55 protein-coding genes (1 of these 55 running past the window's edge) are annotated in these 56,270 nt (G+C 66.3%); 22 read left to right on the top strand and 33 right to left on the bottom strand.

The annotated features are described in order from the left end of the window. A partial coding sequence (locus tag IEX25_RS20140) for a hypothetical protein (RefSeq protein WP_229665292.1) occupies positions 1-315 on the top strand: 315 nt, incomplete at its 5' end. A 47-nt stretch (positions 316-362) separates the two neighbouring features. Here the strand turns inward: IEX25_RS20140 and IEX25_RS15305 are convergent. The 3 genes from IEX25_RS15305 to IEX25_RS15315 all read right to left on the bottom strand — a co-directional run bounded on the left by IEX25_RS15305 (position 363) and on the right by IEX25_RS15315 (position 3,761). Then, positions 363-866, bottom strand: coding sequence for a cell wall hydrolase (locus tag IEX25_RS15305; protein ID WP_188716187.1), 504 nt, complete (start codon positions 864-866; stop codon positions 363-365). Positions 867-1,212: 346 nt separating this feature from the next. Continuing rightward, positions 1,213-3,591, bottom strand: a complete 2,379-nt coding sequence (locus IEX25_RS15310; RefSeq protein WP_188716108.1) for an AI-2E family transporter — start codon at positions 3,589-3,591, stop codon at positions 1,213-1,215. Continuing rightward, on the bottom strand, positions 3,588-3,761 hold the full coding sequence (locus tag IEX25_RS15315; RefSeq protein ID WP_188716111.1) for a hypothetical protein: 174 nt from the start codon (positions 3,759-3,761) through the stop codon (positions 3,588-3,590). Before IEX25_RS15315 ends, IEX25_RS15310 begins: the two co-directional genes overlap by 4 nt. 350 nt (positions 3,762-4,111) lie before the next feature. Here IEX25_RS15315 and IEX25_RS15320 point away from each other — a divergent pair, with 350 nt between their 5' ends. The 3 genes from IEX25_RS15320 to IEX25_RS15330 are packed head-to-tail and all read left to right on the top strand — an operon-like array spanning position 4,112 to position 7,278. After that, positions 4,112-4,567, top strand: a complete 456-nt coding sequence (locus IEX25_RS15320) for a (2Fe-2S)-binding protein (protein ID WP_308421447.1) — start codon at positions 4,112-4,114, stop codon at positions 4,565-4,567. Next, a complete protein-coding gene (locus IEX25_RS15325; RefSeq protein ID WP_188716113.1) occupies positions 4,567-6,846 on the top strand; it encodes a xanthine dehydrogenase family protein molybdopterin-binding subunit in 2,280 nt (759 codons plus the stop codon). Before IEX25_RS15320 ends, IEX25_RS15325 begins: the two co-directional genes overlap by 1 nt. 9 nt (positions 6,847-6,855) lie before the next feature. Then, complete coding sequence (locus IEX25_RS15330; RefSeq protein ID WP_188716115.1) at positions 6,856-7,278, top strand: hypothetical protein; 423 nt, start codon at positions 6,856-6,858, stop codon at positions 7,276-7,278. A 139-nt stretch (positions 7,279-7,417) separates the two neighbouring features. On the opposite strand, the gene IEX25_RS15335 is transcribed toward IEX25_RS15330, so the two are convergent. Beyond that, on the bottom strand, positions 7,418-8,011 hold the full coding sequence (locus IEX25_RS15335; RefSeq protein WP_188716116.1) for an exopolysaccharide biosynthesis protein: 594 nt from the start codon (positions 8,009-8,011) through the stop codon (positions 7,418-7,420). A 488-nt stretch (positions 8,012-8,499) separates the two neighbouring features. On the opposite strand from IEX25_RS15335, the gene IEX25_RS15340 reads away from it, so the two are divergent. Next, complete coding sequence (locus IEX25_RS15340; protein WP_188716117.1) at positions 8,500-8,973, top strand: nucleoside deaminase; 474 nt, start codon at positions 8,500-8,502, stop codon at positions 8,971-8,973. A 52-nt stretch (positions 8,974-9,025) separates the two neighbouring features. Here the strand turns inward: IEX25_RS15340 and IEX25_RS15345 are convergent, their stop codons facing one another. Both IEX25_RS15345 and IEX25_RS15350 read right to left on the bottom strand, forming a co-directional pair. Next, on the bottom strand, positions 9,026-9,994 hold the full coding sequence (locus IEX25_RS15345; RefSeq protein ID WP_188716190.1) for a glutathione S-transferase family protein: 969 nt from the start codon (positions 9,992-9,994) through the stop codon (positions 9,026-9,028). Between the two features lie 57 nt (positions 9,995-10,051). Continuing rightward, positions 10,052-10,459: a DoxX family protein gene (locus IEX25_RS15350; protein ID WP_103173807.1), complete on the bottom strand. Its 408-nt coding sequence runs from the start codon at positions 10,457-10,459 to the stop codon at positions 10,052-10,054. 146 nt (positions 10,460-10,605) lie between these two features. On the opposite strand from IEX25_RS15350, the gene IEX25_RS15355 reads away from it, so the two are divergent. Continuing rightward, positions 10,606-11,514, top strand: a complete 909-nt coding sequence (locus IEX25_RS15355; protein ID WP_188716118.1) for a LysR family transcriptional regulator — start codon at positions 10,606-10,608, stop codon at positions 11,512-11,514. Positions 11,515-11,602: 88 nt separating this feature from the next. Here the strand turns inward: IEX25_RS15355 and hydA are convergent, their stop codons facing one another. From hydA to IEX25_RS15420, 13 genes are all read right to left on the bottom strand, one after another. Beyond that, the gene (gene hydA, locus IEX25_RS15360) at positions 11,603-13,024 is read right to left on the bottom strand and encodes a dihydropyrimidinase (RefSeq protein ID WP_188716119.1); all 1,422 of its coding nucleotides are present in this window, start codon (positions 13,022-13,024) and stop codon (positions 11,603-11,605) included. 37 nt (positions 13,025-13,061) lie between these two features. After that, a complete protein-coding gene (locus IEX25_RS15365; protein WP_229665294.1) occupies positions 13,062-14,264 on the bottom strand; it encodes an aminotransferase class V-fold PLP-dependent enzyme in 1,203 nt (400 codons plus the stop codon). A 12-nt stretch (positions 14,265-14,276) separates the two neighbouring features. Then, on the bottom strand, positions 14,277-14,612 hold the full coding sequence (locus IEX25_RS15370) for an AAA family ATPase (protein ID WP_370463876.1): 336 nt from the start codon (positions 14,610-14,612) through the stop codon (positions 14,277-14,279). Positions 14,613-14,673: 61 nt separating this feature from the next. Next, on the bottom strand, positions 14,674-15,615 hold the full coding sequence (locus IEX25_RS15375) for a mechanosensitive ion channel family protein (protein WP_229665296.1): 942 nt from the start codon (positions 15,613-15,615) through the stop codon (positions 14,674-14,676). Between the two features lie 248 nt (positions 15,616-15,863). Beyond that, positions 15,864-16,271, bottom strand: coding sequence for a nucleoside diphosphate kinase regulator (rnk, locus tag IEX25_RS15380; protein ID WP_103173815.1), 408 nt, complete (start codon positions 16,269-16,271; stop codon positions 15,864-15,866). A 36-nt stretch (positions 16,272-16,307) separates the two neighbouring features. Then, positions 16,308-16,820, bottom strand: coding sequence for a GreA/GreB family elongation factor (locus tag IEX25_RS15385; protein WP_188716120.1), 513 nt, complete (start codon positions 16,818-16,820; stop codon positions 16,308-16,310). A 249-nt stretch (positions 16,821-17,069) separates the two neighbouring features. Further along, positions 17,070-17,372 (bottom strand): DUF1127 domain-containing protein, encoded by a 303-nt coding sequence (locus tag IEX25_RS15390; RefSeq protein WP_188716121.1) that lies wholly within the window; start codon positions 17,370-17,372, stop codon positions 17,070-17,072. A 439-nt stretch (positions 17,373-17,811) separates the two neighbouring features. After that, entirely contained in the window at positions 17,812-18,690 is an 879-nt protein-coding gene (locus IEX25_RS15395) for a DUF2189 domain-containing protein (protein WP_188716123.1), read from the bottom strand. A gap of 157 nt (positions 18,691-18,847) precedes the next feature. After that, positions 18,848-19,345: an isoprenylcysteine carboxyl methyltransferase family protein gene (locus IEX25_RS15400; protein ID WP_103173819.1), complete on the bottom strand. Its 498-nt coding sequence runs from the start codon at positions 19,343-19,345 to the stop codon at positions 18,848-18,850. Between the two features lies 1 nt (position 19,346). Then, complete coding sequence (locus IEX25_RS15405; protein WP_188716125.1) at positions 19,347-20,405, bottom strand: type III polyketide synthase; 1,059 nt, start codon at positions 20,403-20,405, stop codon at positions 19,347-19,349. Between the two features lie 315 nt (positions 20,406-20,720). After that, a complete protein-coding gene (locus IEX25_RS15410; protein ID WP_188716127.1) occupies positions 20,721-21,797 on the bottom strand; it encodes an ABC transporter substrate-binding protein in 1,077 nt (358 codons plus the stop codon). Between the two features lie 196 nt (positions 21,798-21,993). Beyond that, positions 21,994-23,328 carry an MFS transporter gene (locus IEX25_RS15415; RefSeq protein WP_188716129.1) on the bottom strand — a complete coding sequence of 445 codons (1,335 nt, stop codon included), beginning with the start codon at positions 23,326-23,328 and terminating at the stop codon, positions 21,994-21,996. Between the two features lie 129 nt (positions 23,329-23,457). Further along, the gene (locus IEX25_RS15420) at positions 23,458-24,696 is read right to left on the bottom strand and encodes an aminopeptidase P family protein (RefSeq protein WP_188716131.1); all 1,239 of its coding nucleotides are present in this window, start codon (positions 24,694-24,696) and stop codon (positions 23,458-23,460) included. Positions 24,697-24,804: 108 nt separating this feature from the next. Here IEX25_RS15420 and IEX25_RS15425 point away from each other — a divergent pair, with 108 nt between their 5' ends. Further along, entirely contained in the window at positions 24,805-25,713 is a 909-nt protein-coding gene (locus IEX25_RS15425) for a LysR family transcriptional regulator (protein WP_188716133.1), read from the top strand. A 15-nt stretch (positions 25,714-25,728) separates the two neighbouring features. Here IEX25_RS15425 and IEX25_RS15430 read toward each other — a convergent pair whose 3' ends face one another. The 6 genes from IEX25_RS15430 to denD are packed head-to-tail and all read right to left on the bottom strand — an operon-like array spanning position 25,729 to position 30,879. After that, positions 25,729-25,917: a hypothetical protein gene (locus tag IEX25_RS15430; protein WP_188716135.1), complete on the bottom strand. Its 189-nt coding sequence runs from the start codon at positions 25,915-25,917 to the stop codon at positions 25,729-25,731. Continuing rightward, entirely contained in the window at positions 25,907-26,398 is a 492-nt protein-coding gene (locus IEX25_RS20675; RefSeq protein WP_440589948.1) for a hypothetical protein, read from the bottom strand. The genes IEX25_RS15430 and IEX25_RS20675 overlap by 11 nt, the downstream gene beginning before the upstream one ends. A gap of 16 nt (positions 26,399-26,414) precedes the next feature. Continuing rightward, positions 26,415-27,182, bottom strand: a complete 768-nt coding sequence (locus tag IEX25_RS15435) for an SDR family oxidoreductase (RefSeq protein WP_188716137.1) — start codon at positions 27,180-27,182, stop codon at positions 26,415-26,417. Positions 27,183-27,230: 48 nt separating this feature from the next. Next, a complete protein-coding gene (locus tag IEX25_RS15440; protein ID WP_188716138.1) occupies positions 27,231-29,009 on the bottom strand; it encodes an IlvD/Edd family dehydratase in 1,779 nt (592 codons plus the stop codon). After that, positions 29,006-29,899, bottom strand: coding sequence for an NAD(P)-dependent oxidoreductase (locus tag IEX25_RS15445; RefSeq protein ID WP_188716140.1), 894 nt, complete (start codon positions 29,897-29,899; stop codon positions 29,006-29,008). Before IEX25_RS15445 ends, IEX25_RS15440 begins: the two co-directional genes overlap by 4 nt. Continuing rightward, positions 29,896-30,879, bottom strand: a complete 984-nt coding sequence (gene denD, locus IEX25_RS15450; RefSeq protein ID WP_188716142.1) for a D-erythronate dehydrogenase — start codon at positions 30,877-30,879, stop codon at positions 29,896-29,898. Before denD ends, IEX25_RS15445 begins: the two co-directional genes overlap by 4 nt. 99 nt (positions 30,880-30,978) lie before the next feature. Between denD and IEX25_RS15455 the strand changes: the two genes are divergently transcribed. The 7 genes from IEX25_RS15455 (at position 30,979) to IEX25_RS15485 (ending at position 38,360) form a co-directional block, all read left to right on the top strand. Then, a complete protein-coding gene (locus IEX25_RS15455; RefSeq protein WP_229665298.1) occupies positions 30,979-32,442 on the top strand; it encodes an FAD-binding oxidoreductase in 1,464 nt (487 codons plus the stop codon). Positions 32,443-32,476: 34 nt separating this feature from the next. Further along, entirely contained in the window at positions 32,477-33,193 is a 717-nt protein-coding gene (locus tag IEX25_RS15460; RefSeq protein ID WP_103173829.1) for a FadR/GntR family transcriptional regulator, read from the top strand. Between the two features lie 138 nt (positions 33,194-33,331). Beyond that, positions 33,332-34,489 (top strand): fumarylacetoacetate hydrolase family protein, encoded by a 1,158-nt coding sequence (locus IEX25_RS15465; protein WP_188716197.1) that lies wholly within the window; start codon positions 33,332-33,334, stop codon positions 34,487-34,489. A 1-nt stretch (position 34,490) separates the two neighbouring features. Beyond that, positions 34,491-35,036 (top strand): TRAP transporter small permease, encoded by a 546-nt coding sequence (locus tag IEX25_RS15470; protein ID WP_103173831.1) that lies wholly within the window; start codon positions 34,491-34,493, stop codon positions 35,034-35,036. After that, on the top strand, positions 35,033-36,310 hold the full coding sequence (locus IEX25_RS15475; protein WP_188716144.1) for a TRAP transporter large permease: 1,278 nt from the start codon (positions 35,033-35,035) through the stop codon (positions 36,308-36,310). Before IEX25_RS15470 ends, IEX25_RS15475 begins: the two co-directional genes overlap by 4 nt. A 34-nt stretch (positions 36,311-36,344) precedes the next feature. Continuing rightward, a complete protein-coding gene (locus IEX25_RS15480) occupies positions 36,345-37,358 on the top strand; it encodes a TRAP transporter substrate-binding protein (RefSeq protein ID WP_188716146.1) in 1,014 nt (337 codons plus the stop codon). Positions 37,359-37,439: 81 nt separating this feature from the next. Further along, positions 37,440-38,360 (top strand): DMT family transporter, encoded by a 921-nt coding sequence (locus IEX25_RS15485; RefSeq protein WP_229665300.1) that lies wholly within the window; start codon positions 37,440-37,442, stop codon positions 38,358-38,360. 23 nt (positions 38,361-38,383) lie between these two features. On the opposite strand, the gene IEX25_RS15490 is transcribed toward IEX25_RS15485, so the two are convergent. After that, entirely contained in the window at positions 38,384-39,490 is a 1,107-nt protein-coding gene (locus IEX25_RS15490; protein ID WP_188716148.1) for a YihY/virulence factor BrkB family protein, read from the bottom strand. A gap of 232 nt (positions 39,491-39,722) precedes the next feature. Here IEX25_RS15490 and IEX25_RS15495 point away from each other — a divergent pair, with 232 nt between their 5' ends. Genes IEX25_RS15495 through IEX25_RS15505 form a run of 3 tightly spaced genes read left to right on the top strand, consistent with a single transcriptional unit; the run spans position 39,723 to position 42,082 of the window. Continuing rightward, on the top strand, positions 39,723-40,646 hold the full coding sequence (locus IEX25_RS15495) for a hypothetical protein (RefSeq protein WP_188716150.1): 924 nt from the start codon (positions 39,723-39,725) through the stop codon (positions 40,644-40,646). Further along, complete coding sequence (locus tag IEX25_RS15500; protein ID WP_188716151.1) at positions 40,639-41,070, top strand: phage holin family protein; 432 nt, start codon at positions 40,639-40,641, stop codon at positions 41,068-41,070. The genes IEX25_RS15495 and IEX25_RS15500 overlap by 8 nt, the downstream gene beginning before the upstream one ends. Next, positions 41,060-42,082, top strand: coding sequence for a DUF3618 domain-containing protein (locus tag IEX25_RS15505; protein ID WP_188716154.1), 1,023 nt, complete (start codon positions 41,060-41,062; stop codon positions 42,080-42,082). Before IEX25_RS15500 ends, IEX25_RS15505 begins: the two co-directional genes overlap by 11 nt. Positions 42,083-42,484: 402 nt before the next feature. On the opposite strand, the gene treS is transcribed toward IEX25_RS15505, so the two are convergent. The 4 genes from treS to IEX25_RS15525 form a co-directional block, all read right to left on the bottom strand. Continuing rightward, on the bottom strand, positions 42,485-44,554 hold the full coding sequence (gene treS, locus IEX25_RS15510) for a maltose alpha-D-glucosyltransferase (RefSeq protein WP_188716156.1): 2,070 nt from the start codon (positions 44,552-44,554) through the stop codon (positions 42,485-42,487). 107 nt (positions 44,555-44,661) lie between these two features. Further along, positions 44,662-46,815 (bottom strand): 1,4-alpha-glucan branching protein GlgB, encoded by a 2,154-nt coding sequence (glgB, locus tag IEX25_RS15515; protein ID WP_188716157.1) that lies wholly within the window; start codon positions 46,813-46,815, stop codon positions 44,662-44,664. Continuing rightward, the gene (locus IEX25_RS15520; RefSeq protein ID WP_188716158.1) at positions 46,812-48,335 is read right to left on the bottom strand and encodes a putative maltokinase; all 1,524 of its coding nucleotides are present in this window, start codon (positions 48,333-48,335) and stop codon (positions 46,812-46,814) included. The genes glgB and IEX25_RS15520 overlap by 4 nt, the downstream gene beginning before the upstream one ends. Further along, on the bottom strand, positions 48,335-50,416 hold the full coding sequence (locus IEX25_RS15525; protein WP_188716201.1) for an alpha-1,4-glucan--maltose-1-phosphate maltosyltransferase: 2,082 nt from the start codon (positions 50,414-50,416) through the stop codon (positions 48,335-48,337). Before IEX25_RS15525 ends, IEX25_RS15520 begins: the two co-directional genes overlap by 1 nt. 305 nt (positions 50,417-50,721) lie before the next feature. Here IEX25_RS15525 and IEX25_RS15530 point away from each other — a divergent pair, with 305 nt between their 5' ends. Both IEX25_RS15530 and IEX25_RS15535 read left to right on the top strand, forming a co-directional pair. Beyond that, on the top strand, positions 50,722-51,069 hold the full coding sequence (locus IEX25_RS15530) for an ElaB/YgaM/YqjD family protein (RefSeq protein WP_158248014.1): 348 nt from the start codon (positions 50,722-50,724) through the stop codon (positions 51,067-51,069). A gap of 179 nt (positions 51,070-51,248) precedes the next feature. Next, positions 51,249-52,238, top strand: coding sequence for an alpha/beta fold hydrolase (locus IEX25_RS15535; protein WP_229665304.1), 990 nt, complete (start codon positions 51,249-51,251; stop codon positions 52,236-52,238). A gap of 164 nt (positions 52,239-52,402) precedes the next feature. On the opposite strand, the gene IEX25_RS15540 is transcribed toward IEX25_RS15535, so the two are convergent. Together IEX25_RS15540 and IEX25_RS15545 are read right to left on the bottom strand one after the other, a co-directional pair. Then, the gene (locus tag IEX25_RS15540) at positions 52,403-52,789 is read right to left on the bottom strand and encodes a response regulator (protein WP_188716159.1); all 387 of its coding nucleotides are present in this window, start codon (positions 52,787-52,789) and stop codon (positions 52,403-52,405) included. Positions 52,790-52,806: 17 nt separating this feature from the next. Then, positions 52,807-53,796, bottom strand: coding sequence for an HWE histidine kinase domain-containing protein (locus IEX25_RS15545; RefSeq protein WP_188716160.1), 990 nt, complete (start codon positions 53,794-53,796; stop codon positions 52,807-52,809). 168 nt (positions 53,797-53,964) lie between these two features. On the opposite strand from IEX25_RS15545, the gene IEX25_RS15550 reads away from it, so the two are divergent. Together IEX25_RS15550 and IEX25_RS15555 are read left to right on the top strand one after the other, a co-directional pair. Continuing rightward, complete coding sequence (locus tag IEX25_RS15550; RefSeq protein WP_188716161.1) at positions 53,965-54,162, top strand: hypothetical protein; 198 nt, start codon at positions 53,965-53,967, stop codon at positions 54,160-54,162. Positions 54,163-54,248: 86 nt separating this feature from the next. Further along, positions 54,249-54,410, top strand: coding sequence for a hypothetical protein (locus IEX25_RS15555; protein WP_158248072.1), 162 nt, complete (start codon positions 54,249-54,251; stop codon positions 54,408-54,410). A gap of 75 nt (positions 54,411-54,485) precedes the next feature. On the opposite strand, the gene IEX25_RS15560 is transcribed toward IEX25_RS15555, so the two are convergent. Next, a complete protein-coding gene (locus IEX25_RS15560) occupies positions 54,486-55,691 on the bottom strand; it encodes an NAD(P)/FAD-dependent oxidoreductase (RefSeq protein ID WP_440589947.1) in 1,206 nt (401 codons plus the stop codon). On the opposite strand from IEX25_RS15560, the gene IEX25_RS20145 reads away from it, so the two are divergent. Beyond that, a protein-coding gene (locus tag IEX25_RS20145; RefSeq protein WP_229665311.1) for a DUF2934 domain-containing protein crosses the window boundary here: on the top strand, positions 55,635-56,270 show its 5' portion. The gene runs 21 nt beyond the window's last position; only the first 636 of its 657 coding nucleotides appear in the window; it begins with the start codon at positions 55,635-55,637; the stop codon falls past the right edge of the window. The genes IEX25_RS15560 and IEX25_RS20145 overlap by 57 nt on opposite strands.

Raw genomic sequence — 56,270 nt, forward strand, 5'->3', positions numbered from 1 at the left:
AGCGATAACCCAGCCGCCCCATCTCCAAGAATGTCTCCCGCCGCAACCAGCCTTCCCGGCCGCGTCGAGAATGCGTATCTAGAACACCAAGCCAGGAGTTGCAAGCACAAATTTCTTCCCGCCGACAATTATTTTCCGGTGGGCGTTCCGATGCCTTCGGAACAGGGCTTTCCGGCGAATTCCGGGCTGAACTGGAGCCGTGACAGTCTTCAGGACAACGGGATCTGCCCGGGAATGGGCCGCTGGCGCGATGGAAACCGTGCTTCGCCAGCTGACGCTGCTCATTCGGAATCATCCAGCCCGCGCGTGATCTGACACGCACAGGAAAGAAGCCGCAGGCTGACCTCACCGGCAACAACCGGCTATCGCCGGGTGATTCCTTCGATCGGCTGCGGCGGAACAGGGCGCGTCACAAGATAATTCCGGCGCTTCTCGTAGAAGGCGTTGCCGCCCGTCACGAGAACGTAATGCATGTTGTCATAAGGGAAACGGTGCCCTGCGGTATGGAAGAACATCGCATTGCCGATCAGGGGGTGACGCTCCCCGCGCAGGACGGACCGGGCGGCCTCGCGCACCTGCGGCGCCGTCTTGAGGTTCATCTTGCGCTTCATGACCCCCGGCGCGAACTGGTTCTTCTGGGCCACCACCCCGCAGACCGAACGGGGATACTGGCCGGATTGGACCCGGTTCATGACGACGCTGCCGACAGCGATCATGCCGTCCCGACTGGAACGATTCGATTCGAAATACATGGCCCGTTCCATGCACTCCTGCTCTGACATGCGGGAGCCGAAGCCGCAGCCCGACAGCACGAGCGCAGCCGCGGCCAGGGTCAAGCACACCCGCGCCTTCAAGTTGAGGTTCATATCACTGCCCTTGTTCTTCCTTGTCGCTTCCCGGGATGCTTCTGACCCTTGGGCGCCTTGATCATCATGCAAATCCGCCGCGAAACGGAAAGCCCTTCTAGAGCCCATCCGGCCAGGCTGCTTCTTTTCCCTCAACCAGCAAAGCGTTCTTGAAGATGCCGCAGCCTGAAATCTGCCCGATGTTTCCATTGGCCAAGGGCCGCCGAGACCCTCCTGCCTTTGCAGGAAACGGCAAGATCAGGCCAGGACAGATCCTTCAGCGAAGCTTGGACGCACACGCCCCGGCCTCGCGGATCATCGTATTCGGAACCGGCTTCCAGTCCTTCAGACGCGAAGCGCCATGCTTCTATTCTGGCACCTGCTGTCCCACAGTGGCCGACAGGGACGGCTCGGCGGGACCTTCGGTCGGGGGCGCCGCCTCTCCGGTCAGGCGCTCGGCCACTTCGGCCGCGAGGGTTTCAAGAAGCTCGCGCTCCTTGTCCTCGAGGTCGCGCACCTCGTCATGGATCAGGCACAAGGCGCCCAGAACCACCCCATCCGCCTGGCGCATCGGCGCGGCGGCAAGGGCACGGGCGGACCAGGCCCGCAGGACGGCATTCTCGGCAAGCAGCGGGTCGCGTTCGATGTCGGGAACGATCAAGGACCGTGCTTCCGCCAGCAGCAGGGAGGCCAGCGAGGCATCCTGCGGCAGCACCATGACCTTGGCCTGAGGGTCGATGCCCAGGCCGGGCAGTTCGCGGTTGGCCCCGATCAGCAGTTCCTGCCGAGGGCCGATGGCGATGATGGCGGCGGTCTTGACGTCGAACACATCGGCGGCCCGGATTGCCAGATCGTTCAGATCCTCGCGCAAGTCAGGATCGTCCAGAGGCACCTTCTTCAGGGTCTCGTTCCGGGCTTCGACCGCCTGGGGATCCTGGACGATCCCGACCGTCTTGTCCTCTGCGTTCCGCAACAGCAGCAGGATGCGGCGCGCCGCCTCGTTGATCGAGGCCACGACGGCATCCGCGCCAAGCATCTCGGCGCCGTGCCGGTCCAGTTCCTCCAGGGGCACGCCCCACAGGCCCAGCACGATCTTGAGCCGGGGCCAGCGTGCCCGAAGACGGCGGGTCAGGTTGCGGGCGGCGGCGTCGGGTTCGCTGCTGAAGAAGCTCAGCACCACGATCTCGACCCCTTCCAGTTCCAGCCCGGCGACATAGCGCGAAGTGGTGCTGCCATAGGCCCTGGATACCGCCGGCACCCCGTCCAGTTGCAGGCTGTGGACCAGCATCTCGCAAGCCTGGCGGTCGATTTCCCACTTGCCGGGAATGCAGGCGACGCGGGGCGCGGCGCCTTCGGGCAGGTCGGCGGGATGGTCCTCGCGGATCGCTTCCAGCAATTCGTCCATGCCGTTGGCGATCCGCAGCCTGTGTTCGGCGCGGGCGTTGTTGATATAGTCGATGCTGGCCTGGCACAGCACCTCCATCCCCTCGTCGTTATAGAACTGGGTGACGGATGTTTCCTCGATCGCATCCTCGGCGATGTCGATGGCGTCGTCGGGATCGTTGGCGATCAGCCGCTGATAGATGCGCGTGTGACGACTGAGGGCGGGACTGGATCCCAGAAGCGTTTCCAGGATCGACAGCTGCGGGATATAGCGGCCGACGACCAGCAGGCAGACGGTCAGCGGCGTGGACAGGACCAGCCCCACCGGCCCCCAGATCGCCGTCCAGAAGGTCGCGGCAGCGATCAGCGACAGCACCGAAAGCCCCGTGCTGGTGCCATAGAGCAGCGGCTCGATCACGTTGTTCGAGACAAGCTCCAGCACCAGGATCAGGCCTGCGGTCATCAGCACCATGTTCCATCCGGGATCGACCGCAAAGGCCAGGCTCAGCGGGAAGACCGCCGACAGGATCGGCCCGACATAGGGGATGAAGCGCATCACGGCGGCCAGCGTGCCCCACAGGATGAAGCCCGGCACCCCGATCAGCCAAAGCCCAAGGGCCATCGGGATCGCATAGGTGACGTTCACCACCAGTTGCATCAGCAGGTATTTCGAAATGCGCCTGCTTGCTTCCTCCAGGGCGTCGGTGGACCGGAACATGTTGCCGCCCAGCAGCCGCAACAGCCTGTCGCGCAGATCCCCCTGGTCCAGCAGGATCAGCACCACGAAGACCAGCACGATGCCGGCCGTGGCAAGGGGCGCAAGCAACGGCGACAGCCACAACAGCGCCGTTTCGAAGGGCGAAACCGGTTCGGGAATCACCCGCACCCGCTGGGGCGGGACTTCGTTCTCCTCGCCCCCGCCCACCACCTCGGCCACTTCCTTCTGCACGGTGTCCACGGTCTGCATCGCGCCTTCCAGGATGCCCGGTCCCTTCATCCGGGCGCCCAGATCCTCGATCTTGCTGCGGATGGTGGTCTGATAGGTCGGCAACTGCGCGCTGAGCGACCGCATCTGGATGCCCACAAGCGTGCCCACCGCGCCCAGCACGGTCAGCACCAGCACCATGGTCAGGACGACCGCCAGGATGCGCGACAAGCCCCGCCGCACCAGCCAGTGGACCACCGGCCCCAAGGCAAAGCTGATCAGGAAGGCGATGGCCAGCGGGATCAGCACCGCCTGTCCGTAATACAGGGCGGCGACGATGATGGCTGAGATCACAAGGCCCGCCGCAAGGCGCAGCAGATCGCCTTGCTGGGACTGGATCAGCGGCCCGCTGCCGCGTGGCGGAAGGGGCGGGATCACAGGGGCACCGATCGGATGAGGCCCAGAAAAAGAACAAAGCCTGTCCCCCGGATCGCGACATGGATTGGATCGCGCTTCTGGATTGGCCCTCCAAAGTCATGGATGACGGCCGAGGCATCGCAGCCCAGGTCGTCGCGCTTGGCATAGGTCGAGGCAAGAAGGTCGAGCACTTTGGGATCCTTCCAATGCCCTGCACAGCAGTTCCGCAACCAAACCTTCCGAAAGGAAGCAGAGTTCCGCACAACCCTGCACACCTTCCTTGCAGGCTGGATCCTTTGGGCACGGCAACAGGGTCATGTCGCCCAACATCCCCTGCCCCGGCATCCCGCCGGTGGCCGGGCCTTGTCTGAAGCGACGTCACGGCCACCCCCAGGCTGCCTGAAATTACGGTTCGAAGTTCTGGAACACTCTTGCCACTTTCGGGTTTACAGAGCTTGGCCCGCTCGCCTGCAGATGGCACGAGCAGCCAAATGCCAGACGCGGCCGACACCGGATCGGTTGCACCAGCAAGGGGGACATCATGGATCTGACCGTGAACGGACAGGCGCGCAACTTCGGGGGCGACCCTGACATGCCGCTGTTGTGGTATCTGCGCGATGAACTGGGCCTGACCGGCACCAAGTTCGGATGCGGCGCGGGCTATTGCGGCGCCTGTGTGGTCCATATCGACGGCGTGGCCAGCTTTTCCTGCGTTACCCCGATGACGGTGGCCGAGGGCGCCGAGGTCGTCACCATCGAGGGCCTGTCGCCCGATGCCAGCCATCCTGTCCAGGTTGCGTGGCGGGAATTGAACGTGGCGCAATGCGGCTATTGCCAGTCCGGCCAGATGATGCAGGCTGCGGCCCTGCTGGCCGAGACGCCCGATCCCACGGACGACGACATCGATGGCGTGATGACCCAGAACATCTGCCGTTGCGGCACCTATCCGCGCATCCGCGCCGCCATCAAGCGCGCCGCCGGGCAGGAGGCAGGGTGATGGCCGTCCTGGAAAACGTCAGCCGTCGTGCCGTTCTGCTGGGCATGGGCGCGGGCGCCTTGGTCCTGTCGCTTGGCCTGCCCACTGCCGCGCAGGAGGAACCGCTGAAGTTCGGGGCCGATGCCATGCCGCATGGCTGGCAGGACGATCCGCGCATCTTTGTCGCCATCGACCCCGATGGCACGGTCACGGTGACCGTGCACCGATCGGAAATGGGACAAGGGGTCCGCACCTCGATCGCCATGGCCGTGGCGGATGAACTGGACGCGGACTGGGCCCGCGTCCGCGTCGCACAGGCGCCGGGGGACGAGCCGACCTTCGGCAACCAGGACACCGACGGTTCGCGCAGCTTGCGCCACTTCTTCCATCCGATGCGCCGCGCAGGCGCCGCCGCCCGGCAGATGCTGCGAGAAGCGGCGGCGGCCGAATGGGGCGTGCCCGTGGACGAGGTCACGGCCGAGAACCACATCCTTGCCCATGCCGCATCCGGGCAGCAGGCGGGCTATGGCGACATGGCGACCCGCGCGGCGGGCGGCCAGGTTCCGGCCCGCGAAAGCCTGACGCTGAAATCGCCGGACCAGTTCCGCTATATCGGTCGCGACGACATCGGCCTGATCGACAATCCCGCCATCGTCACCGGCGGCACCGTCTATGGCATCGACGCCAAGGCCGACGGCATGCTGTTCGCGGTCATTGCCCGCCCGCCCGTCATCGGCGGTCGGGTCGCAAGCCATGACGCGACCGCCGCATTGGAGATGCCGGGCGTCGAGCGTGTCGTGGTGATCGACCCCCCGCCCCAGCCGTCCGAATTCCAGCCCCTTGGCGGGGTGGCCGTCATCGCCACCAACACCTGGGCAGCCATGCGCGGCCGCGAGGCATTGGTGATCGAATGGGACAACGGCGACCACGGCGCCTATGACAGCGAGGCGTTCCGGGGGGAACTGGAACAAGCCGCGCGCAGCACCGACGGCGCGGTCGTGCGCAACCAGGGCGACGCGCTGACCGCCCTGCAGGAAGCGCCCCGCAGGTCCGAGGCCGAATACTACATCCCCCATCTGGCGCAGGCGCCGATGGAGCCTCCGTCAGCCCTGGCGATGATCCGCGACGGCAAATGCGAGGTCTGGGCCTGCGTGCAGGCGCCGCAGGTCACGCGTGTGCGGGTGGCGGAAAAGCTGGGCCTCGATCCCAAGGACGTCACGGTGAACGTGACCCTGCTGGGGGGTGGTTTCGGGCGCAAGTCCAAGCCCGACTTCGTGCTGGAAGCAGCCGTTCTCAGCCGCGAAATGGACGGCAGGCCCGTCAAGGTCACCTGGACACGGGAAGACGACCTGCATCACAGCTTCTATCACACCGTCTCGGTCGAGCATCTGCAGGCCGGGCTGGACCAGGACGGCCGCCCCGTCGCCTGGCTTCACCGCACGGCGGCGCCGACCATCGGGTCGATCTTCGCGCCCGATCCCATGCAGAAGCTGCCTTTCGAACTGGGCATGGGGCTGACCAACATGCCCCTGGACATCCCCAATGTCCGGGCCGAGAACCCGCAGGCCCAGGCCCATACCCGGATCGGCTGGTATCGGTCCGTGTCCAACATCCCGCATGCCTTCGCGATCCAGTCCTTTATCGCGGAACTGGCGCACGAGGCGGGTCGCGATCACCGCGACTACCTGCTGGAGGTGATCGGACCCGCCCGCAAGATCGACCCGACCGAACAGGGCGATGTCTGGAACTATGGCGAGGATCCGGCGCGCTATCCCATCGACACGGGCCGCCTTCGCCGGGTGATCGAGACAGCCAGCGATGCCGCGGGATGGGGCAAGGAGATGCCGGCCCGCAGCGGCCTGGGCCTTGCCGCGCATTACAGCTTTGTCAGCTATGTCGCGGTGGCCGCCGAGGTCGAGGTGGGCGAGGACGGCAATGTGCGCGTTCCCGTCGTCCATATCGCCATCGACTGCGGCCCTCATGTGAACCCTGACCGGATCCGGTCGCAGATGGAGGGTGCCGTGATCATGGGCACCGGGCAGGCCCTGATGTCGCAGATCACCTTTGCCGAAGGACGGGCGCAGCAGGACAACTTCGACAGCTATCTGGTGCCCCGCATGGACAGCTCGCCGCGCGAAATCCACGTCCACCTGGTTGGCGGCGAGGATCCCGACCAACCCCTTGGCGGCGTCGGCGAACCCGGCCTGCCGCCCGTCACCCCCGCCATCGTCAACGCCATCTTTGCCGCCACGGGCCAGCGTATCCGCCGGTTGCCGGTCGGCAATCAACTGACCAGCTAGGAGAGAGCCATGATCCCCTTCCGGTCTGCCCTGACTGCCACGCTCCTGGCCCTTGCCGGGACAGCCGCTGCGGCCGATTGCGCGTCGCATCTGGACCTGATGGACGAGGTCCTGGACCAGGCATCGAGAGAGTCCATCGCCTCGTCATCGGGCGGGCAGGGCGTCGCCGGTGCCCGCGAGGCCCGGGCGATGACCGACACCGAGGCGCCGGGCAATGACGCGACCGCGACCGAGGCGGCGCAGGATCCCCAGCCCCCGCAAGCGCCGGGCCATGCCCCCCCGGCCGAGGCTGGCGATCAGGTGCAGCGGCTCCGCGCCTCGCTGGACGAGGCAAGGGCCCAGGCGGGCCAGGACGATGCGGCCTGCCGCGAGACGCTTGTGACAGCCCTGCGGGAGTTGGTGTCCGGGGAAGACAAGTCCGAAACCCCTTGAAGCCACCGGGGCTTGACCGCCGGCTTACGTCCCGGACTGTCCCGAAAGGGGCAGTCCGCCCGGTTTGTCCAGCGACGCTGATTCCTCAGCCTTCCTTCGCTGACCCGGACTGCCGAGGGTTCCAGCCTTCGCGACAGGCTCAGCCACCCCCCAGGGTGGTCAGAAGCAGCGCGCCCAATCCGACAAGGGCGCCCAAACCCGCAAGAAGGATCACGAGCCCGTCCCTTGCCATCAATCCCAAGCCCATCAGGGCGATGGCACCCATCGGGATCGAGGAGGCAAAGGGCAGAAGTTCCAGCGGCGGAACGGTCATGCACAGGAAAATGCAAAGCAGCGCAACGACGCGCAGGCCTGCCTTTCCCGAAAGCCAGGAAAGCCGCGGCCGCAGCACCCGGTCGATCCAGCCCGCCAGCCGTTCCAGCCAATCCATCCCCTTCTTGATGCGGTCGCCCTTCAGTGTCTGGCGCTCGAGAAATCCGGGAAGCCAAAGGTGATCGCGGCCAAAGAGAAGCTGGGCCGAGACAAGGGCAATCACAAGGGCGATCACCGTCGGAAGGCCGGGGATGCCGCCGATCGGGGTGATCTCGATCAGCGCGGGAATGGCTAGAAAGGGGCCGAAGCTGCGCTCGCCCAAGGCCTCGTGGATATCGTGGACGCTGACCTGATCCTGCTGCTCTCCAAGCTCGCGCAGGTCGCCCACAAGGTCGGAAAGATTGGTGTCTTTGCTGCTCATCCCGGCAAACGGGGCTGCGGCGCTGCCGGTTCCTGATGCGCGATTTCGAATGGCCAGCCACGAAGGTGCCGCAGGCTTCCCGGCAGCGATGTTTCCGACGACACGCGATGACCTTGTCATGAAGGACATTCATGGCGCGGATTCACCGGGTCAGCCGGCGTCGGCCTTGCGCCATATCGTGCGACGAGCCATGGCGAGATTGTCGTCCTTCCCGCCGCCTGATGGCGTTCCGGCAGCCCCCTGATTCCGTCGCGTGACGGTGCGGTCCCTTTGCGGAACGGAAGCAGGCCCATGGCGGTCCATCGCCAGAGAAACGCCACGACCCTCATGCTGCCGGCCTGCAATGCGATGACCGCACATGCGGCACGACGGCGATGTGCCGCCTGACTGCCGCCGCTTGAGCAAGCAGGGCAGGACGGCTAAGGACGAAGGATACGGCGGACGCGCCGTCCTGGCCTTTCGTGGTATCCTCTGACCTCGGGTGCATGATGACCGACACGTCCTTTCTTCATGAAGCCATTGATCTGGCGAAAGACAACCTGGCCGCGAAAGGCCGCCCGTTCGGCGCGGTCGTGGTCCGGGACGGCGCGATCATCGCCCGTGGCGTGAACAGGATGGATGCCGACAAGGATCCCACGGCGCATGCCGAACTGCTGGCGCTTCGTGCCGCCGGGGCGGCGACCGGAAGCACCCGGCTTGACGGCTGCACCGTTTATGCCAGCGGACAGCCCTGCCCCATGTGCCTGGCGGCAATGCGGCTTGCCGGCGTGACGCGGGTCGTCTTTGCCTATTCGAATGAGAACGGCGCGCCCTATGGGCTGTCCACGGCCCAGGTCGCGCAAGACCTGTCGGCGCCGCTGTCCCAGCAATCATGGGCCGAGATCACCCATCTTCCGCCGGAAGACAGCAACGACCCGGTGATCTACAAGACCTGGGCCGAACAGCGTGGTGGCAAGGCCTAACCCTTTGACAAAGGCGGGCCAGCCTTGATCCGCCGGATCCGATCCGGCGACGTCATCCCCGCGCCAGCTCCATCATCCGGATCACATGCTCGGGCCCCGCAGGCACGATCCCGGTGGGGTTGAGCGCCTTGATCGAGTAATATCCCGCCTTGATGTGGTCGAGGTTCACGGTTTCCGCCACGCCGGGCAGGCGCAGGATCCGTTCCTGATAGGCCGACAGGCGGGGATAATCCGCGATGCGGCGGATATTGGCCTTGAACAGCCCGTGATAGGCCGCGTCGAAGCGGATCAACGTCACGAACAGGCGAATGTCGGTTTCGGTCAATCGCTCGCCGAACAGGTAAGGGCCATCCAGCCGATCCTCCAGCCGGTCGAGCATCTCGAAGACGCCCGCCACCGCCTCGTCATAGGCGGCCTGCGAGGAGGCGAAGCCGGCCTTGTAGACGCCATTGTTCAGGCCGTCATAGATCTGGGCGTTCAGCGCGTCGATCCGGGGCGCCAGGTCGGCGGGATAAAGATCGGGCCTGTCCGGCACCAGACCGGCAAAGGCGCTGTTGAACATGCGCAGGATCTCGGCGCTTTCGTTGCTGACGGCGGTGTCGGTTCGTTCATCCCACAGCAAGGGCACCGTCGCGCGGCCGGTATAGTTGGCATCCGCGCGGGTATAGAGCTGGTGCAGATGCCCCGCCCCGTGCAGCGGGTCGGCATCCGCGCCGGGATGGCCGCCAAAGGCCCAGCCCTGGTCGGTCAGGACCGGGTTCACCACCGTCACGGCCACCAGATCCTCCAGCCCCTTCAGCTTGCGCGCGATCAACGTCCGCGACGCCCAGGGGCAGATCAGCGCCACATAAAGGCGATAACGCCCGGCCTCGGCCTTGAAGCCGCCCGTGCCGGTCGGGCCAGGGCTGCCATCGGGCGTGATCCAGTTGCGAAAGGACGACACCTGCCGCACGAAGCGCCCCTGGTCGTCCTTGGCCTGCACCGGGTGCCAATCCGTCGTCCATGTTCCGTTCACCAGCATGTCGTTCTCCGTCATCAAGGGGGAACCGCGCCGCAACGGGCGGCGCGGCCAAAAGGTTCAGGCGCGCTTCTGCGTGGGCGCCAAGGCATAGGGACCGTCACCCAGCAGGGCCAGCGCGGCCTGCACGACGGCCCACATCACCGGGTATTCCCAGCCGCCGCCCGCATTGGACCAGTTGAAGCCCGCGCTGCCATGCCCGAAGATCGCCGCGCCCAGCAGGACCGGCACAAAGGCGGCCGAGACCAGCCGCGCCTTCACGCCCAGGATCAGCGCCAGGCCGCCCAGGATCTCGAACAGCATGGTAAGATAGCCAAGCGCGCCCGGCAGGCCCAGTGATTCAAAGAAGCCCGCGGTTCCGGCGGGCGTGAAGACGAAAAGCTTGACCAGTCCGTGGACAAGGAACAGCGCACCCGTGGTGACGCGCAGTGCAAGGATGCCCATGGGGGCGGTCTTGTGGTCGATCATGGTGTTTCTCCTGACAAATGGCCGGCGGGAACGGTGGCCCTGTCCCGGCGCTGATCTCATGCAGCCAATATGCCATCGGCGACCTGCGGCAGAAATGGCGGTATTGGCGTATGATAATCGCCGCTTTGTTCCGAATGAGGTACGGGATGGATCTGGTTGATGGGATGCGGGTCTTCGTGTCGGCCGTCGAAACGGGTTCCTTCGCAGGGGCGGCGCGTCGGGTGGGGATCACGCCGAAGCTCGCCTCGAAATACATGGCCGAGCTTGAGGCGCGGATGGGAACGCAGCTTCTTCATCGCACCACCCGCCGCCTGGGTCTGACGCCCGCAGGCGAACGGCTGATGGCCCAGGCCCCTGCCTGGCTGGGCCTGCTGGACGAAATGACCGCCGACCTGCGCGATGCGCAGCGCGGCTTGTCGGGGACGATTCGCGTCTCGGCCGCGGTGACGCACGGGGAACTTGTGGTCGCACCTTTGTTGCGGCGCTTCCGGGCGGACCATCCCGACCTGGTCATCGACCTGCGCCTGTCGGATCGCTTCGTGGACCTCGTGGCGGACGGGGTCGATCTGGCCTTGCGCATCGGGCATCTGGAGGCCTCGTCCCTGATCGCGCGCAAGCTGGGCACGATGTCGCTGCTTGCGGTCGCCTCGCCGGGTTATCTGGACCGGCATGGCCATCCCGAAACACCGGGCGACCTGGCGGACCACCTTTGCATCTGCGACACCAACATGCGCGGCGATGGAAGCTGGCCGTTGAGGGACGGCAAGCAGGAACATCGCGTCCGGGTGGCCGGTGGCTTCCAGGTCAACAACGCGCGGATCGCCCGCGACCTGGCAGTGCGGGATGAGGGGATCGCGCTTTGTCCCGATTACGTTGTCAGGGATGATCTTGCCGAGGGTCGGCTGGTCCGCGTCCTGCCGCGCTTTCACGGCCCCTGCCTGGACATGCACGCGGTCTATCTGCCCCAACGCCGCCTGCCCCGGCGGACGCGGATCCTGCTGGAGTTTCTGGTGAAGTCCTTTGCCGAGGCGAAAGGCCCAGGTGCCGGGGCCTGATCCAGGCGGCTGGTGACCTGTGCCTGCGATCAGGGGGCGGCGGCTATCCCCATGACGAAGGAAGCAACCTTTCGCGGCCCCGGTCCGGTCACTGCCCGGAACCCTCGCCAAACGCCTCGCTGGTCCTGCGCGCCAGGTGCCTGCCCCCGGGATCGCCCATGGGTCGGCCGTTCAGGGCGATCGTTCGTCCCCGCAACAGGGTCCGGACAGGCCAGCCGGTGATCTCCATGCCTTCATAGGGCGTGTAGTCGCAGCCATGGTTCAGGTCGTCCTGGCGGATCGTCCGCGTCATCCGGGGATCCCACAGGGTCAGGTCCGCGTCGGCCCCCACCGCAACGCTGCCCTTTTGCGGATAAAGCCCGTAAAGCCGCGCGGGATTGGTCGAGGTCAGCGCAACGAAACGCTGAAGGCTGATGCGGCCTTTGACCACCCCTTCCGAAAACAGGATCGGCAGGCGCGTCTCGACGCCGGGGATGCCGTTCGGAACCCATCGGAAGGATGTCCGGGCGCGGGGATTGTCCTTGCTGGCCTCGCCGGCGAAGCGGAACGGACAATGGTCCGACGAGAAGATGTCGAAGGTCCCGTCGCGCAGCCCCTGCCAGATCGCCGCCTGGCTGTCGGCGTCGCGCGGCGGGGGCGAACAGACGTATTTCGCGCCCTCGAAATCCATGTTCAGGCCGCGCAGGTCGTCGGCGGTCAGGGCGATGTATTGGGGACAGGTTTCGGCATGGACTCGCAGGCCGCGTGCGCGGGCCCACTGGATCTGCTCCATCGGGTCGCGGCCCGAGACATGGACGATGACGATGGGCAGGTCGATCAGTTGCGCATGGCTGATGGCGCGGTGGGTCGCCTCTCGCTCGGCGATCTGGGCATGCGCCTGGCCGTGGTAAAAGGGCGCGGTGCGGCCCTCGGTCTCAAGCCTCCGGGTCAGATGCTTGATCGCGTCATGGCCTTCGGCATGGACCATCACCAAGGCCCGTTCGCGCCGCGCGACCTCGAACACGTCCAGCAGTTCGGCGTCGTTCAGCACCAGGTCGTCATAGGTCATGAAGACCTTGAACGAGGTATATCCGTCCCGCACCAGCGCGGGCAGTTCCTGTCCCAGCGCCTGCGGGGTCGGGGCGCTGACGATCAGGTGGAAGGAGACATCGGTATGGCAGTTTCCCTGGGCCTTGCGATGATAGTCCTCGACGCAGGACCGCAGGGACTGTCCCTTGATCTGCAGGGCGAAGGGCAAAACGGTCGTGTTCCCCCCGGCCGCCGCCGACCGGGTGCCGCTGGCAAAGCCGTCGGCCATAAGCGTGCCGTCCGACGTCGGCTGGTCCAGATGCACATGCGCGTCGATCCCGCCCGGCAGGACCAGAAGGCCGGTAGCGTCGATCCGGTCGGCCCCGGCAAGGCCCTCCCCGATCTGGACGATGCGGCCGTCCCTGATGCCGACATCCGCCGGAAAACTGTCGGCGGCCGTGACCACGGTCCCGCCCGAGATCACCAGATCCAGTTGGCTCATGCGGCTGCGTCCGCAAGGATCCGGGTCAGCGCGTCCGTCAGGCGGTCCACCTGTTCCACCGTGTTGTAATGGACCATCGACACGCGCAAGACGCCCCCGTCCCGATCCTGACCCAGGTGTTCGACCAGGCGGCGGGAATGGAAATCGCAAAGCGCATGGCGATGCTGTGATCGTCCATGGCCCGCGCCACCGCGCCCGAATCCACGCCGTCGAACTTGAAGGCGATCGTGGGCACGCGGGTGCTGTTCCGGTTCTGCGCCTCGCCGATGATGCGGCAGTCGTTGCGCCCCGACAGCCAGGCCAGCAGGCGGTCGGTCAGCGCGTCTTCCTGCGCGGTGATCAGACGGAACGCCGCTTCCAGCAGGGCGCGGTCGTCGCCGGTCGCGCCATGGTGCCGCGCAAGGTCGGTCAGGTATTCCAGGATGCCGTCGGTGGCATAGGCCGCTTCATAGCTGGGGTTGCCCGGCTCCAGCTTGGCCGTCACTTTGTCCTTGCCGTAGAAGTAATGGTAAAGCCCGTCCAGTTCGGCCAGCAGGTCGTATTTGCCATACATCAGCGCGCCATGCGGGCCATAGGCCTTGTAAAGGCTGAAGACATAGTAATCGACATCCCAGGCCCGCACGTCGATCAACCGGTGCGGCGCATAGGCCACCGCATCCACGCAGATCCGCGCGCCCCGGTCGTGGACGAAGCGGGCGAAATCCGCGACCGGATGAACCTTGCCAAGGATGTTCGACACATGCGTGACGCAGACCAGCCGGGTGCGGTCGGTCATCAGCGGCTCCAGGTCGGCCAGTTGCAGGTCCATCGTCTGCGCGTTCAGCGGCCAGACCTTGATGGTGACGCCGAATTCCTGAAGCCGCATCCAGGGGCCGATGTTGCTTTCGTGGTCGGCCATGGTGACGATCACCTCGTCGCCCGGCTGGAACTGGCGGCGCATGGCCTGCATCAGGTTGCCCATCAGCACCGTTGTCGAGGGGCCGAAGACGATCTCCTCGGGGCGGGCGGCGTTGACCAGGGTGGCGGCGGCGCGGCGGCCCGTCATCAGCGCCTCGGCTGCGGATTGCGACACGGCATAGCTGCCGCCGATCTGGACGTTGCGAAGGGTCAGGAACTCGACCATCCGGTCCAGGGCGGGCTTGGCGATCTGAGCGCCGCCAGCATTGTCGAAAAAGACCCAGTCGCTGGCAAGGCCGGGGAATTGCGCCTGCACATAGGCCATGTCCAATTCTGTCGTCATTCTTGTTTTTCCTTAGTGGTTCAGGACAGCGCCCAGAAAGTTGCGCGTGCGGGTTTCCTGCGGGTTCGACAAGACCTGCGACGGCGGGCCCTGCTCGACGATCTGGCCGCCGTCCATGAAGATCACCCGGTCGGCGACCTGGGATGCAAAGCCCATCTCGTGCGTGACGACGATCATGGTGACGCCCGTGCGGGCCAGGTCGCGCATGACGTCCAGAACCTCGCCCACCATCTCGGGGTCAAGGGCGCTTGTCGGTTCGTCGAACAACATCACCTGCGGCTCCATCGCCACCTTGCAGCCCTGACCAGCCGCGACCCCGAGGCGGCCTGCCGCAGGATGCAGGAGCATATCCGGAACACCGCCCGCTGTGCCGGGCACGACCTGTGAACGGTCCGGGACGCCGTGAAGGTCAGGCGGACCTTGCCTGTGGCGAAAGGACATGCGTCTTCGCCGGCATGTCGCAGGCGGGTTCCGGCGGCGCACCCATCACGGTGATCCGGCGCAAGGGCGTGGTCGCGTCGGCCTCTCGGAGCGCCTTGTCCACCTGGCGCCAGATGGCGTCGCGGCATTCTATCTCGCGGTCGAACCTGTCCAGCCAGTATCGCAGCGCGTAATGGACGCCGTCGGTGCCAATGGACTGGACGCGCACATCCGGCCGGGGCACCCGCTTGATCATCGGCGCCTGCAACAACGCTTCTTGCAGGATCTCAACGCCCCGTTCCGCGGGAATGGCGTGATCCAGGACCAGTTCCACCTGGGCGCGAAAGACCGAACTGGGCGCGCTGTAGTTCACGATCCGCTGCCGAGAGACCTGGCTGTTGGGAAGGATCACATAGGTCGAATCCCGCGTCAGAAGCCGGGTGGTGCGCCAGCCGATCTCGATCACGCGGCCGCGACCCAGGCCCTCCACATCGACCCAGTCACCGATGCGGAACGGCCCTTCCAGACCAAGCGCGATCCCCGACAGGGTATCCGCGACGACGTTCCGGATCGCAAATCCCATCAGCGCCAGCACCACCCCGGACCCGGCCAGGGCGCCGCCGGCGCCATGACCCAGCATCAGGATGACGCCCGACACGATGGCGATCAGGAACAGCAGCCCCGACACGAGGTCCTTCACCAGCTTCGGGATCGGCCTGCTGCGGGGTCGCAGGTTGCCCAGAAGCAGGCCCGAGATCCTGCTGAGCAGCCAGGCCAGCGACAGGTAGATGGCGAAATGCAACGCATTCCCGGCGTTTTCCGGGGGTTCGCCGATGCCCAGGCGCAGCCCGATGCCCGGCCCGCCAAGGCCAAGAACGACCAGGATCGCAAACAGCGCGGCCGGTGGAAGCAGCCGGCGGAGATGCTTCAAGACCGCCTCCTTGCATCGCGCAGCATGGCATGGCCATCCCCTTCCCCGTTCGAGGTCCGCAGCGCCCCCCCGCGCGGCGATGCTGCCGCCTGGGTCACGGCAACGAACTCGGTCCGGCACAGCGGGCAGCGCCCGGCGGCAGAACGGGGTATCCTTGCCTGGCAAGCAGAGCAGGTCGCGGGAAGAAGACGGCGGAACATCGGGTATCCTTTATGGTGAAGCTTTACGGTGGGACGGCGAACCCCGGATCATGCGGCCGCCAGCGGCAGGCCAAGCCGCAGCACCGTCAGGGCACCTTTCTGGCCCGTGCGCGTGGTCCAGCCGACACTGGTCCCGACAGGCAGGCCCAGAAGCGCGACCCCGATCGGGGTCAGCACCGAAATGGCGCCCTGGCTGATGTCGGCGTCCTCGGGCCAGGCCAGGGTGACGTCCTGTTCGCGGCCGGTGACATCGTTGCGATAGGTCAGCGCCGTTCCGATCGTGACCACCTCCGCGGGCATCTGCCTAGCGGGGACCACCTTGGCTGCGGCAAGCTTTGCCAGAAGCGGTTCAGCCACTTCCGGCAAGCCCGCATCGGCGGCGTCGGCAAGGGATTCAAGACGGCCGACATGATCGGCGTCGATGACCGCACGGATGCGGCGTGGGGATCGAGACATGGCAGTCTCCTTTCAGGTCATGAATGTGATTTCGTTTCAGTCGTTCAGGCTTGAACAAGGGTCCGCAGGATCCTGGACGGCCAGGACCGTGACCGTGCCCAGCACGTCCTCGCTGTCCAGAAGGGCCATGCCCTGTCCGACGCGCAAACCGATCAGCGTCACCCCCAGATAGGTGCCGACGGCCAGGCGGCTGCGGTCATGGTCGGGATAGGTCCAGTGATACAGCGTCCGGGTCTGCGGCTGCCCGGCCCCCAGGACGAAGCTGACGCGGGACGCCCCCGTCACGACACCGGAACCGACATCACGGGTGTTGACGACCTCGGCATCGGCCATCTTGGCACGGATCAGTTGCGCCAGCCGCAGGAACGGCGCGGTGCCGATTTCCTGAAAGCGGCGCCTGTGTTCGTTCAGCTGCCAATAATCGTATGTCCCCAGCCGGGCACGGATCGGCCTGAGCATGGAGATGTCGCGCAAGGCGGGCAGGTGGTTGTGCTGGCGGGCGATGAGCCCTGCTCCGTTCCGGAGCCGGTCCTGAGAAGTGTAGCGCATGATGATCCCGGTCGGGCCTGAGGCCCGGTTGACTGACACGGTGAAAGGAAATCGCGCCCGGGAAGAGGCGTCAGCGGTCGCCCGCCTCTGCCCGGGGCAGAGAGCGCGTCAGCAAAGACCCGGAATAGATCCGGAACCTCGCGATATGGGCAAAGATCATCATGTCCAAAAACCTAGGCTGGGCGGGCAGCGTTTGCAAGCCATGCGGCCGTGCCACCGTTTCAGGGCACAGCCGCATGGACCTTCTTTCTAGCGGGCCGATGCGATCCGGCCGGATCGCAGCACCTGCGCCGGACGCGGATCGTCGGCCAACAGATCGTCGGCCACCCGGCCGATCTCATGCCGCGCCAAGCCGATGTCATGGAGCAGCCGATCATCAAGGCCCTGGAGCGTCTGGATCGCGCGGCGCCTGTAAAGCGGGCGAAGCACAGCCCTGACCCGCTGTCGCAAGGAAGGGATGATCCCTGCGGTGCTTCCTGAGGAAAAAGGGATGCGCGCGGCAAACGGATCCCACGGTCCTGAATCATGTGGCATGACGGCCTCCTGCGTCATCGGGCCGCTGCAGGTCCGATCGACGGATCGTGCAACGACGATGCTGAACCCTGGGGCGGCTTGCGACCGGCACGCCTGCGCGCGGTCCCTTGGCTGCCCGAATGTGAAGAAGGATGTTCCAGGTCCCCGCAGTAGTGGCCGGATGCGACTCCGCCCCCTGCGGGGTCAGCCGCGGTTCAGCATCGGACCCTTGATGCTCGGCCGGCGCCGGTTATGGTTCAACATGATAGCCATGCTTCATAGATGGTGATCCGGGTCCTCAAAGTCAACTGCGTGCCCATGGCCGTCAGCGAGGGTCGTGTCCACGGCCCCCCTGTCACCATCCGTCGATCACCGGCGCCTCGACAGCACGGAATCCTTTCGACACGCGGCGGATTTCAGAGGCTGCCCTGATCAGATGTGTATCGACCGCCCGTCGGCTGGCCGCCGCGACGGGCAATCATCCGGCGGCGGGGTCTGGGAAGGTCACCGCGCGGCGATAAAGATGCCAGGTCGCATGGCCCAGGATCGGCAGCACCACGATCAGCCCGGCAAAGAACGGGATCATCCCCAGCAACAGCGCCCCGCAGACGATCATCCCCCAGGCGGCCGTGGCGCCCGGATTAGCCCTTGCCACCGCCAGCGAGGTCGCAAGCGCCATGGGGACGCCCACGGGCCGGTCGATCAGCATCGGGAAGGAGACCATGCCGATGGAAAGCACCAGGACGGCGAACAGAAAGCCTGTGGCGACCCCCAGGATCAGCATCTCTCGGCCCGCCTGGGTCGTCAGGCAGTCGCGCAGCAGGACCAGAAGGCTGTCATAGGTCTGCGGCCCCAGTGTCGCGGCCCAGATCGCATGGGCGGTGTTCAGCCACAGCACGAAGACCACCAGCAGAAGCAGGCCAAGCATCAGCACCGGCCCAAGCACCCGCCCGCCCAGGGCCGAGAGTGCGGCGCCCCAGTCGGCGGGCAAGCCCGCCTCGCGACGGCGGCTCATCTCGTAAAGGCCGACGGCGGCGGCAGGGCCGATCAGCGGAAAGCCCGCCACAAGGGGAAACAGCAGGTGGACCTGACCGGCGTTCAAGACCCAGACCGCCAGGATGAAGCCGATCACCGGATAAAGGGCCACCAGGAAGATCACGTCCGACCGCAATGCGGCAAAGTCGCGGGCACCTTCCCTCAGGGCCATGCGAAGATCGGCAAGTTCGATCCGGTTGACCTGTGGTCGTGCGATCTGATGGCCGCCGATCCCGTCGATGGCATGTCCCACGCCCCGCCCCATGCCGGCCAGCTTCTGCGCGCTCCAACTTACCGGGTTGCCGATGGTTCTTCCTGTCATGGCTGCATCCTCCCCGTGCAGGGGTCGGCCAGACCGAGGTATCCGCCGGTGGCCCGGCCTCTGCCCCGCTTTCCGGGCCGATCCGTCCTTGAGACGCCAGCATAGCAGATTTTGGTGATTCCCGCACGCGATGATTGCACCAGCCGAGGTGCAACCGTCATGGGCGCAGGCCGAGGACGCGGGCCTCCTCGCGGATCCGGATGCGCAGGATCAGAGCATTCAGGATCGTGAAGACGGCGGCCACCGGCCACAATCCCAGGACCATCGGCGCCACGATGATCTCGGCGATCACGACCATGTAGTTGGGATGCGAGACCCAGCGATAAGGGCCGCGCGCGACCAGCGGTTCGTCCAGGACGATGATGCGGGTGGTCCAGCGGGATCCCAGGCTGACAAGCACCCAAAGCCGCAGGACCTGCAGGACCGCGAAGGCCGCAAGCCAGCCCAGATGGATCGGGTTCGACCAGCCGAGGACCGCGATCGCCAGAAGCCAGGCCGCGTGCATCGCGACGATCAGCGGGTAATGCCCGGCGCCGTGTTCGACCGCCCCCCGCGCCAGAAGGCGGCGCGTGTTGCGGCGGGCGATGACCAGTTCCGCCCCCCGCTGCAGCAGCAGAAAGGCGATGAATGCCAAGGCGGGAAGGTGGGGGTCCATCTCAGGCCACCATGATCGGCAGGACCGAGAGCGTGAAGCCCGGTCCCAGCGCCATCGCCATCAGCTTCGGCGGCGGACTGTTGCGCAGCACGGCGGCCAGCACGAACAGCACGGTCGGCGCGGACATGTTGCCGTTCTGGGCCAGCACCCGGCGTTCGACATCCAGCGTCCCCGGCGCCAGATCCAGCGTCGCCTCAAGCGCGGTGATGACCTTGGCGCCGCCGGGGTGGCAGACATAGCGGTCCACGTCGCGGTCGGGGGCCAGCCTGTCCAGGGCCGCGCGCAGCTCGGCCTCGGCGAAGTTGGGGATCGAGCGGTCGAAGATCACGCCCAGGCCGGTTTCCTCGACCGTCCAGCCCATGATGCCCAGCGTGTCCGGCCACATGTGCTGCAGGCCCCGGCCGATCACGGGACTGCCGCCATCCGCGTCCACGCCCGCGCGCAGCACGACCGCCGCCGCGCCGTCGCCGAACAGCGCCGTGGCGATGATGTCGGCCTTAGCCAGCCGGTCCAGGCGGAACAGCAGGGTACAGGTCTCGACCGCGACCAGCAGGACCACCGCGCCGGGCCGCGCCGCCGCCAGGTCGGCTGCGACCGACAGCCCCGACACGCCCCCCGCGCAGCCCAGGCCGAAGACGGGCACCCGCGTGACATCGGCGCGAAAGCCCATGTCGCGGGCCACCAATGCCTCGAGCGTGGGTGTGACGATCCCGGTCGAGCATACGGTGACGATCACGTCCACCTGATCGGCCCGCAGCCGCGCCTGGTCCAGCGCCGCCCCGGCGGCCCGCCGGAACAGGTCGGCCGCGCCCGCCGCGAAGGCGGCCGTCCGATCCACCCAGCCATGCGGCTGGCGGAACCAGTCCAGCGGCACCACCGAATGGCGCCGGTCGATGCCCGCGTTGCGAAAGGCGGGCGCCAGGCGGTCGAATTGCGCAAAGCGCGATTGCAGCAGCGCGCGGGATTCGCGCAGGATGTCGTCCTGGTCCATGGGATGGGGGGGCACCGCCGTGGCGATGGACAGAAGCCGGGGCCGGGTGGCGGTCTGGTCTGCGGTCATGGGCGGCGGTTCCCGCGTGTTCGGATGGCGCTGATGGGCTTGGAACGGCCCGGCGGAGGTCCGCACCGTGACACGGACGGCACCCAACGCGCGAAACGCCCGAAACGGTACGCGCATCCTTATCTGCGCCCCATCGCGTTGTCCCGAACATCCAAGGCGCCCGGCATCCAGCCGCTGCGACCGGAAACCCGCGATTCCCGCGATCACGCCTGAAGGGGGGTGATGGTTCATGCCGCCGGCCGTCGGCTTCGCGCTGCGCGCAGACCGCAGGGGTCTGCCGCGCATCCGCCGTATCCGAGGGGGACCGCCCCGCCCTCAGCCCGCCGACAGCCAGGCGTTGAAGCGTTCCGTCAGCTCGGCCTCGTGATCGACCCAGAAGTCATAGGACGACCCCAGCGCGTTCTTCATGTTGTCGGGGTTGGTCGGCATGTTCGGGGCCATCTCGGTCTTGCCGTCCTGGTAAAGTCCGACCAGGGGCGCCGACGACTTGCGGGCAGGCCCATAGCTGATCCATCTGGCCTGATCCGCCAGCCTTTGCGTGCCGGTGGCGAAGGCGATGTATTCCAGGGCCGCGTCCTTGTTCGGGGCGCCCTTCGGAATGGCGAACAGGTTGTATTCATAAACCTGTCCGTCCCAGACGATGTCGAAGGGGCGTCCCTCGGACAGGGCGGCGTTGAAGATCCGGCCGTTATAGGCGGTGGACATCACCACCTCTCCGTCGGCCAGAAGCTGCGGCGCCTGCGCCCCGGTTTCCCACCAGACGACGTCGTTCCTGATGCCGTCCAGCTTGGCAAAGGCGCGATCGACGCCTTCGGGGGTAGACAGCAGGTCATAGACCTGGTCGGCCGGAACGCCGTCGCCCATCAGCGCCATTTCCAGCAGCGCCTTGGGTGCCTTCTTCAGGCCGCGCTTGCCGGGAAAGGCCGTGGTGTCGAAGAGGTCGGCGATGGTCGAAGGCGGGTTGTCCGGGAAGCGCGTGCGGTCATAGGCATAGACGGTCGAGAAGACGATCGAACCCACCGCGCAGTCGCTGAGACCCTGGGGAAGGAAATCCTCGGTCGCGGGCGTGCCATCGGGCGCGGGGGGCAGGATGGCGGGGTCGATCTCCTCCAGCAGGCCTTCATCGCAGAGGCGGATGGCGTCGGCATATTCGATGTCCACCACATCGATGGTGACATTGCCTGCCTCGACCTGGGCCTTGATGGGGATGGCGGGATTGTCGCTGTCCACGGAGGTGACGGTGATGCCGGTCTGGGCCGTGAAGGGCTTCTGGTAAGCCTCGACCTGGCTTTGGCTATAGGTGCCGCCCCAGGACATGACGGTGATCTGTTCCGCCATGCCTGCTGTCGCGACCAGCGCCAGTGCCGTGCCGAGGATGAGTGATGTCTTCATGATGCGTCCCCTGCTGGATGTGGATGTCATCAGCCTGGCCGGTCTTGGCCCAAGGCTGTCTTTTTCCCAAAGCGGAGCGTCCGAATGCACCTTCTGTCAAAGGAGCTTTCCTCATCGGGTGATGAGATACGCTCATGCCCGATCCGGTATCGTCCCATCGACCGGGCCGGGCCCGGCCACCTGGGACGATGCCGCGTCAGTCTTCCAAGGGCTGTCCCGCCGTTTCGCGGCAGGACAGCATGGCCATCAGGGCCACCACGGCCGCGGCCACCAGGAACCAGGCGGGGGCGGCCTTGCTGCCCGTGGCGGCGATCAGCCAGGTGGCGATAAAGGGCGCGGTGCCGCCGAACAGCGCATTGGCGGTGTTGAAGCTGAAGGCGAAGCCCGAATAGCGCACGCGCGTCGGAAAGATCTCGGTCAGGAAGCAGGGCAGCGTGCCGTCGTTGACGGTCAGCAGGGCGCCGAAGATGACCTGGATCAGGACGATCATGCCGAAACTTGCGCCGTCCAGCATCCCGAACAGCGGCACCGTCAGCAGGATGAACAGCACCGACGCGCTGATCAGCGCGGTCCTTCGCCCGAACCGATCCGACAGCGTGCCCATCAGGAAGATCAGGAAGATATAGGCGGTCAGCGCGATGCTGTTGGCCAAGAACGACGCGCTTTCGTCCATGCCCATCTCGGTGATCAGATAGGTCGGCATGTAGCTGAGGATCAGGTAGAAGCCGACCGCGTTGAGGCAGGTGACGGCGAAGGCCCGCACCATCGGCTTGCGATAGGTGGTGAACAGTTCGCGCGTGGGGGTGGCCTCGACATGGTGCCGGGCCTCCATCTCGCGGAACTTGGGCGTGTCCTCCAGCTTCAGCCGGATGTAAAGGCCGACAAGTCCCATCGGAAAGGCCAGCAGCAACGGCAGGCGCCAGCCCCAGGCTTGCAACTGTTCGGTGTCCAGGACCGAGAACAGCAGCGCCGAAATCAGCGATCCCGCCAGAAGCCCCGCAGCGGTGCTGGCGGGAACCATGCTGGTATAGAAGCCGCGCTTTTCGGGGGGCGCGTATTCCGCCAGGAACGACGCCGCGCCCGCATATTCGCCGGATGCGGAAAACCCCTGCACCATGCGCAGGACCAGAAGCAGGATCGGCGCGGCGATCCCGATCTGTGCGTATCCGGGAAGAAGCGCGATCAGGGTGGTCGCCCCCGACATGATCAGGATCGACCAGGACAGCGCCGTCTTGCGGCCGACACGGTCGCCGATGTTGCCCCAGACGATGCCGCCGACCGGGCGGATGACGAACGAGATCGCGAAGACCGCGAAGGTCGCCAGCAGCGCCGCCGAGGGCGCGATCTCGGGAAAAAAGACGACGGCGATCACCGTCGCGAAATAGCCATAGGACGCATAGTCGAACCATTCGACGAAATTGCCGATGAAGCTGGCGGTCAGGACCTTGCGCAGGACGGCCGGCCTGGCCTTGGCATCCGCACTGGTGTCAGGTCCCGCCGCGGCGGGCATGGTCATGGCGGTCATGGTCATGGTCTCCTCCCATGTGGACCGATGATGGCAGGTGTCATCGTTGCCGGCCCGACCCTCCCGGTGCGCCGACGGCTTTGGCGTCTTGCCGAAAGCGAAACCGGCGGGGTCTGCGCCCCGCCGGTCGTTGTCTCAGGCGGCCTTGGCCTTGCCCGCCTTCCTGACGATCAGGTGGTCGGGACCATAGGGGAAACCGGTGATGTTGCGGTTGCCGCCTTCCTCGATCACCAGGATGTCGTGTTCGCGGTATCCCCCGGCGCCCGGCCGGCCTTCGGGGATGGTGATCATCGGCTCCATGCTGACGACCATGCCGGGTTCCAGGACGGTGTCGCAATCCTCGCGCAGTTCCAGCCCCGCTTCGCGGCCGTAATAATGCGACAGCACGCCGAAGCTGTGGCCATAGCCGAAGCTGCGGTATTGCAGCAGATCCTGGGCGGCATACATCTCGTTCAGTTCGGCCGCGATGTCGGAACATTTCGCACCGGGCACCAGCAGTTCCTTGCCGCGGTCGTGGACCTGGCAGTTGAAGTCCCACAGGCGGATATGGTCGTCGCTGGCTTCCTCGGCGAACAGGGTACGTTCAAGCGCGACGTAATAGCCCGCGACCATCGGGAAGCAGTTCAGCGACAGGATGTCGCCGCGTCCGATCCGGCGCGAGGTGACCGGATTGTGGGCGCCGTCCGTGTTGATGCCCGACTGGAACCAGGTCCAGGTGTCCATCAGCTCGCCCTCGGGCCAGGACTTCGCGATCTCTCGCACCATGGTCGCGGTGGAATGCAGCGCCACCTCGTGTTCCGGCACCCCCACGGCGGTGGCCTCGACGCAGGCTGCGCCGCCGATGTCGGCGATGCGCGCCATTTCAGTGATATGGGCGATCTCCTCGGCCGACTTGATCATGCGCAGGCGCATGGCGGGGGCGGCGATGTCCACGAACTCGACGCCGGGGAATTCCGCCTTCAGCTGGGCCAGCAGGTCGATGTTGACGTGGTCGAACTCGATCCCGATCCGCCTGGCGCCGCCGATGACCTGGCGGATGGCGTGGAAATAGTTGTCCTTCTGCCAGTCGGTATAGGTCAGGTTCCGCCCCCCGAAGGTGCGCCGCCAGGGCTGGCCCCCGTCGATGCCCGCGCTGATCGACGTGGCGTGGTCATGATCGACGAAGAAGCCATAGCGCCGCCCGAACTGGCAGAACATGAAATCGGCATAATAGTTGATGTTGTGATAGGACGTGAACAATGCCGCGTCGATGGCGTTGCCGGCCATGTGCGCGCGGATCGCATCCAGCCGGCGCTGCATCTCGGCATCCGAGAAGGTGCTCCTTGCCTTGTCCCCGTTGCCGACAAAGTCCTGAAGTCTTTCGCGTTCGCTCATGGCATTCCTCCTTCCATGACATTTCCTGGAGGATGCGAGGAAGGTATGCAGCAGTCAAAGGACCATTTATAAAGCGGTGATTAGGTATTCTCATGTGAAGGCAGACGGATGACCCAACCTCCGCTGAATGCGCTTCGCGCCTTCGAGGCCGTGGCCCGGACGGGAAGCTTCCGCGCGGGGGCCGAGGATCTGTGCGTGACGCAATCGGCGATCAGCCACCAGATCAAGCACCTGGAAGACTGGCTGGGTGTGTCGCTGTTCGACCGCGGCGGGCGGACGCCACGGCTTTTGCCGCGCGGCATCGCCCTGGCCCGCGATCTCACGACGGCGTTCGACGGGATCGATGCGGCGTGCCGCAGGGCGCGGCCCGCATCCGCGGACGGGGCGGTGGTCGTGGCGGCGATCCCTTCCGTGGCGGTCTGCTGGCTGATCCCCCGGCTGCCCCGGTTCCGGGCCCTGCATCCCGATGTGCAGTTGCGCGTGATCTATGCCCATCATGGCCACGAGATCGACTTCACGGCCACCGACGTGGCGTTCACCTTTGCCGATACCCGTCCCGTGGCCGAGGGCATCCTGGCCGAACCGTTCCTCTCCGGGCGCAGCGTTCCCGTCGCCAGCCCCGCCCTGGTCGGGACCGATCCCGTCACCCTGTCCTCCGAATGGCTGCTGGGGGTCGGGCTGCTGCACGACAGCGACCTGTCCGGCTGGAAGACATGGCTGGCGCGTTCATCGACGGTGGTCCCCGACCGCCTGCCAGGAGCCATCTTCGAGGATTTCAACCTGCTGCGTGCCGCCGCCTTGGCCGGTCAGGGGGTGGCGCTCTGTTCTCTTGCCATGGTCGGGCCGGACCTGAAGGAAGGGCGGCTGGTGCAACTGTCCGAAAGCTCGGTTCTGGATGAATTCGACTATTACCTGATCCAGTCCAACCTGACGCCCCGCGATGCGGGCAGGCGGCGGGCACGCGAAGCCTTTCTGGCCTGGATAGGACAGGAACAGGCGGGCAGTTCGGTTCCTTAGGACGCGCGCCCGGGCTCAGGGACCGAAAGCGGGGATCGTCATGACCGTGTTTCCTCCGGCCCCTGCCGTCCCCTCATTCCGGCAGGCGAAGGCGACCGGCTGGTCGGCAACCTGCGGCTTGATGATGGAATTGCCGCCCGCCCTGGCCGGAAAGGTCAGCGTCCCTTGCAGGCTGGGCGGCGCATAGCGGCCCTCATAGCGCAACTCCTCGAACCGTCGCCAGCAATGGCCGAGGACGCGATGTCGGCCGGGCCGAACACCCCGCCCCAGCCGTCGCCCGTGGTCGGGGCGGGAAGCGTGGCACGGGCTGGGTCGGGGTGGCCCTCTCACCCTCAACGTCTGACGCCGGGACGGGTCGGTCCTTGATCGGGAAGACCGGCTCGCCGGTCAGGCGGTTCAGGACGAAGGCGAAGCCCATCTTGGTCGGCTGGACCAGGGCGGGCGTCGTCCCGCCCTCGCCGGGGATGTCCACCAGCCTCGGCGCCGAAACGGTGTCATGGTCCCAGATGTCGTGACGGACCAGTTGGCGCGACCAGACCGTTTCGCCCGTCTCGCCGTCCAGCGCCGTGACCGAGGTCGCAAGCGGGATCGGATCCAGCCGCGTGCCGCCATGGTAATCCGCACCGGGCTGGACACGGGCAGATGGACCAGCCCGTCTTCCTCGTCCACGGACATGGCGGTCCAGACATTGGCCGTGCCCGTCACAGCACCGAGGTCATGCCCCCGTCGGCATAGATGATCTGGCCCGACACATAGCTGGATGCGTCGGATGCCAGGTATATCACCGTGCCAGCCAGCTCCCTGGGCAGGCCCCAGCGGCGCATCGGCGTGCGTCCCTTGACCCAGGCGTCGAAATCGGGGTTTTCCAGCAGGGCCTTGTTCATCTCCGTGACCATGTAGCCCGGTCCGATGGCATTGGCCTGGATGCCCTTTTCGCCCCATTCGGCAGCCATGGCCTTGGTCAGCATCACGATGCCGCCCTTGGCCGCCGTATAGGGGGCGATGGTGACGCGGGCCATCTGCGAATTGACCGAGCCGATGTTGATGATCTTGCCCCGACCGCGCGGGGCCATGCGGCGCGCGGCCTCTCGGCCGATGACGAAGGCCGAGGTCAGGTTGATGTCGATCACCCGCCGCCAGTCGGCGCTGTCCAGTTCCAGCATGGGACGGCGGAACTGGATGCCTGCGTTGTTGACCAGGATGTCCACCTCGATCCCCTGGGCGTCCAGGTGCCGGAAGGCCGCGACGATGGCGTCTTCGTCCGCCACGTCGAAGGCAAGCGTCAGCACGTCATGCCCCTCCGCGCGCATGGCGGCGGCCGCGGCTTCCAGCCGGTCGGGATCCTGGCCGTTCAGGATGACGCGCGCGTCCGCCCCGGCCAGTCCTTCCGCGAAGGCCCGCCCCAGCCCCCGCGACGAACCGGTGACAAGGGCCGTCCTGCCGGTCAGGTCAAACAGCGAAATGGACATCTTCAACTCTCCTCGGACGGCTGGTCGGACAGGGGCGGCCCTGCCGCATCAATGGTTGTGGCGGGGCAGGGTCGCGCTGATGCGGCGGAAGTCGTCGGCGCCGCGGATCGTCGCGCCATCGGCAAGCTGCGTCACCGTTTCGCGATAGATCTGCTGCCAGGGCGTGGCCGAGGGCGGGACGGGCGGCAGCCCCTCGGCCCTGCGGCGCGCGATCTCGGCCTCGTCCACCAGCATGTCGCAGCGGCCCTGGTTCAGGTCGATGCGGATCCGGTCGCCCGTGCGCAGGAAGGCAAGCCCGCCCCCCGCCGCGCTTTCCGGCGAGGCGTTCAGGATCGACGGGCTGTCTGCCGTCCCCGACTGCCGCCCGTCGCCCAAGGTGGGCAGGCTGCGGATGCCCCGTTTCAACAGGCGGTCGGGCGGCTGCATGTTCACCACCTCGGCCGCGCCGGGCCAGCCAAGCGGCCCCGCGCCACGGATCACCAGAATCGAGTTCTCGTCGATGGGCAGATCCGGGTCGTTGATCCGGTCGTGGTAATCGGCGGACCCGTCGAAGACGAAGGCCGTGCCCTCGAACACGCCCTCGTGGCCGGGCTGGCACAGGTAGCGGGCGCGGAAATCCTCGGAAATCACGCTGGTCTTCATGATCGCGAAGTCGAACAGGTTGCCCTTCAGCACCAGGAAACCCGCGCGGTCCATCAAGGGCGCGTCGAAGGGGCGGATCACCTCTCGGTCGGTGGCCTCGCGGTTCTTCAGGTTCTCGGCCATGGTCCGGCCGGTGACGGTGGGGCAGTCGCCTTCCAGCAGGCCCGCCTGCAGCAGTTCCCACATGATCGCAGGCACCCCGCCCGCGCGGTGGAAGCGTTCGCCCAGATAGGCGCCGGCGGGCTGGACATTGGCCAGCAAGGGCACGTCATAGCCGTGCGTCTGCCAGTCGGACGGATCCAGCGCCACGCCCGCATGCTTGGCCATCGCCATCAGATGCGGCTGGGCATTGGTGGACCCGCCGATGGCCGAATTGACGCGGATCGCGTTCAGGAAGGCCCCGCGCGTCAGGATATGCGACGGGCGCAGATCCTCTCGCACCAGTTCGACGGCGCGCAAGCCGGTGCGATAGGCGATCTGGCCCCGTTCGCGATAGGCGGCGGGGATCGCCGCGCAGCCGGTCAGCGACATGCCAAGCGCCTCGGCGATGGCGTTCATCGTGGAGGCGGTGCCCATCGTGTTGCAATGCCCGATGGACGGTGCGCTGTCCAAGGCGGTTTGCAGGAATTCGTCGCGGCTGATCTCTCCGGCGGCGTATTTGCGGCGCGACTGCCAGATCACGGTGCCCGACCCCGCCAGCTTGCCTTCGTGCCAGCCGTCCAGCATCGGCCCGCCCGACAGCACGATGGCCGGGATGTCCACCGTCGCCGCCGCCATGATCGCGGACGGCGTGGTCTTGTCGCAGCCGGTGGTCAGCACCACCCCGTCGAAGGGATAGCCGTAAAGCAGTTCCACTAGGCCCAGATAGGCCAGGTTGCGGTCCAGCGCGGCGGTGGGGCGCTTGCAGTTCTCGAACAGGGGGTGGCTGGGAAACTCGATGGGGATGCCGCCCGCGTCGCGGATGCCGTCGCGCACCCGGCGGGCCAGATCCAGGTGGTGGCGGTTGCAGGGGTTCAGGTCGCTGCCCGACTGGGCGATGCCGATGATGGGGCGGCCTGACCGCAATTCCTCGGGCGTGGTGCCATAGTTCATGAACCGTTCAAGATAAAGCGCGGTCATGTCGGCATGGTCGGGATTGTCGAACCAGTCCTGCGAACGCAGGCGGCGGGGCGGGGTGTCAGTCATCGGTCGTCCTTCGCTTCGGGATGCGCGCCATTCATCGCTTCCAGATGAAGCAGCAGCCCGCTGTGGTCTGTGTCGCCATGGCCCGAGGCCACGAAATCGCTGAAGGCCGTTCGCACCGTTTCGGTCAGTGGCAGGGTCAGCCCCGCGCCCGCCGCCAGATCGGCGACGGCGTTCAGGTCCTTCAACTGGAACCGGGAAGACCCGCCCGGCCGGAAGTCCCGCGCGACCATCCGGCCGCCATGCAGGTCCAGGATGCGGCTTTCGGCAAAGCCGCCGCGAATCGACTCGCGGAATTTGGCGCGGTCGGCCCCGCCGGATGACACCAGCATCATCGCCTCGGCCACGGCGCCGATGGTGATGGCGACGATCTGCTGGTTCGCCAGCTTGCAGACCTGTCCCGCCCCTGCCGGCCCGACATGCGTCAACCGGCCCAGCGGCGCCATGACATCGGCGATGCGGGCGATCACCGCGGCATCGCCGCCGGCCATCAGCGCAAGCGTGCCGTTCTCGGCCCCCGGAACCCCGCCGGAAACCGGGCAATCGACCGCCGCGATGCCCTTGGCGGCCAGTGCCGCGGCATGGTCGCGGGCCTGCGCGGGCGCGATGGAGGAGGTATCGACCAGCACCGCGTCCCTGGACATGGCATCAACGACGCCGCGCGCGAACAGCACATCGGCCACCGCGGCCCCGTCGGCCAGCATGGTGAACACGACCTCGGCGCCGGCCACGGCCTGCGCGGGATCGGCGGCGGGCACGGCGCCCGCCTGGGCCAGCGCCTGCGCCTTTTCCGAGCTGCGGTTCCAGACGGTGACATGGTGGCCCGCCGCCAGCAGGCGCCGCACCATCGGCGCGCCCATCAGCCCGGTTCCCAGGAACGCGATCCGGGTCATGGCGTGCCGCCCAGTTCATCCTCGACATGGGCGCGGATGATGTCGTCGAAGCTGTCTTCGGACACGAAGCCCAATTCGCGGGCGCGTTTCGCCTCGAAGCCCGGCGCCCAGCCTTCGCACATGCGGGTGATGGCGGGGTCCGGTTCGCGGCGGATCAGTTTCACCGCGTCTTGGCCCGCGACGCGGCGAAGGGCCTCGATCTGGTCGCCCACCGTGGCGCTGACGCCCGGCATCGACAGGTTTCGGCGCGGCCCCACCTTGGACAGGTCCATGCTGGCCGCGTGGATCATGAAGCCCACCGCCGACCGGGGCGAGGTGTGCCAGTGCCGGACGCTGTCGGGCACCGGCAGGACGGCCTCTTGCCCGACAAGAGGTTCGCGCAGGATCGAGGAGAAGAAGCCCGAGGCCGCCTTGTTGGGCTTGCCGGGGCGAATGCAGATCGTGGGCAGGCGGATGCCGATCCCGTCGAAGAAGCCGCGGCGCGTATAATCGGCCAGCAGCAGTTCCGTGATCGCCTTCTGCGTGCCATAGCTGGTCAGCGGCGTCGCGTGGAAATCGTCGGGGATCGGATAGGGCAGCGGCGCCCCCATCACCGCGATGGACGAGGCGAAGACCACGCGCGGGAAATAGCCGTCGGCGGCATGGGCGTGGCGGATCGCCTCAAACAGGTCGCGGGTGGCGTCCAGGTTGATCCGGTAGCCCTTCTCGAAATCGGCCTCGGCCTCGCCCGACACGATGGCGGCGAAATGGAAGATGATATCCGGCCGTCCCTGGATCAGTTCGGCGGCGGTGCCGGGCGCAGAGAGATCCGCGGCAAGCAGCCGAACCTGTCCCGCGAAACCTTCCGGCATGTCGGGCGCGATCACGTCGACCAGGGTCATTTCCTTGACCGGGGTTCCGGCGATTTCGCCTATCTGCACAAGCCGTTGCGTCAGCTTGCGGCCCAGCATCCCCGCGGCCCCGATGGTCAGCACATGCATTCGCGCCCTCCCTTTCCAGATCCGGCTGGAAAACCGGACGATTTAGATTAGTATGATTGTCTGATGACCTGCAAACATAAATATCCGTAAGGCGCGGCGATGCACGATCAACAGGAACTGCCTGACATGGCGGCCGGGGTTTCCGGTGAAAAAGATCTGTCCCTGGCAGAACGGCTGACCGCGATGCTGGGCCCGGACATGGTGCTGACCGGCGAGGCGGTCCTGCCCTATTGCCGCGACTGGCATGGCGATGTGCAAAGCGACGCGGTTGCAGTCCTGCGCCCGCGCGACACCGCCGAGGTGCAGGCTTGCGTCCGCGCCGCCGTGGCCCTGGACCTGCAGATCGTGCCGCAGGGCGGCAATACCGGGCTGGTCCTAGGCGCCCTGCCCGACCAGCCTGCCCGGCAGGTGGTCGTCACGCTTGAGCGCATGTCGCGCATCCGCTGCCTGGACCCCGACAACTTTTCCGCCGTGGTCGAGGCGGGGGCGGTCCTTGAACAGGTCAAGGAGGCCGTGGCGGCAGTGGGCCTGTATTTCCCGCTGACCCTGGGCGCGCAGGGCAGCTGCCAGATCGGGGGCAATGTGTCCACCAATGCGGGCGGGGTGAACGTGCTGCGCTATGGCATGACGCGCGAACTGGTTCTGGGGCTGGAGGTGGTGCTGCCCGACGGCCAGCTGTTCGACGGGCTGTCGCAACTGCGCAAGGACAACAGCGGCCTCGACCTCAAGCAGCTTTTCATCGGCGCGGAAGGCACGCTGGGCATCGTCACCGCCGTGTCGATCAAGCTGCTGCCCGCCCCCGAAAAGGTCGCCACCGCCCTTGTCGCCCTGCCCCGGCTTGAGGACGCGATCGAGCTTTACCGCCGGGCGCGCCGGGATTGCTGCGACCTGATGTCGGCCTTCGAGTTCATGCCGCCCCTGGCCATCGACCTGGCAAGGGAAGCGATGCCGGACCTGCCGATCCCGCTGGACGCCGCCCATCCCGCCTATGCCCTGATCGAGATCTCGGGATCGGGCTTGGTCGATATCGACGACCTGATGCACCGCTTCCTGGAATCCGCCTTCGAATCAGGCCTTGCCGTCGATGGGGTGGTGGCCCAGTCGCAGGCGCAGGCCCGCAACCTTTGGGCGATCCGCGAAGGCATGAACCTGGGCCAGGCTCAGCGTGGCCGGCACCTGCGGACCGACGTGTCGGTGCCTCTGTCCCGCCTGGCCGATTTCGTGGCCGAGGCCGAGGCCGCGGTCACCGCGCGGATGCCGGGCTGCATCTGCGTATCCTATGGCCATGTGGGCGACGGCAATGTCCACCTGAACGTCCTGCCGGACTTTGCCCAGGGTCCCGCCGGCATCGACGCCCAGATCCTGACGGCAAAGAAGATCGTGAACGAGGTACTGGACCGATACAACGGCTCGATCAGCGCGGAACATGGCATCGGGCGGCTGAAGAAAGCCGATTTCGACGACCGCCTGCCTGCGGTAAGGCGTCATCTTCTTGCTTTGATCAAGAACGCGTTGGACCCGAAGATGACGATGAATCCCGGCTGCCAGGTCGATCCTTCCTGATCGGGCGCCGGCATACCCCAAAAGGAGTTGGAAGATGAACGGCGACTTTACCCAGATCATGCGTACCGAACACCTGCCGACCCGCATCGCCACCCAGTTTTCGCGGCAGATCCAGAAGGGCGCGCTGAAGCCCGGCGACAAGCTGCCCACGGAACTGGCCATGTCGAAAAGCTTCGGGGTCAGCCGGACCGTCATCCGCGAAGCCATCGCGCAACTGCGCAACGAGGGCATGATCGAGACCCGCCAGGGCGTCGGCGCCTTTGTGATCGAACGCCCGACCCGCCACATCCGCCTGGACGACGGCGGGCAGATGGACAAGCACGCCTTCCGCGACCTGTTCCAGTTGCGCGTCCCGCTGGAGATCGAGGCCGCGGGGCTGGCCGCCACCTATCACCGGGCCGAACACCTGCAGCAGATGGACGAGGCCTTGGCCCGCATCACCGCGACCGGCGAAAATGCCAATGACGGCATCGTGGCCGACCTGGATTTCCACCGGACCATCGCGATGGCGACGGGCAACGATTACTTCGTCCAGTTCCTGGGCGCCATTTCCGACCGGATCATGCAGACCATCGTCGCCTCGCGCGAACGGCTGCAACTGGACGAGATCGTGGCGGTGGTCCGGCGCGAGCACGGCGAACTGCGCGACGCCATCGCCGCGCGCGATCCGCTGCGCGCACGCGAGGCGATGCGGACGCATATGCGCAATTCGGCCGAACGGGTGGCCCTGCAACTGGAGGTTTATGCCTGACGCCATCCGGCGGTATGGGAAAGTTTCTCGTGGACAACGGGCCGTCATCGCAATTATGGTCCGATCATACGGTTGTCTGACATCGACAACCCCGGTGCTGGAGGGCACCGACGCGAGGGAGGAGAATACGTGGCTTCAATGCAGGCGCTGACGTCAGCCATGCTTTTGCCGGACGATGCGGATCGCGCGATCCTGTTGGGCCGGGTCTGGTCCGACCGACTGGGCGGCCCCTGCCCTGTCCTGCTGCGCGACGGGCGGCTGTTCGACCTGTCAGGCATCTCGGCCACCATGTCCGGCCTTCTGGAACGCCACGACCTGATGGCGGCGGTCACGACCGATGGCCTGCCCGATCTGGGTGCCTTGGACGATTTCCTGGACGGCACGGCGGGTCGCCTGCTGGCGCCAATCGATCTGCAGGCCGTCAAGGCCGCGGGCGTCACCTTTGCCGACAGCATGCTGGAACGCGTGATCGAGGAACAGGCCCGTGGCGACAGCGCCCGCGCCCAGGACGTGCGCGCCCGCTTGGCCCCGGTGATCGGCGACAGCCTGCGCGGCGTCCGGGCCGGGTCCGAAAAGGCCGGGCAGGTCAAGGCGCTGCTGCAGGAAATGGGCCTGTGGTCGCAATACCTGGAAGTGGGCATCGGCCCGGATGCCGAGATCTTCACCAAGGCCCAGCCCATGTCGGCGGTCGGCTGCGGCGACAAGGTCGGCATCCATCCCATGTCCGAATGGAACAACCCCGAGCCCGAGGTCGTGCTGGTCGTGCGGTCCGACGGCACGATCCTGGGTGCGACGCTTGGCAACGACGTGAACCTGCGCGACGTCGAGGGGCGGTCGGCTCTGCTGCTGGGCAAGGCCAAGGACAACAACGCCTCCTGCGCCATCGGCCCCTTCATCCGCCTGTTCGACGACGGTTTCACCCAAGGCGACCTGGACCGGCTGCGCGTGTCCTTGCGGGTCGAGGGCGAGGACGGCTTCGTGATGACCGGCGAAAGCCCGATGGAGGCGATCAGCCGCAGCCCCGCCGACCTGGTCGGCCAGCTTCTGAACCGATCGCACCAGTATCCCGACGGGGCGGTGCTGTTCCTGGGCACCATGTTCGCCCCGGTCAAGGATCGCCGGGGCGCGGGCCAAGGCTTCACCCACGAGGTCGGCGACCGGGTCGAGATCGCGTCCCCCCGCCTGGGCCGGCTGGTCAACTGGGTGGACCGGACCGACCGCTGCCCTCCATGGGATTTCGGCGTGGGCGCGCTGATGCGCAACCTGGTCGGGCGCGGCCTTGGCGAAAGGATCTGACATGGCGCGCGCGGTGCACCTGTTCTTCCGCTTCCTCGACATCCTTCTGGCGCTGTTGCTGGCCGGGATGGCGATCATGGTCTTTGTCAACGTCGTGATGCGCTATGCCATGAACTCGGGCATCGCAGTGTCGGACGAGCTGTCGCGCTTCGCCTTTGTCTGGCTGACCTTCATCGGCGCGGTCGTGGCGCATCACCACCACCAGCACATGGGGATGGAGACCCTGGTGGCCCGGTTCGGCCGGCGCGGACGCACCGTGCTGATGGGCCTGTCGGACCTGCTGATCCTAGGCTGCGCGGGGGTCCTGACGGTGGGCACCTGGAAGCAGCTGCCCATCAACGCCAGCATGAGCGCGCCCGTCACGGGCCTGTCGATGGCCTGGGTCTATGGCATCGGCCTGTTCACCGGCATCGGCATCATCGTCATCACGGCCGAACGGCTGTTCCGCCTGCTGACCGGCAGGATCACCGAGGCCGAGGTGGCCGCCTTCGGCGGCGACCATGACGACATCCTGCCGGACGGCAGCACCCGGGGACACATGGAATGACGCTGCTGGTCTTCATCGTTTCGCTGCTGGGGGCCATGGCCATCGGCGCCCCGGTCGCCTTTGCGCTGATCTTCTGCGGCGTTGTCCTGATGTCCTATATGGGCATGTTCAACACCCAGATCATCGCCCAGAACATGCTGATCGGGGCGGACACCTTCACGCTGCTGGCGATCCCGTTCTTCATCCTCGCGGGAGAGCTGATGAACGCGGGCGGCCTGTCCAAGCGCATCATCGACTTTGCCATCACCTGCGTGGGCCATATCCGCGGCGGGCTGGGTTTCGTGGCGATCATCGCGGCGGTCATCATGGCCTCGATCTCGGGGTCGGCCGCGGCGGACACGGCCGCCCTGGCGGCGATCCTGATCCCGATGATGGCGCGCGCGGGCTATAACGTGCCGCGTTCGGCGGGGCTGATCGCGGCGGGGGGCGTCATCGCGCCGGTGATCCCGCCCTCGATGGCCTTCATCATCTTCGGCGTGGCGGCCAACGTCTCGATCTCCAAGCTGTTTATGGCGGGCATCGTGCCGGGCATCCTGATGGGCCTGTCGCTTGCCGTGGCCTGGATCATCGTGGCCGGCAACGACCCCGTGGATACCCTGCCCCGCGCAAGCTGGGCCGACCGGGCGCGCGCCTCGGGTCGGGCGGCCTGGGCGCTGGGGATGCCGGTCATCATCCTGGGCGGCATCAAGCTGGGCGTGGTCACCCCCACCGAGGCCGCCGTGATCGCGGCCTTCTATGCGCTGTTCGTCGGCATGTTCGTGTATCGCGAACTGAAGCTGGCCGACCTGCCCGCCGTGCTGATCTCGGCCGGGCGGACAACGGCTGCGATCATGTTCCTGGTCTGCGCGGCCCTGGTGTCGGCCTGGCTGATCACCGCCGCCAACATCCCCGCCGAGATCACCGGCTATATCGAGCCGCTGATCGAAAATCCGAAGCTGCTGATGCTGGCCATCATGATCCTGATCCTGATCGTCGGCACCGCCCTGGACCTGACGCCCACGATCCTGATCCTGACCCCGGTGCTGATGCCGATCATCACCCAGGCGGGCATCGACCCGATCTATTTCGGCGTCATGTTCATCATGAACTGCTGCATCGGGCTGCTGACGCCGCCGGTCGGCGTCGTGCTGAACGTCGTCAGCGGCGTCGGCCGCGTGCCGCTGGGCAAGGTGATCATCGGCGTCTGGCCGTTCCTGGTCGCGCAGATCCTGGTTCTGCTGCTGCTGGTGGCGTTCCCCAGCATCGTGATCGTTCCGGCAAACTGGTTCCACTGACTGACAAGACCAAACGAAACGGGAGGAAAAAACCATGAAACACACCATCCTGACCGCCGCCCTTTGCGCGGCCACCGCACTGACCGCAGCCGGCCCGGCCCTGGCCCAGTTCCAGGAACGCACCTTCCGGGTGTCGAACGGCATCAACGAAGACCACCCGGTCAATACCGGGATGCAGGCGATGCAGGCCTGCCTGGACGAAAAGACCGGCGGCAAGATGAAGATGCAGGGCTTCTGGGGCGGCGCGCTTGGCGGCGACCTGCAGGCCACGCAGGCGCTGCGCAGCGGCCTGCAGGAAGCGGTCGTCACCTCGTCCTCGCCGCTGGTGGGGATGGTGCCCGCGCTTGGCGTCTTCGACCTGCCCTTCCTGTTCCGCACCCCGGAAGAAGCCTATGCCATCATGGACGGCGAATTCGGCGACATGCTGAACCAGAAGCTGGACGAGGTGGGCCTGGTCAACCTGGCCTATTGGGAAAACGGCTTCCGCAACATGTCGAACTCTCAGCGACCCATCACCAAATGGGAAGACTTCGAGGGGATGAAGGTCCGCGTGATGCAGAACAACATCTTCCTGGACACCTTCTCGAACTTCGGGGCCAATGCCACGCCCATGTCCTTTGGCGAGGTCTTCTCGGCCCTGGAAACCAAGGCAATCGACGCGCAGGAAAACCCCTATGTGACCATCGACACCTCGAAGTTCTACGAGGTGCAGGAATACATCAGCGAGACGAAGCACGCCTATACGCCGTTCCTGTTCCTGTTCTCGAAGGCGATCTTCAACACCTATTCGCCGGAAGAACAGCAGGCGCTGCGCGATTGCGCGATCGTCGGGCGCGATGTGGAACGCGAGGCGATCCAGAAGCTGAACCAGGATTCGCTGGCGAAGATGCAAGAGGCCGGCCTGAAGTTCAACACCATCTCGCCCGAGGATCAGGAGGAGATGCTGCAGAAATCGCAGGTCGTCTATGAAAAGCACAAGGACGCCATCGGCGCCGATGTCGTGGACCAGGTGCAAAAGGCCCTGGCGGACCTGCGTGCGGGAAACTGATCCCGCGGCTTCAAGACAGCCCGCGCCGCCGGTGACGGCGGCGCGGCCATGACAAGAAACGGGCTTGGGGCGGGATACATGATGTCAGGCAATCTGGCCGGCGCGCTGCTGATGCTTCTGGGCATGGCGGCCTTCGCGCTGAACGACACGATCGGCAAGTGGCTGGTGGCCGATTACGGCGTGGCGCAGGTGATCCTGCTGCGGTCGGTCGCCGCCTGCCTGCTGATGGCGCCCTTCTTCCTGCGCGGCAAGGGCGTCGTGGCGCGGGTCAGGTCCGCCCCCCGCCCCGGCCTGCAGGCCTTGCGCGCGATCTGCGCCACGGCCGAGGTGTTCTGCTTCTACCTGTCCGTCTTCTACATGCCCCTGGTCGATGTGATGGCCTTCTGGATGGCCGCGCCGATCTATGTCGTGGCGGTGTCCCCACTTCTGCTGGGCGAAAGGGTGTCGGCCAAGACCTGGACCGCCGTCGGGTTGGGCTTTGCGGGCGTTTTGATCCTGCTGGCCCCGTCGCTGCAGGTGTCGGGGCTGGGCGTCCTGTTCGCCCTGCTAGGCACGGCGGCCTTTGCCGCGATGGTCATCCTGGGCCGGTCCCTGCGCGAAACCCCCGACCGCGACCTGGTGCTGTTCCAGCTTGCGGCGGCACTGGTGGCCGGGCTGTTGCTGGCGCCCTTCGACTGGCAGCCGGTCAGGTCTGCGGGCGACCTGGGCCTGCTGTTCCTGCTGGGGCTGGTCGCCACGGGGGCGCATATGCTGGTCACGCGCTCGCTGAAGCTGGCCGATGCGTCCGTGGTGGCGCCGCTGCAATATTCGCTGCTGGTCTGGGGCGCCTTGCTGGGCTTCGTGGTGTTCGGCGATGTTCCGGCCACCGGCATGATCGCAGGGGCGGCCCTGATCGTGGGATCCGGCCTGATCGTCCTGCGCCGCACCCAGCGCGAGGACGAGGCCGCCCGCTCCAAAGCGCCCGCCCCGGACCTGACCCCGACACAGGATACCGCCGCCTGACAGACGCCGGCAAGCGGGCCTTGTCAGCGATTTCGCCGCAACATCTTCCAGGCCGCATTCCCCATCAGCACCATCGCCAGGGACAGGTCGGTCGTCGGTGAGGTCGCCGCGGCTGCGTTCCGCGCCCTCTGCCCACGGTTCTGTCCAGCCTGGCCCTGCCCGGAACGGCCCTGTTCGCCGGGCGGGGGCGTGTCGGCCTTGACCGCGTCGCGCTGGCCCATGGGCAGGGGTGCGCCGGTTGTGGTGTCCTTTTCCGTCTGCTGCTCGGTCTCGGCGTTCAGTTCGGCGCCGCCAAGGATCACGAAGGCCGACAGCCACAGCCAGGTCAGCAGCACGATCACGCCCCCAAGGGTGCCGTAGGTTTCGGTATAGCTGCCGAAATTGCGGACATAGATCGAGAAGCCGAGGGTGCCGACGATCCACAGCGTCGTCGCAACAACGGCCCCGATGCTGATCCACCGCCATTTCGGTTCCGCGCGCGAAGGTCCGAACCGATAGAGTGCCGCAAGTCCCAGCATCGCCAGCGCCGCCATCAGCGGCCAGCGCAGGACGTTGATCACCGTCTCGAGGATCGGCGGCAGGTTGCCCCAGGCAACCAGCGAAGGCAGAAGGATCATCAGCCCCAGCCCCGCCGCAGTCCCAAGGATCGCGCCGATCGTGATCGCCAGGGCCGTCAGGTAAAGCTTGATGGTGCCGCGCGTTTCTTCCTCGTCATAGGCGATGTTCAGCCCCTCGATCAGGGTCATCACCCCCTTCATGGCGCCGTAAAGGGCCACGGCCACCCCGAACAACGCGACCAGCCCTGTCCCCGTCTCGCTGCCGGTCGTGACTTTCGCAACCTGGTCCTGCAGGATCCCGGCGGCTTCCTCGGGCAACATCGCCACCACAGTGTCCAGCTGGCCCGCGATGTCCGCCGGATCAAGGACCAGCCCTGCGATGGACACCAGGGCTGCGATGGCGGGAAAGATGGACAGCAGCGCATAAAAGGCGACCCCCGCCGCCACGACCGAGATGTGATCCTGGGAAATCTCGTCCTTGACCCGCCACAGGATCTGCTTCCACCCGGCGGCCGGGATGCGGGCCGGCGTTTCCGCGCTTCTGCCGGGATTGTTGCGATCCTGTCGTGACATGGCCTGTTCCTTCAGTACCGGTGCAGCGGGGCGAAGCGGGCGTATCTGCAAACCTTCGGGGAAAGCACATTGCGTCGCTGCGGTGGAACGCCTGGAAAGCCGCCGTTGGTTCCACGGACCGTCTTGCCAAGCCGTCGTGGAACATTCGGCAAATTGTGTCGTTGTGACCCCTATGACAAGGTTCGGGCGCCGCATCCTCGGCCCCGACGTTTCAGACATCGGGAGGCTTCCCATGAATTCAGACGATCACCACGCTTCGGCAGGACAAAACCAGTCCACCTTGGGCAATCTCAAGGAGCAGGCGGGCGAAAAGGTCAGCCAGGCTGCCGATACCCTGAAGGATGAAGTTGCGCGACGCGAAAAAGGCCTTCGCAGCGGCCTGTCCAGGCAGGCGGACCAGTTGGCCTCGGCCCTGCGATCCGCCAGGTCCGAAGTCGATCCGGATTCCAGCATCGGCCGGATGTTCGACTATGCCGCCGACAGCGTCGGCAGCCTTGCGCAAAGCATGAACTCGACGGACACGAGCGACATTGTGCATGGCGTCCGCGACTTTGCCCGCGAACGTCCCGGCGCATTCCTCGGCATCTGCGCCCTGGGCGGCTTTGCGGCCGCACGCTTCCTGTTGGCCAGCGCACCCGATGGCCATCGGACCGGCAGCGGCGGCCACAGCGGGTCCGGCTATCCGGGCGGCTCGTCAGGTTCCAGCTATCCTGGCAGTTCGTCGCGGTCCCACGGAACGATGGGAGAGTCGGGCAGCCAGGCGCGTTCCATGACCGGCAGCATGTCGGGGGCCGGACAGACCCGGACCGGTGCAGGGCAAGCCGGCATGAGCGACAGCGGCACCGGGCGGTCCGGCACCGGCACCGGATATGGAACATCCGGCACGGCCGCCGGCGGAGGCACCTCTGGCTTCGGAACAACCTCTGCAGGCACGGGTGGCGCCGGGTCCGGCACCATGCCCCCAAGCAGCAGCACCGGAAGCATGTCGCCTGCGATGGGAACGTCCGGGGCCACGATCGGCGGCAGTGGCGCGGGCAGCGAGGTTGGCGGTGACCTGTCGTCGCAGTCTGCCGGCACGGGCGGCACTTCTGGCACCCAGGGGCAGCCCTCTCGCGATGCGTCCGCCACTGATCGGAATGGAGGTCGGGATGTCTGACTATTCGAACAACGCCGGGCGCATCGACGATCCAGCCAGGCCGCAGAACCCCGCGTCCCTGGCTTCCGAGGCGATCCGCCTGTCGGGCGACCTTGTCCGCAAGGAGGTCGCCCTTGCCAAGGCCGAACTCAGCCAGAACATCCAGCGGGCGGCGGTCGCGCTGGGCTTTGTCGCCGCCGCGGCTGTCATCGCCATCGTGACCATCAACGTGCTGGTGGCCGCCTTGGTCGCAGCGCTTGCCGAAACCGAGCTTGGCCCGATCTGGAGCGCGGTCATCGTGGGCGTCGTGCTGGCAGTGCTGGCCTATGTCCTGCTGCGCAAGGGCATGAACGACCTGAAGCCCGAAGCACTGATGCCGTCGCGCACCGTCCAGAACGTGCAGCGCGACGCCCAAGCCATCAAGGGGGCCTACAATGACAAATGAGACAGACAATCCCGAACGCCTCGAGCGTGAGATCGAGCAGGACCGGAATGCGCTGCGCCGCACCCTGGACGACCTGCAGGACGAACTGTCGCTGGACGGCTTTGCGCGCCGCCTGACCGACAAGTTCCGCGAAAATGGATCCGAATGGGCCAATACCGCCAGCCATGCGGCGCGGTCGAACCCGGTGGCGCTTGCGCTGACGGGGGTGGGGCTGGCCTGGCTGATCTTCGGGCGCGGCTATGATCCCACGCACCGGGCCACGGATTACCGTTCCATTCGCCGCAGCAGGGATTGGGACAGGACATCAGATCCATATCATGTCAGTCGCACCGGCACCGATGCTGACGGCACTGGCAATATCGGTATCCAACCGGTGCCTTCTTCCGGACGCGGTGGATGGAATTCGACCGGAACCTCGCACGGATCGGACTCAGGCTCGGGGGTTAGTTCCAAACTGGGCGGCATGACCGACACGCTGCGCCAGAAGGCCCATGACTGGAAGGACCGCATCAGCGATGGCACCAGCAGCCTGCATGACCGGCTGAACGAAGGCACCGAAGGCCTTGGCGAAGAAGCCCGGCGCCGGGTTTATGACGCCCGCCGTCGCGCCGTCGAGGCGCGGGACAGCGCGGCGCGCCGCCTTCGCGAAAGCAGCCGCACGGTGTCCAGGGGCTATGACAGCGAACCCCTGGTCTTCGGCGCTGCGGCCGCAGCCATCGGTGCGGGCCTTGCCTGCCTGTTGCCCCGGACCCGGCAAGAGGACGAGATGCTTGGCAGCTACAGCGATCAGTTGTTCCATGAGGCCGAAAGCATCTTCGAGGAAGAAAAGGCCAAGGTCCAGAATGCCGTGTCGGCTGGCCTCGAGGAAGCCAAAACGGCCGCGGCCCAGGTGACTGCGGCGGCGAAGAAGGAACTGATCGACGGGAACGACGATGGTGCCCGCCAAGGTTCCGATGCCGACTCCACGTCCAAGCCAGGCAGCCCATCCGAACGCCTCGGCTCCGGGTCCTGATACAGGGTTGGGGCTTGCGCCAGGCCGACGTTGATTGCGCCGCGACCAAGGCGCAATCAACCGGCGCAAGCCGCCGCCCTTGGCCTGGCATCGGATTGCCGGCCAGTTTCCGCTTCTGAAGGAACAACTTGCAGCGGCCTGCACTTGCGGGCCGCTGTTGCCAGCTTGCGGACCTTCCCGGCTGCAACGTCATGAACCGGGATCCGTCCATGCAGCCGTGGCAATCGGTCCCGTGCCTGGGCAGGCAAGGACCGGCCATGTTTCCGTGAACCTCAGCCCTGCGCGACTGCCTTCTACACCGGGCGCTGTGCTTGGTCGTGCGGCAAGCAGACCAGCCGCGCGGCTGCCGTGGCCCGCGCGACATGGGCAGGCATCCCAAGGCGACCTTCGCGGCGGCTTGCGCTAGAGCGACGGCAAGGTACTGACGATGCGCAGCGAAACCCCCTCATAGGGGCTGAGCTTGATCGTAAGGGCACCGTCTTCGTGCAGATCCCCCACGATCGTCTCGGCGACCATGTCAACCACAGGGCCGGGCTGGACCTCGGTCAGCAGGACAACCTCCTCCAGGGCCTCGCCGCTGAAATTCAAGGCGGTGACCTGTGTTCCCCGCCCGTTGGGCAGGACATGGACCATGACCAGAAGACCTGGCGCGGACACGTCGGGAATATGGGTCTGATGGCTGGCGGCAAGGCCATAGGATTCCCGGACAGCAAGAAGACGCTTGAGCTGCGACGCGAAGGAGTCCGGCTGTTCCAGTTGTTCGCAGATCGAACCGTACAGGGAACGGGCCCGGGGTATGCCATCCGGTGAAAACTCCTGGTCCGGCGCCTGTCCGGTAAGGTCGTATGCGCCACGCTCGATCCAGCGCGTGTCGCCGTCCGACATCAGGTCCTGCACTTGCGCGGGGTCCAGGGGCAGCGCACCGACCAGATCCCAGCCCGACAAGGCGAATACCCCCGGCTGGAAGGCATTGTACATGACAAGCAGCAGGTGAACCTTCTTGATGCGCTCGATATCCTTGTCGCCGATCTCGTCCAGATCGGAAATGCCAAGGGCGGCGGTGATCACGCTGGCCGTCGTGCAGGCAATTCCGTTCGTCACGAAGGGCAGGTTGTAGGGGGCGTTCGTTCCGGTCAGCCTTTCCCGGATCTCGTCGCGCAGATGCATCCGCAACGTCCGCCCCTGCCAGGTCTGGCCGGCGAACGTATAGATGTCGTCGGCATGCAGCGTCCAGAAATGGACCAGTTCCGTGGTCAGTTCGTCGTGGTTCTGCAGGGCATGGATCAAGGATGCCGGGTCGATCCCGAAATCATGCACCATCCGAAGCATCATGCGCAGGAATTCCGTATCCCCGGTCAGAATGGCATGGTGATAGGCAGGTCTGGTGATGAAGTCATAGGACAGATCGGCCCCGCCCTTCGACATCGTGGCGATGTCGTCCACGGTCAGGTTCAGTTCCTGGAAGGAAAAGCCCCCCGCCTTGCGGATCATGCCGGCAAGCAGTGCGTTTCCGGTGACCGACAGGGGATGGCCTTCCGACCAGGCGGGACCTTCGGTCCGACGCTCGACCCCCAGGAAGCCGTTCGCGTCAAGCCGCAGCCCCCGTGCCCCCATCTGGTCGATGGAATGCAGCGCGTCGCCGATGATCATCTGCTGCGCCGCAAAGGACGGGTCCAGCCAGTTCAGGCTGGGTTGGCCTTCCTTGAAATAATGCAGGTACACCCAGCGGCGGACCTTTCCGTCCACGCCGGTGACGGGTCCGGTCACGCTCCAGTCGGTTTCCTTGACGCCCGGCTCGAAGAAGATGACGCGCTGCAACTGCCCGACGATCAAGCCGCGTTCCTTGAGGTGATCGACGATCGCGGGCGACAGGTTGACGGCATCGCGCCCTTCGGGAACGTCGGGAAGGACGGGCCATTCCTCCTCGGGAACCTCGACCATGTGGTAGAGGCCCGGATAGCCGGAATGGTTCATTTCAGCCAGTCGGAAATCGGGACCCTTGCCGGTATGGGCGGGGATCACGTCGTCGATCACGACCGCATTATGGGCGGCCGCGATGCGGCTGATCGCCTGGAATTCCTCGGTTGCGCCGAAAGCGGGGTCCGTTGCGAAGCCGGTCCGGTCGAAATTCCCGTCGATCGTCGGCGTGTATCGCCCGTCCTTGTAGCCCCCGGCCTGCTTGGTGGGGCCGGTATGGATCGCCCGAACCCCCATCGAGGCCAAGGCCGACCACAGACGGGGATCGCCAAGCGTGCCAAGGACGGATTCGCCGGGGCGCGTGATGACCGATGGCGGATAGGCGGTGAACCACACTGGGGCGATGGCCGAAGCGGCGCGTGGCCGGGAATCGGCATAGGGATTTTGCCACATCCGCCCCTTCCCGCCATAGTTTTCGGCCAGGCGACGTGCTTGATGAAGCATCGACAAGGAGACCAGCTTGTCGATCGTATCGCTGTCCGGCGCTGTGGTCATAAAAGGCAATCCCATCTTCACGTTCTTCGAAACAACAGCAGAGCCTGGAGGGAGTTCCTCGGCAATGCCGTGCGTCCCGGGGCTTGGCCCGCGCGGAACGAACCCGGTCACTCGGGCGCCAGGACGATCGTCGCCAGCGGCGGAAGCGTCAGGGCGACCGAGGCCCTGCGCCCGTGCCATGCGATATCCTCCGACCGAAGCGATCCCCCATTGCCGACGCCCGATCCGCCGTAATCGGCATCGTCGGTGTTGAGGATCTCGCGCCAGCCGCCGGGCTGCGGCAGGCCGATGCGGTAATCGTGATGCACCTGCGGCGTCAGGTTGCACAGGACCACCACCGGGGGGGCACCGTCGTCGGATTTCCGCATGAAGACCAGCACGCTTTGATCGGCATCGCTGGCGTCGATCCATTCGAAGCCTTCGGGATCGCAGTCCAGCCTGTGCAGCGCAGGCAGGTCGCGGTACAGGTGGTTCAGGTCCCTGACCAGCCGCTGCATCCCCGCGTGCAGCGGATCGTCCAGCAGGTGCCAGTCCAGCGACTGGTCGTGGTTCCATTCGCGGTCCTGCGCGAATTCGCCGCCCATGAACAGCAGCTTCTTGCCTGGATGGGTCCACATGAAGCCGAAATAGGCGCGCAGGTTCGCGAATTTCTGCCAGCGGTCCCCCGCCATCTGCCGGATCAGCGAGCCCTTGCCATGGACCACCTCGTCATGGCTCAGCGGCAGGACGAAATCCTCGGACCAGGCATAGACCATCCCGAAGGTCAGGTCGTTCTGGTGGTGGCGGCGGTGGATCGGATCGCGCCGGAAATAGCCCAGCGTGTCGTGCATCCAGCCCATGTTCCACTTGAACCCGAAGCCCAGGCCGCCGTCGCTGACGGGGCGGCTGACCTTGGGAAAGGCGGTGGATTCCTCGGCGATGGTGATGGCGCCGGGGTAATCGGCGCAGACGCGTTCGTTCACGCCGCGCAGGAAGTCGATGGCCTCCAGGTTCTCGTTCCCGCCGAACTGGTTGGGGATCCACTGGCCCGGCTGGCGCGAATAATCCAGATACAGCATCGAGGCCACGGCATCCACGCGCAGCGCGTCGATGTGGAACTTGTCCAGCCAGTACAGCGCGCTGGCTTGCAGGAAGTTCGCCACCTCGCGCCGGCCGAAGTTGTAGATCAGCGTGTTCCAGTCCTGGTGAAATCCCTGCCGCGGATCGGCATGTTCGTAAAGCGCGGTGCCGTCGAAGCGGCCAAGCCCGTGCGCGTCGGAGGGGAAATGCGCGGGAACCCAGTCGATGATGACGCCGATGCCTGCCGCGTGCAGCCGGTCCACCAGCCGCGCGAAAGCCTCGGGCGAGCCGTAGCGGCTGGTGGGCGCGAACAACCCGATGGGCTGGTATCCCCAGGATCCGGTGAAGGGATGTTCCGACACCGGCAGGAATTCCACATGGGTGAAGCCCATTTCGGTGACATAGGGAACCAGCAGATCGGCGATGGCGTCATAATCGAGGATCTCGTTCTCGCCGCCGCGCCGCCAGGATCCCAGGTGGACCTCGTAGATCGAGATCGGGGCCGTGCGGTCCTGCCGCGCGGCCCTGTCCGCCATCCAGTCCTTGTCGTGCCAGGAATAGTCCGGCAGCCCGCTGATGATCGAGGCCGTGCCGGGCGATTGTTCATGCAGGAAGCCCACCGGGTCGGCTTTCAGCGGCATCCGTTCGCCATGGGCGCTGATGATCTCGTATTTGTACAGTTCGCCCACCGACAGGCCGGGGATGAACAGTTCCCACAGGCCCGGTCCCAGACGCCTGCGCATGGGATGGCGGCGTCCGTCCCAGGCGTTGAAATCGCCCACCACGCTGACCCGCCGCGCATTGGGCGCCCAGACGGCAAAGGCCACGCCGTCCACGCCCCCATGGGTGATGGGATGCGCGCCCAGCTTTTCGTAAAGCTGGCGGTGCCGCCCTTCGGCGATCAGGTATTCGTCCATCTCGCCCAGGACCAGGCCGAAGCGATAAGGGTCCTCGACCACCCAGCTATGGTCGCCGGATGTCATCTCAAGCTGATAGCGGTCGCCGTCGAAGGGCCCGGCAAAGAAGCCCTCGGGGTGGACGCGTTCCAGCGGCGTGCGCTTGCCGTCGGCCAGGACCGCAACCTCGGCCGCCTGCGGGGCGAAGACCCGCATCTCGCCGTCATGGGGTCCGAGGATCGCGAACGGGTTGGGATGGCTGCCGCGCAGAATGGCTTCGATTTCCGATGCGGAAGCCTTGGTCATTGGTCTTTTCCTTCCAGCAGGTCGAGGATTCCCTTCAGCGGGATGCCGATCCAGGCGGGCCTGTTGCTCAACTCGTAGCCCGCCTCGTAGATCGCCTTGTGCAGCAGAAAGAAGTCCAGCAGCGTTTCGCGCGATCCCTCGTCGGACGGCAGGTTGGCCGCGCCTTCCGAATGCAGGCGATAGGCATCCAGGAAGTCGCGGATGACCGACTGCCGCCATGTCTCGATCCGGTCCAGCCCGGCTTTGTCGCTGTCGTGCCGCGCGATCACGGTCATCGCGGCATAGTCGAAGGACCGCAGCATCCCCGCCACGTCGCGCAGAGGAGAGGATTTCTCGCGCCGTTCGGCAAGGGTGCGGGCAGGTTCGCCCTCGAAGTCGATGATGACGACGTCGTTCTGGGCCAGCAAAACCTGCCCCAGGTGGTAATCGCCATGGATGCGCGACAGCTTGCAGTCGGGCGCAAGATCGGCCACCGCCCGCAGCCGTGACAGCAACGCCTCGCGCCGCGCCAGCAAGGTCTGCGCCAAGGGGGCGGCATCCTCGGGCAGGCGGGCTTGTTCCAGGCGCGCGATCAATGCCTCGGCCTCGGCCGCGGCGTCGCCTGCCCATGTGCCAAGCTGGTCCGGCGTCAGATCCTCGGTTGCGAAAGCCGGATCGTCGGTGGTTGCCGCCAAGGCCTTGTGCAGTTCCGCCGTGCGCTGTCCCAGGATCGACCCCAAGTCGAGGGGGAAGCCGAATGCGTCCGCCGTGGACTGCGCCGCGCCGGCCGAAGCACGGGCTTCCTGTTCCAGCGCATCGACGATACCGGCCCAGGCATCGCCCTGGTTCGCGACAAAGGCAAAGGCCGCGGCAAGGGTCGTCGATCCATGCGCGACTTGGCCCAGGAAGCGGGGCGTATGGCCGAAGCCCGCGACCTCGGTCAGGAACTTCGCGACTTCCACGTCCGGCTGCTCGCCCTCGCGGATGCGGCGGTAAAGCTTCAGGATGATCTTGTCGCCGAAGGCGATGGACAGGTTCGACTGTTCCGCGCCAAGCTGCCGGGGATTGCCCGGATCCCCGATCCGGCGCAGGGCATCCGTTCCCTCGAACCGCAGGGATCCGTCCCGGCGGTTTTCCTTCAGCCCGTCCAGCAGCAGTTGCGGCAGACGCTCGTCAAAGGCGCCGTCGATCAGGGTGCCTGCCCGGCCGGCATGGCGGATCCCGGCCAGCGCATAAGACGGCTTCGACGCACCGGAACGCTCATCCCCCCAGCGGACCGAGATCGGCAGCAGATAGCTTTGATCCTCGTCGCCGACCGTCACATCGACAGAAACCAGCTGATGCTCGCCTTGGGCCAGGTCGCCCAATGGCGTCATGGCGACCGCACCGATGGCCTTGTCCTTGCCCGCGAACCAGCGTTGCAGCGGCAGCCATTTCGGCAGGATCTCGGTCTTGAACCGCGTCCCCCCACGCCCATCAAGGGCCGTCGCTACCCGCCCGTCCGGCGCATCCAGGACCATGAACTCTGTCAGATCGTTCATCAGCGGGGAACTCCGGGGGCGAAAAGCTGCCAGATGGCATAGGGACGGCTGTGCGGCTCAAGCTCCAGCCACTGGTTCTTGCCGTGCCAGGTGAAGCTGTTGCCGTGGATCAGGTCGCGCACCTCGACGGACGCCTCGTCGGGAAGTCCGAATTCCCACAAGGGCACCTCGAATTCGAAGACCTGGGTGTTGTGGGGATCCAGGTTGACGTGGATCAGCACGAAGTCGTTGCCGGTCTGCTTGCCGTATGACAGCACCTTGTCGCTGGACGCGTTGTAGAATTTCACGTTGGTGAAGTCCTGCAGCGCGGGATGGCTTCGGCGCAGCCGGTTCATCAGGCGGATGTCGTCCTGGATGTTGCCGGGCTGGTTCATGTCCCAGGCGCGGATCTCGTATTTCTCGGAGTTGAGGTACTCCTCCTTGCCCGGCACCGCCGCCGCCTCGCAGATCTCGAAGCCGTTATAGACGCCGTAATTGCCGCCAAGGGTCGCGGCCAGCACCAGCCGGGTGCGGAAACCGGGCCGGCCGCTGGATTGCAGGAAGCGCGGGTTGATGTCGGGCGTGTTCACGAAGAAATTGGGCCGCATGTATTCGCGGCATTCCTCCTGCGTCAGTTCGGTCAGGTATTCGATGATCTCCTGCTTCTCGTTGCGCCAGGTGAAATAGGAATAGGATTGCGAATAGCCCAGCTTCGCCAGCCGCTTCATCACCTTGGGCCGGGTAAAGGCCTCGGCCAGGAAGATCACGCCGGGGTCCTTGCGGCGCACCTCCTCGATCAGCCATTCCCAGAAGGGGAAGGGCTTGGTGTGGGGGTTGTCCACGCGGAAGATCCGTACGCCCTGGTCCACCCAGAACAGCACCACGTCGCGTAGCGCATACCACAGGTCGGGCAGCGCGCCGCGATAGAAATGCACGTTGACGATGTCCTCGTATTTCTTGGGCGGGTTCTCGGCGAACTTGATGGTGCCGTCGGGGCGCCAGTCGAACCATTCGGGATGTTCGCGGATCCAGGGATGGTCGGGCGAACACTGGATGGCGAAATCCAGCGCGATTTCCAGCCCGTGGTCCTTCGCGGCCGCGATCAGGCGGCGGAAATCGTCGAAGCTGCCCAGTTCGGGATGGATGGCGTCGTGCCCGCCCGCCTCGCTGCCGATGGCATAGGGGCTGCCGGGCTCGCCTTCCTGGGCGGTCAAGCTGTTGTTGCGGCCCTTGCGGTTGGTCTTGCCGATGGGGTGGATGGGCGGGAAATACAGCACGTCGAAGCCCAAGTCGCGCACATAGGGCAGCCGCGCGATCACGTCGTCGAAGGTGCCGTGGCGGTTCACGTCGCCCGACTGGGACCGGGGCATGATCTCGTACCAGGCGCTGAAGGCGGCGGCCCGGCGGTCGGCGAAGACAGTCAGGGTCTTGTATTCGGTCAGGTTGGTGCGCGGCCCGACCTGCTGCATCAGGGCCAGCACCGAAGGATCACCCATCCGGGCGAAGCGCGCCGCATCCACCGCTGCGTCATCCCCCGTCGCCTCGGCATAGGCCGCATCCGCCGCCAGCAACCCCACCAGCGTCGCCCGCGCCTCGCCCGGCACGCCGTCGTCGATCGCGGCCTGCACAAGCCTGCGGCCTTCCTCAAGCTCCAGCCCGATCCGCTGTCCGGCGGCCAGCTTCTTGGTCACCTCCTTGTGCCAGGTGGTGAACAGGTCGCGCCAGGCCAGGATCGTGCAGTCGAAAAAGTCGTTCTCGGGAAAGGTGACGGTTCCGGCCCAGCGGTCGTTTTCAAGAAAGACCATGCGGGCTTCCTGCGCCCCATCCTCGCCCGCGCGGTGCCAGCGGATCGCCGCCGCGATGGAATCGTGACCGTCCGAGAAGATGTCGGCCTCGATGACCGTGGGCTGGCCCGCGACGGCCTTGGCAGGAAAGCGGCCACCGTCGATCTCGATCGACACTCCTTCGATGGCGATGCGCTGCGCGGCAAGCGCCCGCAGCCTCGTGTCCGACCCTGCTTCGGGGACCGGCTGCGGCCTTGTGCCTGCAGCATCCTGGGCTGCGTCCTGCCTTGTTTCATTCGTCCGGTTACTGCCCAGCATGATCGCTTCCCCAACAGCCATGTGCGAGGAAAACCGGCTTTGCGCGGCAAAGGTTCCTGCCCGATCACGCCCCAGTGATCGTCGTCCCGCCTGCAGGTCGTTCGGCATGTCCAAACGGGCAGGACCTGCCTTTTCGCTGACCATCCCGTTCGCAGAAGACTATTGCAGGTTCAGTCGGCGGCTGGCCTGACGGATCTCGGACGCCAGTGCCCTCCTATTCCCACCTACGCGACCGCATCATGGAACGAGTGGCGGCGTGTCTTGTTGTTCCTGTTGCAAGAACACACTGCAGAAAGAACCTGAGAATGGCACAGAACCAGACTGCTGAACACGAACAAGGCCTTGGGACGACTGCAACCGGGGTCCTCGACGATCTCAAGTCCGGGGCTTCCCATCTGGCCGAGCGTGCTGCCACGACCGTGAACGATACCCTGGATACGGGACGCGAATATGCCGGCCGCATCCGAGAGGCGGGACAGAACCTTGCCGAAGGCGTCTACCAGACCGGGCACCGGCGGGCCGAGGAAGCCGCCTTCTATGCGGAACTGGGCTATGAGGAAGTCCGGGACTGGGCGCGCAGCCATCCGTCCCAGGCCCTGGGCATCGCGGCGGGGATCGGCCTGCTGCTGGGGATCCTGGTCGCGCGCCGCTGAGGGCTGCCTGTGCCGGCAGCGGCAATCCTGCGGCCTGTCATGCCAGGACGCGCAGGATGGGACCGGACGATCTCCTCCGCAGTCGCTCGGGGCCTCGGAGCATCCCTGATGTCCTGACGGCTTTCGCGGGCGGCCTTTCCTGGACCCGGTCGGGTTCTTCCTCAACCAGCACGGATCGCATGGCAGGACATTCCTTCAAGGCCCTTGCACAGGTCAGGCGACCCGCTTTCGGACGGACAGCGCGAAGGCGGCGGCTGGGACTTGCCGTCGCGGGCGTCATGGCGGCCACGGCCGTGGTCAACCACCAGCTTGCCAGGCGGGCCGAGAAGCGCAATCCCCCGGCCGGGCGGTTCATCGAGGTGGACGGGGTTCGCCTTCACTACCTTGAGCGCGGCGAGGGACCGCCGCTGGTCCTGCTGCACGGCAACGGCAGCATGATCCAGGACTTCCTGTCCAGCGGGCTTGTCGATCTGGCGGCCCGGCAGCACCGCGTCATCGTCTTCGACCGCCCCGGCTATGGGCACAGCCCGCGGCCGCGCGGCCGGGTGTGGAGCCCGCAGGCCCAGGCCGACCTTTTCCGGGCAGCGCTTGACCGGCTTGGCGTGACGCAGGCCGTGATCCTGGGTCATTCATGGGGCGCATCGGTGGCCCTGGCGATGGCGCTGAACCATCCGCAGATGGTGCGGGGGCTGGTGCTGGCGTCCGGCTACTATTTCCCGACCACCCGGATCGACATGCCGCTTCTCTCGGGTCCGGCCGTGCCGCTGGTGGGTGACGTGGCGCGCCATACCATCGCGCCCCTTGCCAGCAGGCTGATCTGGCCCCTTCTCATGCGCAAGATCTTCGGCCCCGCGCCCGTTCCCGACAAGTTCAGGGCCTTCCCCGAGGAAATGGCCGTGCGCCCGTCGCAGATCCGGGCCGAGGCCGCCGAGTCCGCCCTTCTGATCCCCTCCGCCGCCGCGATGTGCAAGGGCTATGCGGGGCTGACGATGCCGGTCGCCATCGTCGTGGGTGCCGAAGATCGCCTGATCGATCCTGCCGCGCAGTCGCACCGGCTTCACCAGACGATTGCCCAAAGCAGTCTCCACATCGTTCCGGGCTGCGGCCACATGGTTCACCAGACCAGCCCGGAAGCCGTGATGGCAGCGATCAGCGCCGTCGGCGCCTGAGGCCGTCGGGCCGGTTCATCGACGAAAGCCCTTCCTGGCCGCACCTGCCCATCCAACCAGGGCGGAACCCCGGCCGCTGGGAACAGGCTGACGGCCTGCTGCGCCGCCCCCATCCATGACGTGATCCTTGGCCGCCATGCCTTGCGGTGCATCCGCACCGTTCCTTATCGCAGGACCCGCTGCAATGCTGCGATCAAGCGTGCCTCGGTGACCGGCTTGCGGACATTCTCGACCCCTGCCAGGGCTTCATGGTCGGCAAAGGTGGCGTTGTCATAGGCGGACGAGAGGACGAAGGGGACCCCCAGGCCCCGCAGCCGCCGGGCGACCGGCTCCACCGGCTGGCCGCGCAGGTTGCCGTCAAGCACCGCGGCATCGGGGCGGGTGTCGTCCAGCAGGCGCAAGGCGCCTTCCACGGAGCCGACCGGACCCAGGACGGCATAGCCATTGTCCTCGAGCATCATCTGCACATCCAGGGCGATCATCATCTCGTCCTCGACGACCAGCACGGATACGCGGTCGCCTGGGCGGCATGAAGCGGGCTTGTCAGACATCGGCCAACCGGGAAGCACTATTGGGGAAAGGTCAGATCAGCCACCAAACCGTCTGGACGATAGCTCAGTTCCGCCCGGCCCCTGAGGTCGACCTCGGTGGCAAACCGGATCAGCCGGGTCCCGAAGCCCGTGGTCTCGGGCGGCGAGGCTTCCGGTCCGCCGCTTTCCCGCCAGCGAAGATGCACCTGGCGGTGGCCATCCCTGCCTTCGGCAAGGCTCCAGGCGATGTCCAGCTGCCCGCCGGGAACCGACAGCGCGCCGTGCTTGATCGCATTGGTGGCCAGTTCGTGCAGGATCATCCCCAGGGACATGGCCTGCCTGGGCAGCAGGGCGATGGCCCCCTTCCCGTCCAGGGTGATGGCGCGCGTGTCCCCGAGCCAGGGCTGCATCACCGCCTGGACCAACTGGGCCAGGTCGGCATCGGAATGCTGGGCCGAGACGGCCAGCGACCGGGCGAGGGCATCGAAGCGGCCCAGAAAGTCGTCGCGGTATTCCTCGGCATTGCGCCCCTCGACCTCGGTCCGCCGCGCGATCGCCCGGGTCACCGCCAGAAGGTTCTTGATCCGGTGGCCCAGTTCCCCGATCAGGATGTCCTTGTCTGCCTCGGCCTGCTGACGCTCGGTGGCGTCCACGATGGTCAGAAGCAGGATGCGTTGGCCGCTGTCGGGATGGTTCAGGCGTTGGGCACTGACCAGCATGGTGCGCGGGCCGATATGGGGAAACGTGGCCCGCACCTCGTAGTCGATGACCGAGGTGCTTCTGGGGATCACCTGCTCCAGCAGAAGGCGCAACTCGGGGATGTTCCATTGGCCGTCGCCAAGATCGGCCAGGGCCGTCCCGATCGTCTCGTCCCGGCTGGTCGAGAAGGTGTCGTAGAAGGCCGGGTTGGCGGTCAGGACCCTGAACGCGTCATCCAGCACCACCAGCGGATCGCGCAGCGTGTTGACGATGCTGACGGCCTGGACATGCGAGCCGCGCAGCACGCGGTAAAGTTCATCAAGATCCAAGAACGGCCCCCGCAGCATGTTTGCAAGACAAAGGGATAATCCGGTCCAGGCAACTTTGACAGATGGTTGCGCCCTTTTCCTGATGACGCGCGTGCCTTTCCGGGCCGGTCCGGGCAGTATGCGAACAAGTGCCATCACGAAAGACGTCGTCCACGATCATGGCCGCGGATGACGGGTTTGCAGCTTGCTGAAGCCATTCAGGTCCGGCACCCGGACCTGCCGGTCATCCACCGGCTGTGCAAAGCACGGCCCAGGGATCATCCGGGTATCGCGCCCAAGCTCGGCAAGCCCTGCTGGCGAAAGCCCGAGGCGCTCGGGCCGAGGGAGGACCCAGAGGTCGTTCCGTTCAGGCTTCCCGCGATCTGATCGCCCGATGGCCTGCCACGATCCATCTTGCGGCCCAGGCGGAACAACCGGCCCTGGCCCAGGGTTGTGGTTCAGGAGGAACCATCATGACCCGTGAACGTCCCAAGCAACCCAATCCTGCCACCGATCCCCCGCGCCAGCATGGTCAGGGCGACCATGAGGGCGTTCCTCATTCCCCCGAGGAGTTCGATGTCATGAACCCGGCAAAGACCGGCAAGACGCCCGGCAACCCGCAGGAAAACCAATAGCCGGGTCGGCGGGATCGCTGGGCGGTCAGCATCCCGCCCCGTTGTCTTCGCGCCCCCGAACCCAGCGCGGGCCGATCACCTGCGCCGGGCCGTGTCCTTCTGCGTGATGAGGCGGGCTGGATTCTGCCGGGACAGAAAGCTCCACAGCCAACTGATGGCGACCGCCAGCCGCGACCTGACCCCGATCAGGAAATAGACATGGGCGATGCCCCAGATCCACCAGGCCAACCAGCCCGTCATGCGGATGCGGCCAAGATCGATCACGGCGGCATTGCGTCCGATGGTGGCCAGATTGCCCTGATGGACATAGCGGAAGGGCTTCGGGAACGGCTTTCCGGCCAGCCGTGCCTTGATCAGGGCCGCCGCATACCTGCCCTGCTGCTTGGCCGCCGGGGCCAGGCCCGGCACCGGCTTGCCATCCGCCTCGACATGGGCGGTGTCGCCCAGAACGAGGATCCGGGGATCGCCGGGCAGGGTCAGGTGCGCATCGACCATCACCCGCCCCGCGCGGTCGGCCGGTGCCCCCAGCCATTCCGCCGCCGGCGAGGCCTGCACCCCGGCAGCCCAGATGACCGTCCGGCAGGGAACCGGGCTTTCGCCGATGGTGACATCGCGGGCCGAGATGCCGGTCACCGGCTGCCCGGTCAGGACCTGCACGCCGCGCCGCTGCAAGGCCGCCGCCGCGTAATCGGACAGCCCCTGCGGAAAGACCGGCAGGACGCGCGGTCCCGCCTCGATCAGCATGATCCGCGCGGTGCGGGTGTCGATGCGCCGGAATTCCCGCGGCAGGACGCGATGCGCCAGATCGGCCACGATCCCGGCAAGCTCTACCCCCGTCGGCCCGCCGCCGATGATGGCAAAGGTCAGGTTCGCGTCGCGTTCCGCCGGATCATGGGCTAGTTCCGCGCGCTCGAAGGCCAGAAGCAGGTGGCGGCGGATGGTGGTTGCGTCTTCCAGGGTTTTCAGGCCGGGGGCATCGGCCTCCCATTCGTCATGGCCGAAATAGGCGTGTCGCGCGCCGGTCGCCAGCACCAGGGTGTCGAAGGGGATCCGGTCCCCGTTGTCCAGAACAACCTGCCCCGCGTCCCGGTCCACCCCTGTCACGCGGGCCAGCAGGGTCACGACCTCTGGCCGGCCGCGCAGCACCCGGCGAATGGGCCAGGCGATCTCGGACGTCGCCAGAAGCGTCGTCGCGACCTGATACAGAAGCGGCTGGAACAGGTGATGGTTGCGCTGGTCGATCAGCGTGATTGCGCAATCGGCCCCCGCCAGGTCCTGCACCAGCTGCAAGCCGGCAAAGCCGGCCCCGACGACGACGACGCGATGTTTCATGATGGCCTCGAGAAAACGGATCCTGTTCCCGAACCTTTGACGGCGCCATTTGTTTCTGTGCCCGTGTCGCTCAAGGGCATTTCGCCGTCCGGCGCGACGACTGACGCGGACTTCCCGCCATTCCAAGCCGCGTCTTCGTTCCGACGGGGCGCGATGCCCTTGACCCCACTCGGCTGCTCTTGCGTTCAGGAACATTTTGCCCCGGCCGTGGTTCGGCTGCAAATGATCCCGGAGGGCACCATGCAGGACGACGAACACATTCGCCATCGCGCGTATCAGATCTGGGAAGCTGAAGGCCGCCCCGAGGGCCGCGAGGCCCAGCATTGGGCGCAGGCTCGGGACGAGCTTGGCATACCGGGCGACGATGCGCTTCTTGAAGGAGGGGAGTACCAAGGCCTGTCCGAACTTCCTGCCGAGGTTGCCCCTGATGACGGCGGCCGGGCAGACGGGCGCATCATCGAAGCAGGCGAAGGCGGAACGGCCGGTGGCCTTGATGAAGCGGAAGAAGCGCTTGCATCGGGGGATTCC

It is taken from the genome of Paracoccus acridae, assembly GCF_014642735.1.
GTDB classification, from domain to species: domain Bacteria; phylum Pseudomonadota; class Alphaproteobacteria; order Rhodobacterales; family Rhodobacteraceae; genus Paracoccus; species Paracoccus acridae.

Coding starts and splice junctions, on each gene's coding strand:
- IEX25_RS15480 (WP_188716146.1), top strand. CDS start 36,345: ATGAAACACACCATCCTGACCGCCGCCCTTTGCGCGGCCACCGCACTG.
- IEX25_RS15455 (WP_229665298.1), top strand. CDS start 30,979: ATGCACGATCAACAGGAACTGCCTGACATGGCGGCCGGGGTTTCCGGT.
- IEX25_RS15470 (WP_103173831.1), top strand. CDS start 34,491: ATGGCGCGCGCGGTGCACCTGTTCTTCCGCTTCCTCGACATCCTTCTG.
- IEX25_RS15325 (WP_188716113.1), top strand. CDS start 4,567: ATGGCCGTCCTGGAAAACGTCAGCCGTCGTGCCGTTCTGCTGGGCATG.
- IEX25_RS15395 (WP_188716123.1), bottom strand. CDS start 18,690: ATGACAGGAAGAACCATCGGCAACCCGGTAAGTTGGAGCGCGCAGAAG.
- IEX25_RS15340 (WP_188716117.1), top strand. CDS start 8,500: ATGACCGACACGTCCTTTCTTCATGAAGCCATTGATCTGGCGAAAGAC.
- IEX25_RS15530 (WP_158248014.1), top strand. CDS start 50,722: ATGGCACAGAACCAGACTGCTGAACACGAACAAGGCCTTGGGACGACT.
- IEX25_RS15355 (WP_188716118.1), top strand. CDS start 10,606: ATGGATCTGGTTGATGGGATGCGGGTCTTCGTGTCGGCCGTCGAAACG.
- IEX25_RS15305 (WP_188716187.1), bottom strand. CDS start 866: ATGAACCTCAACTTGAAGGCGCGGGTGTGCTTGACCCTGGCCGCGGCT.
- IEX25_RS15400 (WP_103173819.1), bottom strand. CDS start 19,345: ATGGACCCCCACCTTCCCGCCTTGGCATTCATCGCCTTTCTGCTGCTG.
- IEX25_RS15345 (WP_188716190.1), bottom strand. CDS start 9,994: ATGCTGGTGAACGGAACATGGACGACGGATTGGCACCCGGTGCAGGCC.
- IEX25_RS15535 (WP_229665304.1), top strand. CDS start 51,249: ATGGCAGGACATTCCTTCAAGGCCCTTGCACAGGTCAGGCGACCCGCT.
- treS (WP_188716156.1), bottom strand. CDS start 44,554: ATGACCACAGCGCCGGACAGCGATACGATCGACAAGCTGGTCTCCTTG.
- IEX25_RS15410 (WP_188716127.1), bottom strand. CDS start 21,797: ATGAAGACATCACTCATCCTCGGCACGGCACTGGCGCTGGTCGCGACA.
- IEX25_RS15440 (WP_188716138.1), bottom strand. CDS start 29,009: ATGACTGACACCCCGCCCCGCCGCCTGCGTTCGCAGGACTGGTTCGAC.
- IEX25_RS15365 (WP_229665294.1), bottom strand. CDS start 14,264: ATGACGACAGAATTGGACATGGCCTATGTGCAGGCGCAATTCCCCGGC.
- IEX25_RS15495 (WP_188716150.1), top strand. CDS start 39,723: ATGAATTCAGACGATCACCACGCTTCGGCAGGACAAAACCAGTCCACC.
- IEX25_RS15425 (WP_188716133.1), top strand. CDS start 24,805: ATGACCCAACCTCCGCTGAATGCGCTTCGCGCCTTCGAGGCCGTGGCC.
- glgB (WP_188716157.1), bottom strand. CDS start 46,815: ATGACCAAGGCTTCCGCATCGGAAATCGAAGCCATTCTGCGCGGCAGC.
- denD (WP_188716142.1), bottom strand. CDS start 30,879: ATGCATGTGCTGACCATCGGGGCCGCGGGGATGCTGGGCCGCAAGCTG.
- IEX25_RS15460 (WP_103173829.1), top strand. CDS start 32,477: ATGAACGGCGACTTTACCCAGATCATGCGTACCGAACACCTGCCGACC.
- IEX25_RS15415 (WP_188716129.1), bottom strand. CDS start 23,328: ATGACCATGACCGCCATGACCATGCCCGCCGCGGCGGGACCTGACACC.
- IEX25_RS15475 (WP_188716144.1), top strand. CDS start 35,033: ATGACGCTGCTGGTCTTCATCGTTTCGCTGCTGGGGGCCATGGCCATC.
- IEX25_RS15335 (WP_188716116.1), bottom strand. CDS start 8,011: ATGAGCAGCAAAGACACCAATCTTTCCGACCTTGTGGGCGACCTGCGC.
- IEX25_RS15330 (WP_188716115.1), top strand. CDS start 6,856: ATGATCCCCTTCCGGTCTGCCCTGACTGCCACGCTCCTGGCCCTTGCC.
- IEX25_RS15500 (WP_188716151.1), top strand. CDS start 40,639: ATGTCTGACTATTCGAACAACGCCGGGCGCATCGACGATCCAGCCAGG.
- IEX25_RS15490 (WP_188716148.1), bottom strand. CDS start 39,490: ATGTCACGACAGGATCGCAACAATCCCGGCAGAAGCGCGGAAACGCCG.
- IEX25_RS15405 (WP_188716125.1), bottom strand. CDS start 20,405: ATGACCGCAGACCAGACCGCCACCCGGCCCCGGCTTCTGTCCATCGCC.
- IEX25_RS15370 (WP_370463876.1), bottom strand. CDS start 14,612: ATGCTCCTGCATCCTGCGGCAGGCCGCCTCGGGGTCGCGGCTGGTCAG.
- IEX25_RS15465 (WP_188716197.1), top strand. CDS start 33,332: ATGCAGGCGCTGACGTCAGCCATGCTTTTGCCGGACGATGCGGATCGC.
- IEX25_RS15385 (WP_188716120.1), bottom strand. CDS start 16,820: ATGCGCTACACTTCTCAGGACCGGCTCCGGAACGGAGCAGGGCTCATC.
- IEX25_RS15550 (WP_188716161.1), top strand. CDS start 53,965: ATGACGGGTTTGCAGCTTGCTGAAGCCATTCAGGTCCGGCACCCGGAC.
- IEX25_RS15350 (WP_103173807.1), bottom strand. CDS start 10,459: ATGATCGACCACAAGACCGCCCCCATGGGCATCCTTGCACTGCGCGTC.
- IEX25_RS15505 (WP_188716154.1), top strand. CDS start 41,060: ATGACAAATGAGACAGACAATCCCGAACGCCTCGAGCGTGAGATCGAG.
- IEX25_RS15525 (WP_188716201.1), bottom strand. CDS start 50,416: ATGCTGGGCAGTAACCGGACGAATGAAACAAGGCAGGACGCAGCCCAG.
- IEX25_RS15420 (WP_188716131.1), bottom strand. CDS start 24,696: ATGAGCGAACGCGAAAGACTTCAGGACTTTGTCGGCAACGGGGACAAG.
- hydA (WP_188716119.1), bottom strand. CDS start 13,024: ATGAGCCAACTGGATCTGGTGATCTCGGGCGGGACCGTGGTCACGGCC.
- IEX25_RS15320 (WP_308421447.1), top strand. CDS start 4,112: ATGGATCTGACCGTGAACGGACAGGCGCGCAACTTCGGGGGCGACCCT.
- rnk (WP_103173815.1), bottom strand. CDS start 16,271: ATGTCTCGATCCCCACGCCGCATCCGTGCGGTCATCGACGCCGATCAT.
- IEX25_RS15390 (WP_188716121.1), bottom strand. CDS start 17,372: ATGACGCAGGAGGCCGTCATGCCACATGATTCAGGACCGTGGGATCCG.
- IEX25_RS15520 (WP_188716158.1), bottom strand. CDS start 48,335: ATGAACGATCTGACAGAGTTCATGGTCCTGGATGCGCCGGACGGGCGG.
- IEX25_RS15540 (WP_188716159.1), bottom strand. CDS start 52,789: ATGTCTGACAAGCCCGCTTCATGCCGCCCAGGCGACCGCGTATCCGTG.
- IEX25_RS15485 (WP_229665300.1), top strand. CDS start 37,440: ATGTCAGGCAATCTGGCCGGCGCGCTGCTGATGCTTCTGGGCATGGCG.
- IEX25_RS15435 (WP_188716137.1), bottom strand. CDS start 27,182: ATGTCCATTTCGCTGTTTGACCTGACCGGCAGGACGGCCCTTGTCACC.
- IEX25_RS15445 (WP_188716140.1), bottom strand. CDS start 29,899: ATGACCCGGATCGCGTTCCTGGGAACCGGGCTGATGGGCGCGCCGATG.
- IEX25_RS15555 (WP_158248072.1), top strand. CDS start 54,249: ATGACCCGTGAACGTCCCAAGCAACCCAATCCTGCCACCGATCCCCCG.